The sequence below is a fragment of the Stappia stellulata DSM 5886 genome, from assembly GCF_000423705.1.
Taxonomy (GTDB): domain Bacteria; phylum Pseudomonadota; class Alphaproteobacteria; order Rhizobiales; family Stappiaceae; genus Stappia; species Stappia stellulata.
The window spans coordinates 224,825-282,495 of record NZ_AUIM01000004.1 but is presented as its reverse complement, the minus strand read 5'-3'; the positions used below and the strand labels follow the sequence as shown (position 1 = coordinate 282,495).

Annotated in this window: 52 protein-coding genes and 1 pseudogene (2 of these 53 running past the window's edge); 28 read left to right on the top strand and 25 right to left on the bottom strand. The window is 64.8% G+C overall.

The window, feature by feature from the left end; genetic code table 11:
• The 18 genes from G572_RS0101490 to G572_RS0101410 form a co-directional block, all read left to right on the top strand.
• Positions 1–500: the final stretch of a phage tail protein gene (locus G572_RS0101490; RefSeq protein WP_029056967.1), read on the top strand. Its footprint begins 643 nt before the window's first position; 500 of the gene's 1,143 nt are visible here — the last part of the coding sequence; its start codon lies off the left edge, out of view; its stop codon occupies positions 498–500.
• 7 nt (positions 501–507) lie between these two features.
• Positions 508–3,726, top strand: coding sequence for a DUF4815 domain-containing protein (locus G572_RS0101485; RefSeq protein WP_029056966.1), 3,219 nt, complete (start codon positions 508–510; stop codon positions 3,724–3,726).
• A 9-nt stretch (positions 3,727–3,735) separates the two neighbouring features.
• Entirely contained in the window at positions 3,736–4,824 is a 1,089-nt protein-coding gene (locus tag G572_RS25275; protein ID WP_029056965.1) for a phage tail fiber repeat family protein, read from the top strand.
• Positions 4,825–4,839: 15 nt separating this feature from the next.
• A complete protein-coding gene (locus G572_RS0101475; protein ID WP_084649819.1) occupies positions 4,840–5,406 on the top strand; it encodes a DUF4376 domain-containing protein in 567 nt (188 codons plus the stop codon).
• 143 nt (positions 5,407–5,549) lie between these two features.
• Positions 5,550–6,812 (top strand): phage tail sheath C-terminal domain-containing protein, encoded by a 1,263-nt coding sequence (locus G572_RS0101470; RefSeq protein WP_029056963.1) that lies wholly within the window; start codon positions 5,550–5,552, stop codon positions 6,810–6,812.
• Between the two features lie 17 nt (positions 6,813–6,829).
• Complete coding sequence (locus tag G572_RS0101465; protein WP_029056962.1) at positions 6,830–7,345, top strand: phage major tail tube protein; 516 nt, start codon at positions 6,830–6,832, stop codon at positions 7,343–7,345.
• Positions 7,346–7,368: 23 nt separating this feature from the next.
• Complete coding sequence (locus G572_RS22025; RefSeq protein ID WP_037545556.1) at positions 7,369–7,788, top strand: phage tail assembly protein; 420 nt, start codon at positions 7,369–7,371, stop codon at positions 7,786–7,788.
• Complete coding sequence (locus G572_RS26155; protein ID WP_156884447.1) at positions 7,785–7,910, top strand: GpE family phage tail protein; 126 nt, start codon at positions 7,785–7,787, stop codon at positions 7,908–7,910. Before G572_RS22025 ends, G572_RS26155 begins: the two co-directional genes overlap by 4 nt.
• A 9-nt stretch (positions 7,911–7,919) precedes the next feature.
• A complete protein-coding gene (locus G572_RS22020; RefSeq protein ID WP_037545039.1) occupies positions 7,920–10,403 on the top strand; it encodes a phage tail tape measure protein in 2,484 nt (827 codons plus the stop codon).
• 3 nt (positions 10,404–10,406) lie between these two features.
• Complete coding sequence (locus tag G572_RS0101445; protein WP_029056961.1) at positions 10,407–10,832, top strand: phage tail protein; 426 nt, start codon at positions 10,407–10,409, stop codon at positions 10,830–10,832.
• On the top strand, positions 10,829–11,083 hold the full coding sequence (locus G572_RS0101440; RefSeq protein ID WP_029056960.1) for a tail protein X: 255 nt from the start codon (positions 10,829–10,831) through the stop codon (positions 11,081–11,083). Before G572_RS0101445 ends, G572_RS0101440 begins: the two co-directional genes overlap by 4 nt.
• Positions 11,083–12,087, top strand: coding sequence for a phage late control D family protein (locus tag G572_RS0101435; protein ID WP_037545025.1), 1,005 nt, complete (start codon positions 11,083–11,085; stop codon positions 12,085–12,087). Before G572_RS0101440 ends, G572_RS0101435 begins: the two co-directional genes overlap by 1 nt.
• A 49-nt stretch (positions 12,088–12,136) precedes the next feature.
• Entirely contained in the window at positions 12,137–12,457 is a 321-nt protein-coding gene (locus G572_RS26825; RefSeq protein ID WP_425423409.1) for a Com family DNA-binding transcriptional regulator, read from the top strand.
• A complete protein-coding gene (locus G572_RS26150) occupies positions 12,441–12,623 on the top strand; it encodes a hypothetical protein (protein ID WP_029056958.1) in 183 nt (60 codons plus the stop codon). Before G572_RS26825 ends, G572_RS26150 begins: the two co-directional genes overlap by 17 nt.
• Positions 12,620–13,729, top strand: coding sequence for an ABC transporter ATP-binding protein (locus G572_RS0101425; protein ID WP_029056957.1), 1,110 nt, complete (start codon positions 12,620–12,622; stop codon positions 13,727–13,729). Before G572_RS26150 ends, G572_RS0101425 begins: the two co-directional genes overlap by 4 nt.
• Positions 13,726–14,295 carry a formyltransferase family protein gene (locus G572_RS22015; RefSeq protein ID WP_037545021.1) on the top strand — a complete coding sequence of 190 codons (570 nt, stop codon included), beginning with the start codon at positions 13,726–13,728 and terminating at the stop codon, positions 14,293–14,295. Before G572_RS0101425 ends, G572_RS22015 begins: the two co-directional genes overlap by 4 nt.
• A 77-nt stretch (positions 14,296–14,372) precedes the next feature.
• Positions 14,373–14,693, top strand: a complete 321-nt coding sequence (locus G572_RS0101415) for a hypothetical protein (protein WP_029056956.1) — start codon at positions 14,373–14,375, stop codon at positions 14,691–14,693.
• Positions 14,694–15,047: 354 nt separating this feature from the next.
• Positions 15,048–15,371 carry a hypothetical protein gene (locus G572_RS0101410; RefSeq protein ID WP_029056955.1) on the top strand — a complete coding sequence of 108 codons (324 nt, stop codon included), beginning with the start codon at positions 15,048–15,050 and terminating at the stop codon, positions 15,369–15,371.
• 9 nt (positions 15,372–15,380) lie between these two features.
• Here the strand turns inward: G572_RS0101410 and G572_RS26145 are convergent, their stop codons facing one another.
• The 3 genes from G572_RS26145 to G572_RS0101400 form a co-directional block, all read right to left on the bottom strand.
• Positions 15,381–15,662 carry a hypothetical protein gene (locus tag G572_RS26145; protein WP_156884446.1) on the bottom strand — a complete coding sequence of 94 codons (282 nt, stop codon included), beginning with the start codon at positions 15,660–15,662 and terminating at the stop codon, positions 15,381–15,383.
• 828 nt (positions 15,663–16,490) lie between these two features.
• On the bottom strand, positions 16,491–18,467 hold the full coding sequence (locus G572_RS22010; RefSeq protein ID WP_169391271.1) for a tripartite tricarboxylate transporter permease: 1,977 nt from the start codon (positions 18,465–18,467) through the stop codon (positions 16,491–16,493).
• 174 nt (positions 18,468–18,641) lie between these two features.
• A complete protein-coding gene (locus G572_RS0101400) occupies positions 18,642–19,724 on the bottom strand; it encodes a Bug family tripartite tricarboxylate transporter substrate binding protein (protein ID WP_029056954.1) in 1,083 nt (360 codons plus the stop codon).
• Between the two features lie 279 nt (positions 19,725–20,003).
• Here G572_RS0101400 and G572_RS0101395 point away from each other — a divergent pair, with 279 nt between their 5' ends.
• Entirely contained in the window at positions 20,004–21,500 is a 1,497-nt protein-coding gene (locus G572_RS0101395) for a UbiD family decarboxylase (protein ID WP_051241439.1), read from the top strand.
• A 91-nt stretch (positions 21,501–21,591) separates the two neighbouring features.
• Here the strand turns inward: G572_RS0101395 and G572_RS22005 are convergent, their stop codons facing one another.
• From G572_RS22005 to G572_RS21985, 8 genes are all read right to left on the bottom strand, one after another.
• Entirely contained in the window at positions 21,592–22,452 is an 861-nt protein-coding gene (locus tag G572_RS22005) for a GntR family transcriptional regulator (RefSeq protein WP_051241437.1), read from the bottom strand.
• Between the two features lie 69 nt (positions 22,453–22,521).
• Positions 22,522–23,283, bottom strand: coding sequence for a maleate cis-trans isomerase family protein (locus G572_RS22000; RefSeq protein WP_156884443.1), 762 nt, complete (start codon positions 23,281–23,283; stop codon positions 22,522–22,524).
• Positions 23,280–24,500, bottom strand: a complete 1,221-nt coding sequence (locus G572_RS21995) for an FAD-dependent oxidoreductase (RefSeq protein ID WP_169391270.1) — start codon at positions 24,498–24,500, stop codon at positions 23,280–23,282. The genes G572_RS22000 and G572_RS21995 overlap by 4 nt, the downstream gene beginning before the upstream one ends.
• A gap of 164 nt (positions 24,501–24,664) precedes the next feature.
• Positions 24,665–24,883 (bottom strand): hypothetical protein, encoded by a 219-nt coding sequence (locus G572_RS0101375; RefSeq protein WP_029056952.1) that lies wholly within the window; start codon positions 24,881–24,883, stop codon positions 24,665–24,667.
• On the bottom strand, positions 24,880–25,500 hold the full coding sequence (locus G572_RS21990) for an NAD(P)-dependent oxidoreductase (RefSeq protein WP_051241432.1): 621 nt from the start codon (positions 25,498–25,500) through the stop codon (positions 24,880–24,882). Before G572_RS21990 ends, G572_RS0101375 begins: the two co-directional genes overlap by 4 nt.
• Positions 25,501–25,589: 89 nt before the next feature.
• Positions 25,590–25,727 carry a hypothetical protein gene (locus G572_RS26140; RefSeq protein ID WP_156884441.1) on the bottom strand — a complete coding sequence of 46 codons (138 nt, stop codon included), beginning with the start codon at positions 25,725–25,727 and terminating at the stop codon, positions 25,590–25,592.
• Positions 25,728–26,165: 438 nt separating this feature from the next.
• Positions 26,166–27,665: an aldehyde dehydrogenase gene (locus tag G572_RS0101355; RefSeq protein WP_037545013.1), complete on the bottom strand. Its 1,500-nt coding sequence runs from the start codon at positions 27,663–27,665 to the stop codon at positions 26,166–26,168.
• 493 nt (positions 27,666–28,158) lie between these two features.
• Positions 28,159–29,568: an amidase gene (locus G572_RS21985; protein ID WP_051241430.1), complete on the bottom strand. Its 1,410-nt coding sequence runs from the start codon at positions 29,566–29,568 to the stop codon at positions 28,159–28,161.
• Between the two features lie 712 nt (positions 29,569–30,280).
• Between G572_RS21985 and G572_RS0101335 the strand changes: the two genes are divergently transcribed.
• Positions 30,281–30,853: a UbiX family flavin prenyltransferase gene (locus tag G572_RS0101335; protein WP_029056949.1), complete on the top strand. Its 573-nt coding sequence runs from the start codon at positions 30,281–30,283 to the stop codon at positions 30,851–30,853.
• Between the two features lie 657 nt (positions 30,854–31,510).
• On the opposite strand, the gene G572_RS0101325 is transcribed toward G572_RS0101335, so the two are convergent.
• A complete protein-coding gene (locus tag G572_RS0101325) occupies positions 31,511–33,010 on the bottom strand; it encodes a tripartite tricarboxylate transporter permease (protein WP_029056947.1) in 1,500 nt (499 codons plus the stop codon).
• Between the two features lie 47 nt (positions 33,011–33,057).
• Positions 33,058–33,738 carry a tripartite tricarboxylate transporter TctB family protein gene (locus G572_RS25795; RefSeq protein WP_084649816.1) on the bottom strand — a complete coding sequence of 227 codons (681 nt, stop codon included), beginning with the start codon at positions 33,736–33,738 and terminating at the stop codon, positions 33,058–33,060.
• Between the two features lie 257 nt (positions 33,739–33,995).
• Here G572_RS25795 and G572_RS0101315 point away from each other — a divergent pair, with 257 nt between their 5' ends.
• The 7 genes from G572_RS0101315 to G572_RS26820 all read left to right on the top strand — a co-directional run bounded on the left by G572_RS0101315 (position 33,996) and on the right by G572_RS26820 (position 40,604).
• Positions 33,996–35,426, top strand: coding sequence for an FAD-dependent oxidoreductase (locus G572_RS0101315; RefSeq protein ID WP_051241428.1), 1,431 nt, complete (start codon positions 33,996–33,998; stop codon positions 35,424–35,426).
• Positions 35,426–36,835 (top strand): MmgE/PrpD family protein, encoded by a 1,410-nt coding sequence (locus G572_RS21980; RefSeq protein WP_051241426.1) that lies wholly within the window; start codon positions 35,426–35,428, stop codon positions 36,833–36,835. The genes G572_RS0101315 and G572_RS21980 overlap by 1 nt, the downstream gene beginning before the upstream one ends.
• Before the next feature lie 66 nt (positions 36,836–36,901).
• A complete protein-coding gene (locus G572_RS0101305) occupies positions 36,902–37,879 on the top strand; it encodes a Bug family tripartite tricarboxylate transporter substrate binding protein (RefSeq protein WP_029056944.1) in 978 nt (325 codons plus the stop codon).
• 76 nt (positions 37,880–37,955) lie between these two features.
• Positions 37,956–39,329, top strand: coding sequence for an MmgE/PrpD family protein (locus G572_RS21975; protein WP_051241424.1), 1,374 nt, complete (start codon positions 37,956–37,958; stop codon positions 39,327–39,329).
• A gap of 12 nt (positions 39,330–39,341) precedes the next feature.
• Entirely contained in the window at positions 39,342–39,791 is a 450-nt protein-coding gene (locus tag G572_RS26505; RefSeq protein WP_342664757.1) for a phage tail protein, read from the top strand.
• A 52-nt stretch (positions 39,792–39,843) separates the two neighbouring features.
• Positions 39,844–40,281 (top strand): GTA baseplate fiber-binding domain-containing protein, encoded by a 438-nt coding sequence (locus tag G572_RS26500; RefSeq protein ID WP_029056942.1) that lies wholly within the window; start codon positions 39,844–39,846, stop codon positions 40,279–40,281.
• Positions 40,254–40,604, top strand: a complete 351-nt coding sequence (locus tag G572_RS26820) for a hypothetical protein (RefSeq protein WP_425423408.1) — start codon at positions 40,254–40,256, stop codon at positions 40,602–40,604. Before G572_RS26500 ends, G572_RS26820 begins: the two co-directional genes overlap by 28 nt.
• A gap of 126 nt (positions 40,605–40,730) precedes the next feature.
• Here G572_RS26820 and G572_RS26595 read toward each other — a convergent pair.
• From G572_RS26595 to G572_RS0101235, 11 genes and pseudogenes are all read right to left on the bottom strand, one after another.
• Positions 40,731–41,033, bottom strand: a pseudogene (locus G572_RS26595) (DDE-type integrase/transposase/recombinase); the annotation flags it as partial.
• Positions 41,034–41,105: 72 nt separating this feature from the next.
• Positions 41,106–42,908, bottom strand: coding sequence for a DEAD/DEAH box helicase (locus tag G572_RS0101280; protein ID WP_029056941.1), 1,803 nt, complete (start codon positions 42,906–42,908; stop codon positions 41,106–41,108).
• Positions 42,909–43,064: 156 nt separating this feature from the next.
• Positions 43,065–43,904, bottom strand: a complete 840-nt coding sequence (locus G572_RS0101275) for an EamA family transporter (protein WP_029056940.1) — start codon at positions 43,902–43,904, stop codon at positions 43,065–43,067.
• A gap of 10 nt (positions 43,905–43,914) precedes the next feature.
• Positions 43,915–45,303, bottom strand: a complete 1,389-nt coding sequence (pbfA, locus tag G572_RS21960; RefSeq protein ID WP_051241422.1) for a (R)-1-hydroxy-2-aminoethylphosphonate ammonia-lyase — start codon at positions 45,301–45,303, stop codon at positions 43,915–43,917.
• A 98-nt stretch (positions 45,304–45,401) separates the two neighbouring features.
• Positions 45,402–46,856 (bottom strand): phosphonoacetaldehyde dehydrogenase, encoded by a 1,455-nt coding sequence (phnY, locus tag G572_RS0101265; protein WP_029056939.1) that lies wholly within the window; start codon positions 46,854–46,856, stop codon positions 45,402–45,404.
• A gap of 131 nt (positions 46,857–46,987) precedes the next feature.
• A complete protein-coding gene (phnA, locus tag G572_RS0101260; RefSeq protein ID WP_029056938.1) occupies positions 46,988–48,241 on the bottom strand; it encodes a phosphonoacetate hydrolase in 1,254 nt (417 codons plus the stop codon).
• Positions 48,242–48,280: 39 nt separating this feature from the next.
• A complete protein-coding gene (locus tag G572_RS0101255) occupies positions 48,281–49,474 on the bottom strand; it encodes a 2-aminoethylphosphonate--pyruvate transaminase (protein WP_029056937.1) in 1,194 nt (397 codons plus the stop codon).
• 194 nt (positions 49,475–49,668) lie between these two features.
• Entirely contained in the window at positions 49,669–51,336 is a 1,668-nt protein-coding gene (locus tag G572_RS0101250) for a Na/Pi cotransporter family protein (protein ID WP_029056936.1), read from the bottom strand.
• A 252-nt stretch (positions 51,337–51,588) separates the two neighbouring features.
• Positions 51,589–53,301: a putative 2-aminoethylphosphonate ABC transporter permease subunit gene (locus tag G572_RS0101245; protein ID WP_029056935.1), complete on the bottom strand. Its 1,713-nt coding sequence runs from the start codon at positions 53,299–53,301 to the stop codon at positions 51,589–51,591.
• Positions 53,298–54,482: a putative 2-aminoethylphosphonate ABC transporter ATP-binding protein gene (locus G572_RS21955; protein WP_084649887.1), complete on the bottom strand. Its 1,185-nt coding sequence runs from the start codon at positions 54,480–54,482 to the stop codon at positions 53,298–53,300. The genes G572_RS0101245 and G572_RS21955 overlap by 4 nt, the downstream gene beginning before the upstream one ends.
• Before the next feature lie 88 nt (positions 54,483–54,570).
• Positions 54,571–55,605 (bottom strand): putative 2-aminoethylphosphonate ABC transporter substrate-binding protein, encoded by a 1,035-nt coding sequence (locus G572_RS0101235; RefSeq protein ID WP_051241420.1) that lies wholly within the window; start codon positions 55,603–55,605, stop codon positions 54,571–54,573.
• A gap of 232 nt (positions 55,606–55,837) precedes the next feature.
• On the opposite strand from G572_RS0101235, the gene G572_RS0101230 reads away from it, so the two are divergent.
• On the top strand, positions 55,838–56,719 hold the full coding sequence (locus G572_RS0101230) for a LysR substrate-binding domain-containing protein (RefSeq protein ID WP_029056933.1): 882 nt from the start codon (positions 55,838–55,840) through the stop codon (positions 56,717–56,719).
• On the opposite strand, the gene G572_RS0101225 is transcribed toward G572_RS0101230, so the two are convergent.
• Positions 56,720–57,671, bottom strand: partial view of a GcvT family protein gene (locus G572_RS0101225; RefSeq protein WP_029056932.1) — the 3' portion only. 1,499 nt of this gene lie beyond the right edge of the window; the window shows 952 of its 2,451 coding nt (coding positions 1,500–2,451); the start codon falls outside the window, past its right edge; its stop codon occupies positions 56,720–56,722. It lies immediately after the preceding gene.

Sequence of the window (57,671 nt, the reverse complement as noted above, 5' to 3'; positions counted from 1 at the left end):
GATCGTCGGGCCTGCGATGGGCCGATATCCAGACGCCATGGTCCGAGATCACGCAGACCTGGGCGGAGCTTGGATCGCCGGGAACCCGCAACGCTCAGATGGCACAGACGTTGGCGGCCTTCGGCGCCTATGTTGGCTTCTGGCGCGGCGATGCGTCGCTGATCGGTGCGCGCCGGGCCAAGGCGATTGCGCAGGTCGGCGTCGTGCCGGCCGCGAGCGAGATCTTCCGCCTCGGTGGCGAGAGCCTTGCGCCGACCACTGGCGGCGACCGCGTCTATGTCGAAGCCTTGACCGGCTTCGGCGATGCTGCCGGCGAACAGGTGGCCGAGGTCGGTATCCTGTGCGGCGCGCATCATACGAACCCGGCAAAGCCCGGCGCGTTGTGGATCGACGCGGCGGATCTCGTGACGCCGCAGGCGGCGGTCGCGCGCACACCAGTCTCGATTGCGCTCGGGCGGACGGTCCGCGAGCGCGTCACCTTCCTTCTCGATTTCGAATGAGGATCGAATGGCCTTCGAACACACTTTGATCGCGGACGCCTTCGACCGCACGCCGGCCAAGCCGGACGTCACCGACGTGGTGTTCCGCGAGGGCCACTTCCTGCAGGGCGCCGAGCTGAACGAAGCGCAGTCCGTTTTGCGCGGCCGGATCAAGCGGGTCGGCGAGCTGTCGGCGCGCGACGGCGACCGGATCGACGGCGGTGCAATTCTCGTCAATGAAGCGGCCGGGTCGGTGTTTCTGGAGGCGGGCCGAGTGTTTGCCGCCGGCGACGTGCGCCCGGTCGATGAGGCGACGCTCGTCGGCGTGCCGATGGCCGGCGACGTCGTGATCGGCGTCCGCCTTGTCCAGGACGTGGTGACCGAGATCGAGGACCCCGACCTGCTCGGCCTGGCGCCGGGCACGGCGGCGGAAGGCGAAGCCGGCGCCGCGCGCATCGTCGAGACGCTTCAATGGGGCTTTGCCGGTGACGGAGAACCGGGCGAGCTGTACCCTGTCTATCGCCTCCAGAACGGCGTGGCGCTCGACCAGACGCCGCCGTCGGATCTCTCCGAGACCGTTCAGGCGATCGCGGCCTATGACCGCGACGTCAACGGCTCCTACATCGTCGACGGCTGCCGTGTCGCGGCGCTCGGGATGGTCGGCCTTGACCAGGTCTTTGTGATCGAGGCCGGCGTCGCCAATGTCGACGGCGTCAAGTTCCAGCGCACGGCGAGCTTGCGTCTTGCGGTCGAGGAACGCTTCGACGTCGAGCGCGTGGACGCGGAACAGCACAGTTTCGATGACGCGGGCACGGGCACGGCGACCTTCGCGTTGCGCTTCCCGCCGCTCGCCAACTTGGTGACGGCGCTGGTCACCAAGGAAGTGACCGAGACCGTCACGCACGGCCCGAGCGCGGGCGCGATCGACGCGCTTGCCAATACGAGCGTTACGGCGCTGGTCGAGGTTGCCCAGGGCGGCACGACCTATGTGGAAGGCGCCGACTATCAGCTCAACGCCGACCGCGTCGACTGGACGCCTGGCGGGGCGGAGCCGGCGCCGGGCTCGAGCTACACGGTCAAATACCGCTACCGCGACGCGGTCGCGCCGGTCTCGACGACTGACACAAGCGTGACGCTCGCCGGTGGCGTCACCGGCGGCGAGGTGCTGCTGACCTATGATTACAAGCTGCCGCGCATCGACCGGCTTTGCCTCGATCCGGATGGCCGGGTGGTCTACATCGAAGGCATTGCAAGCCGCTCGCGCGCGGTGCCGCCGGCGGTCCCGGAGCGGCATCTGGCGTTGTGCCAGGTCGTCAACTCCTGGACCGGCGCGCCGACCATCATCAACTCGGATGTGCGCCCGCTCACCGTCGCGGGGCTTTACCGGCTCTATGCCCGCCAGATCGATCTCTACAATCTCGTCGCCTTGGAGCGCTTGCGCCGCCAGATCGACAGCCGCGAGCCGGTCGCCAAGCGGGGCGTCTTCGTCGATCCCTTCACCTCCGATCGCTATCGCGACGGCGGCATCGCACAGGACGCAGCCGTCTTCGAAGGGTCGTGTCAGTTGGCGATCGACCCGACCGTCTTCTCCCTGCCGATCGCGGCACCGGTGATGTTGGACTGGACGGCTGAGACCGTGGTTTCGCAGCCGCTCTCGACGCGCTGCCGGCTGGTCAATCCGTATGCGAATTTCACCCCGATCCCGGCCGAGTTGTCACTGACCCCCGCTGCCGACTTCTGGACGGAGGTCCGCACGGAATGGGCCTCGGCCACGACGCGCACCTTCGGCTCCGGCAATCGGGCGCGCACCACGACGGAGGCGGAAGAGGTCGATCAGCGCGAGGAACTGGCCGAGTTCCTGCGGCCGATCTCGATTGCCTTCACGGTGTCGGGTTTCGGTGCCGGCGAGATCCTGGACGCGCTCACCTTCGACGGTATCGACGTGACGCCGGCGCCGGCACTCGTTGCCGATGCGAATGGCGAGGTGACCGGCACCATCGCGGTCGCAGCGGAAACCTATCCGGCGGGTCGCAAGCTTGTGCGCGCCACCGGCGCCTCGGGCACGTCGGCCTCGGCGGTCTTTGTCGGTCAGGGGCGCATCGACATCACCATCATGCGGCAGGTGACGAATGTCACCCGGTGGAGCGATCCGCCGGTGTGGATCCCGCAACAGCAAGACGCATCGGCGCAGAACCTGGAAGGCGGGTCGGTCGACCCGCTTGCCCAGACCTTCATCCTGCCCGGCGGCGTGGGCCGGCATCTGGCGAGCGTCACCGTCACCTTCTGCGCGGTGGGCGATGCGGCCAATCCATGCCTTCTGGAAATCCGCACGGTTGCTCAAGGCCTGCCGACGGCTGAGATCCTGACGCAGGCGTTCGTCGAGATGTCGGCGGTCGTGATCGGGCAACCGCACACGATCGCGCTCCCCGAGCCCGTGTGGTTGCCGGCGGGCCGTGAGGTCTGCTTCGTCCTCAAGTCGGACGATGACGCACATGCGATCAGCTCGGCTGCCGTCGGCGATTTCGATGCGGCGCGGCAGGAACGCGTCGCGGCTCAGCCCTATTCGGTTGGCGTGATGCTGTCGTCGTCGAACGCCCGCACCTGGACGCCGCATCAGGACGAGGACCTGACCTTCGCGCTCGACGCCGCACGCTTCGCGCCGACGACGAAGACGGTCGCGCTCGGCACCGTGGACCTGGTCGATTGCACGGATCTGGTGATCCGCGCAGCCGTCGATTTGCCCACCGCCGCCTGCCGTGTCGTCTTCGAGGTCGTGCGGCCCGGCGGCGAGATCCTGCGGCTCGTGCTGGATCAGGTGGTCGAACTGACCGAACGCCTGACCGAGACGGTGACCTTGCGCGCCGTTCTTACTGGTACGGAGACGGCGGGCCCGACGCTCTTCCCCGGCGCGCAACTCATCGCGGGCAGCCTGCGAGACACGGCGACCTATGTGAGCCGCGCATTCATCGTCGACGGCGCGACGCGCTTGCCGGTCTGGCTCAAGGCCAATCTGCCGGCCGGGTCGACTGTCACCGTCGAGCTGCAGGACGCGGCCTCCGCCTGGCAGGCGATCCCGCTCGACGAAACCGAGGCGCTGGAACTGGCCGGCTGGGTAGATCGCACCCACGAAATCGATGTCGCCGATCCGCAACCGACGTGGGGGGCGCAGACCCGTGTCCGGTTGACGCTCACCGGCGGGCCGGCGGCGCGGCCCTCGCTCGCCGACCTGCGCGTCGCGACGATCTAGGAGGCGCGAATGCCCACACCAACGACAGCCAATCGCGGCTATCCACTGCCGCACCCGGAAAACGAACTGGATACGGACGTCCAGCGGCTGGTCTCGGCGCTGCAATCGATCGACGGGGACGTGGCGTCCCTGCTGATTTCGGTGTCGCAAGCGGCGCTTGCTTCGCACGGTCACGTCATCGGCGATGTGACCGGGCTCCAGGCGGCGCTGAATGACAAGGCGGCGGCCGGTCACACGCACGCGATCAACGATCTGACGGATGTCGACATCACCGGTGCGCCAGCCGGCCGCCCGCTCACGACGCAGGCGGGCGGCGGCGTCGGCATCGGGCCGGCGCCGATGACGCAGGCACAGGTCGACGCGGCAATCGCGGCGGCGATCGCAGCCCTTGCGGATGCCGCCCCCGCAACACTCGACACGCTCAACGAACTTGCGGCCGCGCTTGGTGACGATCCGAATTTCGCGGCGACGATGACGGCGGCACTGGGCGGAAAGGCATCGACCAGTCACACGCATACCACTGCGGAGGTTAGCGGACTGGATGCAGCGTTGGCCGGGACCAATGCCGACGTGGCAAGCAACACGGGGCGGATTGATGCTCTGGAGAGCGCCCCCGATGGGGCCACCGTGCTTGCGGCGCAAGACACCGCCGGTACGACGGGAGTTGACATCACCGGAATTCCTGCCGAAGCGAAGCTGATCAGAATTACATTTGACGCGATCGAGATAGGCTCCAGCACTGCGTTCTATCTTTTGCTTGGTGACTCCGGTGGTTTTGAGACCTCGGGTTATCGGTGTGTCGCCCAAGGAATCGACGGAAGCAATGAATTGACGTTGGGCAGCACCAGCTCATCTTTCTACTTGTACCTAACGCATTGGCCGTTTGCGAACGCCGACCATGCGGGGTTCCTTACCCTGACCAAACACGAGGGAAATACTTGGACGGTGGACGGGAAAGTAAGCAACGCCGGCCCAAGTCCGACATTCTCAAACGCATATGGTAAGAAGACCCTAAGTGGAGTTTTGGACCGTGTGCGTGTCTATCTGGGCGCAAACCCAAGCGTAGAGGGTCGCATTCAAGTCACCTGCTTTACCTGATTGCGGAGCCGAAACATGGCCTACACTGCTGTTATTTCTTGGGACACGACAACCAACCTAATCTCGAAGTTTATGAACTTTGGGACAGAAATCGAGGCCCAAGCGCATGTAGAGGCGTACGGGCGCCCCGGCGCATTCGTCGCACCCGCCCCTGATGGGCCGGCGTCCTCATGGGTTGTCGACCCCGACAACCTAGGGCTGACCTCGTCTTGGGTGGAGCCGTCTGTCGATCTCCACGCTCACCTTGCCGAAATCCGCCGCGCTCACGAGACGGGCGGCGTGACTGCCACGGTCGGATCGGACGTGATCGACGTCGCAACCGACCAGGAGGGACGGACGAACCTGCTCGGGGCGCGTGTTGCCGCCGAACAGATGCCTGATTTCACCACCGTCTGGTCCGCAAACAACGGTAGGTTCGAACTCGACGCCGCCGGCATCATCGCTTTGTCGAATGCCGTTTTGGCGCATATCAACGGCGCGTTCATCGCACAAGCTGCGATAGTCGCGCAGATCGATGCGGGCACCTTGACGACGCCGGAAGAGGTTGAGGCGGCGTTTGCGGCAGAAGTGGCCGGCGCCTGACCCGCGTTGCCCGAACGCCCGTTTCATGGCAGCGTGAACGGCGTTCGAAAGCCCTTTGAGGCGTGCTGCTGACACTGTCAGGGGCGCGAGGTTCCATCCCCGAAACGTAGGTTTGCACTGACCCCGAACACGAGGATCAGCGTATGCCCACGGCTCCCTTCAATCACGGCACTCGCGTTCTGCGGCTTGGCGAAAGCCCGCGCCCGATCGCCGTCTCCGACGTGTCGACCCTTGGCGCGCTCGTCACCGCGCCCGATGCCGACAACACGGCATTTCCCCTCGACGAACCGGTTCATCTCTACACGCATGAAACGGAGAAAATCGCCCTGCTTGGCGCGACGGGAACCGCGCTCGATGTGATCAACGCGGTGAAGGCGCAAGGGATCGAAGGCTCCATCGTCATGGTGCGTGTCGCTGAAGGCGTCGATCCCGATGCGACGCGGGCGAACATGGTCGGCGCGGCCGCGTCGCAAACCGGAGCCCATGCGCTCACCTACGCGCTCGGGCATGTCGGCGTGGAGCCGGATCTCCTGATCGCACCTGGATACGCGGCCGGGCAGATCGCCAGCGCCAAGAACCCGGTCGCCGACGCGCTGGAACAGGTCGCAAAGAAGCTTCAGGTGATCGCCATCCTCGACACCGGCGGCCCGGACCGCGACGAAAGCCTTGCCTACCGCGCCGACTTCTCCGACCGCTTCGCCTATCTGGTCGATCCGATGGTGAAGGTCGCGTCGGGTGCAAGCGTCGTCGTGAAGCCGGCGGCTCCCTTCGCGGCCGGGCTCTTCATCAAGCGCGACAAGGAAAAGGGCGGACCGTACTGGTCGCCGTCCAACCAGGAAACGGGCGGCATCCTCGGGATCGCCCGGCCTGTCTCCTACTACGACGGCGAGATCGACCACGAGGCGAACCTCTTAAACGAAAACGGAATCGCCACCTTCATTCCCGCGCGGCTGTCGCAGGGCGCCGGCGGCACTTTTGCCGCAAACGGGCGCATCCTGTGGGGCAATCGCACGACGTCCACCGATCCGCTCTGGCAGTTCGTCAATGTGGTGCGCACGCGCGCCCTGATCGAGAAGACCATCGCGCGCTCCTTCCGCTGGGCAAACGACCAGAACCTGAGCCCGCAGCTCGTCATCGCGATCATGCGAAGCCTGGACCAGTTCCTCGACGAGCTGAAGGCGATCGGCGCGATCCTTGGCGGGTCCGTCTATTGGGACCGGGACGTCAACACCAATGCCTTGCTTCGCTCCGGCAAGCTGCGCATCGAGTTCGACGCCGAAGAGGCCCCGCCGCTTGAGGATCTGACCTTCGGCTCGCGCCGCAACGAGGTCTATTTCGACCTGCTCGCGGATGAGATCGAACGCCGCATTTCCGTTTCGTTCGAACGCGTCGGCGAAGCCGCGTAACAGGAAAGGACAAGGCCATGTTGCCCATTCTTCGCGGCTTCACCCTGATCGTGAACGACAGTCTCAACCTCATGATCGAGATCGAAACCCTGCAGCTTCCCGGTCTGGAAGAGATCACCGAGGACTACCAGCCGGGCGGCGGCGACCTTCAGGTCCAGATCGCCGGTCTCGGCGTCAAGGCGCTGGAAGCCCCGTTCAAGCTGAAGTCTCACTCCGCCGATGTAATCGGCCTCTTCGGTGGCCCTCCCGGCGTGCGCCACAACTTCACCGGCAAGAAGTTCATCGTCGACGAGATGGACGGGACGGAGATCGAACACGCGATCGACATCACCGGCCGGCTGATCTCGGTCGCCGAGGAGGAAATGTCCGGCGGAAAGGCGTCCGGCTACGATCACAAGATCGGGTCGATCACGCAATATTCGCATATGGCCGACGGCAAGGTGCTGCACCGGTTCAACTTCGCAAGCGGCGGCTGGATGGTGCGCAACGGCGTGCCCGTCAACGAAGGCCGCCGCCGCGTTCTCTTCTCCTGACCTTTCAAACCCGGAGCCTTCCCGTGAGCGATCCCGTGACCGAACCCAAGCGCCAGATCTCCATTCCCCTGGACTTTCCCGTCGACGAAAAGACGAAAGACGGGGACCGCACGCATTCCTCGCTCACCATGAAGCGGCCCCGAACCAAGCACGTGAAGAAGCTGGTGGCGCTTCTCGGCGCGGACTTCCCGGCAAAGCTTTTCGGCGCGGCCGGAACCGGCAAGGCTGCCGATGCGGCAGCCGACAAGGCGGCGGCCGAGGCGCTCGCGCTCCTGACCGAACCGGAGCGGCTGGACGGATTGACCGAGATCCTCGCCGACATGTGCGGGGTCGCGGCGACGGTGATCGACGATCTCGATCCCATGGATCTCGTCGCCGTCGGGCGGGCGACGCTGGATTTTTTTCCCGCGCTTATGAGTGCGTTCGCGTCGCAGAGTTCATGAGCGACCTGGCGGCGGTGCATCATTGGCCGCCGTCCGAGATCGAAGCGCTCGACTGGTGGGAGTTGCTGGCTTATCGCCGCGATCTTCCGCGCGCCCTGAAACTCACCGGCCGGATCATCTAGGAGGCGCGCATGTCCGGCATGAATGTCTCGCTGCTAATCCAGTTCCTGACCAAGGGCGCGGACAAGGTCCGCAACGAGGTCGGCGGCATCCGCAAGCAGTTCCAGGGCCTGCGCGAGGGATTTTCGGGCGCCATCCGGCAAGGCTTTTCCGAAAGCAACATCGACACCGCGCTCAACAACGCCGAACAGCGATTGACCCGGGCGCGCGGCCGGCTGATGGATGCGGTCGGCATGGCCGTCGCGCTCGGTGCGCCGGTGCGCGCGGCGATGCAGTTCGAGGAGGCTTTCGCCGATCTTGAAAAGGTGCTCGATGCGCCGGCGCGCAAGCTTGCCGAGATCCGCCAGGGTCTGATCGGCATGAGCCGCGAGATCGCGCTGTCCTCGACCGGGCTCACCACGATCATGGCCTCGGCCGCGCAAGCCGGCATTCCGACACAGGAGCTGGAGCGGTTCACTAAAGGGACCGCTCGGGCCAAGGTCGCCTTCGACATGACGGCTGGCGAGATCGGCACCCGCTTCGCCAAGCTGCGCAATGTCTACAAGCTCAACCAGGACCAGCTCGAGCTCTACGCCGACAGCGCAAACCACCTGTCCAACAATTTGGCGGCGACGGCGGCGGAGATCACAAACTTCGCCAATCGCGCGGCGGGCGCGCAGCGGACGCTTCGGCTCACGGCCGTCGAAATGAACGCCGTCGGCGCGGCGATGGTCGCGGCCGGCATCATGCCGGAAACCGGCGCGCGCGGTGTTTCGGCACTTTCCAACCGGCTGGCGCAGGGATCGAACAAGGCGAAATCCGCGCTCAAGACGGCGGGGCTGTCCTACGCGGACTTCATGGCATCGCTGGAAGACGATGCACCGGCGGCCCTTTCCGACCTGTTCGACCGGTTGTCGAAATCGCCGGACGGCATGAAGGCTCTGATCGACCTCGTCGGCCAGGACTTTTCCGACGATTTCTCCAAGCTCCTGAACAATCCGGATCTGTTGCGCCAGGCCTTCGCGCTGGTGGGCAACGAGGCCGACTATGCAGGGTCGGCGCTGGAAGAGTACGAGAAACGCGCGGAGACGACGCAAAACAAGCTGGAGCTTCTGCGTAACCGACTTGCCGCGCTTGCCATCGTGCTCGGTGATCAGCTTCTGGAACCGCTCGGCCATGCGGCCGAGGGTCTGGGCGCGCTGATCGACCGAGTGTCCGCTTTCGCAGAACGCCAGCCGGAATTGACTGAGGCCATCGTCCTGGGCACGGCCGCGTTGCTTGCCTTCGGCATTGCCTCGCGGCTTGTCGGCTATGCGCATGCCCTGATCGCCGGACCCTTGATCAAGCTGATCTCCCTGTTCTGGCGCTTTGGTGCGAGCGGTCGAAACATCTCGCTGGTGGCGCGCTCACTGCGCGGACTGCGCAGCGCGGGACGCGGGTTCGGCTGGCTGGCCGCGCAGGCCGGTCTGTTCCTGGCGTCCTTCGGTCCGAACAAGGTGAAATCGGCTCTTGCCGGGCTGCGCATGCTTTCGACCTTCGGAAAGGGCGCGGCGATTGGCGCGGTCTTCGCCGGCCTGAAGACCGCCGCCACCACCGCGCTTGCGGCAATCTCGGCGGCCGCCTGGCCTGTGACGGCCGCGATCGCCGCTCTGGCTGCCGCTGCCTTCTTCGTCTGGAAGTATTGGGAGCGATTGTCGACCGCCGTCTCCGGCTTCTTCCAGGGGCTGGGCGAGGCCTTCGCGCCGGAAATCGAGGCGGTCAAGGCCGCCTGGAACGGCTTTGTCGACAGTGTCGCCGCACGCGCTCGCGAGATGGCCGAGGCTATCGGGATCAACGTCGATCTGGTCGCGGCCTATTTCGCGCGGATGTTCGACTTTTCAGGCGCTCTTGAAGGCCTCTCAAAGGCCAAACAGGCGGTCGCCGACTTCTTCTCGTCACTCTTCACGCAAGAGAACTTGAGCGCAGGAGACGCGGCCGGGATCGAGGCCGCCGGCAAGCGGATCGGCGAACGGCTTGGCGAGGCGATCAAGGCCACGCTGCGCGACTTTGTCGGGTTCGGATCCGCGATCGTCGACGCAATCATGGAAGGGTTGGAAGGGTCGTGGGAGCGGCTGTCGGCCTGGTTCCAGACGCAGGTGGACGCACTCAAGGAGAAGCTGAAGTTCGATTGGTCGTTTTTCGGTGGGGGGGGTGAAGGACAGGAGAGCCACAACGCAATTCGAGAGACGCTGAAGAGTTCTTCCAGCGGCAATCAAACATCCACGCCTTTCCCAGCTGCGCCGCCCGACCCGATCCCGCCGCTTCAGGACTACCTTGACAGCCTGCCGCCGGCGAAGGTCGAACAGGAGGTCTCCGCCTCCGTCACCGATAGGCGGCCGCCCGAGGTCAATGTCACCGTCAACCAGTCGATAACGGGCGTCGTCGATCCGGTCGCCGCCGGGCGCGCCGCCAATGCCGGCATCGAGGCCGCCGTGCGTCGCGGACGGACCGGCGCGCTGCATGATGGGACGGAGTAGACCATGGCCGTACCGCTTCTCGCCCTCGGACGCCACGTCTTCGAGATCCTGCCGCTCAATTTCCAGTCGATCGAGCGCGAGACCGAAGCGCGCTGGCCGTCAATCGAGCGCTTCGGCCGGGCACCCGGTCGCCAGTTCACTGGGATCGGCGAGAACCCTGTGACGATTACCGGCCTTCTCTACCCGGAAGAGTTCGGCGGCCGCGACGAGTTCGAGGCCATTCGCGCAACACAGATGGCGGCAACACCAGTGATGATGGTCGGCTGGACGGCCGAGACCGCCGGCCGCGTGTTTGGCCGCGTCGTCATCCAGCGCGTGTTCGACACGCAATCGATCATCTCGCGCGCCGGCCAGGGCCGGAAGCTGGAGTTTTCCATTGAGGTCGCGCCGCATGCCGGCGACGGCGCGCCGGGAGGGCTGTTCAGATGACCGTGCTCCCGGCCGAGACCGTACGCGTCACCAAGCCCGACGCGACGCTTGATCTGATCGCCTTCGAAAACGCGGCGCTGCGGCTTGGCGACACCGCGCGCGCATCCCGACTTGCCGGCTACGTCGAGGCAATCCTCGAAGCCAATCCGGAGCTGGTCGCGGCCGGGCCTTTGCTGCCCCTGGGAGCGACAGTGCACCTGCCCGAATGGCGGATCGTCGAAGACAAGCAATCCGTGAGGCTTTGGGACTGATGCGCGACAAGCCCTTCATCGACGTGACGGTCGGCGGCAAGCCGGTGAACGCGGTTTTCTACGAGCGTCTCAGCACGGCGACGATACGCGACGAGGTCGGCCAGGATGCCGATACGGTGGAGCTGGTGTTCGACGACGCCCGCAACGAGGTGGCAGCCCCTGCACCCGGCGCGCTGATCGCAGTCTCTTTTGGCTTCCGGGGCATCGGCTCCTGGAAGATGGGGCTCTATACGGTCGAGGGCCTTGCCTTCGAAGGCGGACCGGACGGCGAGCGACTGACGATCTCCGGGCGATCGGCCGACATGCGCTCCGATCTCAAGGAACCCGTTTCCGAGCATTTCGACAACGCAACCGTCGGGGATCTCGTCCGGGAGCTTGCCGGCCGGCATGGGCTCCAGGCGGTCGTCAGCCCGGCGCTCAGTAACGAGATGCTCCCCTATATCGCGCGGCTTGACCAGTCGACGCTCGACTTCGGAACCCGGATCGCCGACCGCTTCGGCGCGCTTTTCGCGGTCAAGGACGGCAAGATGCTGCTGGTCAAACGCGGCTCCGGATCGGCATCCGGCCTGTCCCTGCCGACGCTTGCCATCGCCAGGTCGGACTGCCGCGACTGGAGCTTCGATATCGATCCGCGTCCGGAATACGGCTCGACCTCGGCCAAATGGTATGACCGCGCAACCGGAAAGACCGAGATCGAAACCGAGCCGACCGGCATGCAAGGCCCCGAGCGCCGTTTGCGTCATGCCCTGCCGACACAGGCCGAGGCCAAGGCGGCGGCGAAGTCGGAAGGCGAGCGGCTGTCGCGCGCGACCGGATCGGGCAGCGTCACGCTTGCCGGCCTGCCGGAAGCCCAGGCGGAGACCGATGCGCAGCTCATAGGCTTTCGCCCCGAAATCAACGGGCGCTGGCGGGTGGCGAGCGTGGAACACAGCTTCGCCGACACCTACACCACGATCATCGAACTGGAAGCGCCGGAAGGCGGGAAGAAAGGAGGCCAGGAGTAGGAGAAGCGCCCTGTGAGGAGCGGGGAGCCCGGAATGCAACTTCCGGACCGTGGGGACCCAACGCCAATCGAACCCCCACACGCTGCAAGTGAACCTCAACAGCGACCCCGCCGCTTCTGCTGACCGGAACGATCGGCAGCGGGGTTGTTTCTATGTGAGGTACAACGTGGAGTCCATCCGATGCGCGAGCTGCCGTCGTCTCTTGATGAAAGCGGCACCGCGCGCGATATCTGACACGATCGAAATCAAGTGCCCGCGCTGCGGCACGATCAATGCCTTGAGGCCTGTCGAGCCCCAACCAGAGCGCGCCGGCGAAAGCCGGAAAGAGCTGCCGGACCAAGGGATAGGGACACATGGCCAAGGACGATAACACCCTCCCGCCGCTGGACCCGAAATCGCCCGGCATTCCTAAGGGCAAACGCTACCGCGAGCAGTACGGCGTCATTGCCGTCTGTCCGGATGAAGGGTCGCAACGCGCGATCTACGAGGGTTTAAAGGCGCTTCAAACCGCGCGTCTCAAGGTGGTGGTGACATGAAAATCAAGATCCGCCACCGCTGCGACGACTTTGACAGCTATCGCGCCGCGCGCGTCAAATCGCTCTTCAACGTCGAGACTGGCGCGAATGTCGAGATCTCGGCCGAGCTACCGATCGAGGATCGCGACTGGTCGATCGGCCTGGTCGTCGGCCCTTCCGGGTCCGGCAAGACCTCAATCGGACGCAAGCTGTTCGGCCCGCGCGCCTTCTATACACCAAAGGGCTGGCCGGCCAACGCGCCGGTAATCGACGCGATCTCACCCGAAGGCCGGTTCGACGACGTTACCGCTGCGCTGTCGGCGGTGGGGCTCGGATCGGTGCCGGCCTGGCTGCGGCCCTACCGAGTTCTGTCCAATGGGGAGCGGTTCCGGGCCGATCTGGCGCGAATTGTTTGCGAGCAGCCGTCCCGGATCGTGATCGACGAGTTCACCTCAGTCGTCGACCGGCAGATCGCGCGCATCGGCGCCCATGCGTTCGCGAAGGCCTGGCGGCGCACCGGTGGTCGGGCGGTGCTTCTGTCCTGTCATCGGGACATCATCGACTGGGTTGCGCCCGACTGGATCTATGACACCCGAACGGGGCACTTCACCGGGAGGTATCTTCGACGACGGCCCGCGATCAAGCTCGACATCTACGAAACCGACTGGCGCTTCTGGCCGCTATTTGAACCACATCACTATCTGACGCTGCCGAAGATGATCGCGGCCACGTGCTACGTCGGCTTCGTCGGTGATGAGCCGGTGGCGCATGTGGCCGTGTCGACGCGACCGGGGCTCGTGGAAGCCCGCGCGTGCCGGTTGGTGATCATGCCGGAATGGCAGGGCGCAGGCGTTGGCCTCCGGTTCCTCAATGCCATCTGCGCACGTTGGCGGCGCGGCGAGAACCGATACGCCAAGCCAGTGCCAACGTTATTCCACACCTCCCATCCGGGTCTCGCCGCCGCGCTTCGACGCAGCCCCTTGTGGGTGCAGGTATCGAGCACGCTCTTCGGGGCAAACAAGGCCGCGTCCATGCGGAGCATCCGACGCACAAAGAACGCAGGCGCTGGATACGGTGGCCACTTCCGGGCCGTGCAGGGCTTTCGCTACGTGGAGGGGTGCGCATGAGGATTGCGATCGTTGGTCAGAAATGGTTTGGAACTGAGGTGTTCAAGGCCGCCGGGGCCTATGGTACCGTGGACTATGTCATCGCGCCCGAGGCCGGCGATCGCTTGGCGCTTGCGGCGCGCGCCGCGCGCGTCGATGTTCACGTACGGCCGTCCGGGCTGCGCAGGCCCTTCGATCTGCCGGCCGTGGACGTTCTGATCTCCGCGCATTCGTTCCTATATGTGCCGGCCTGGCTGCGCGGGCGTGCGTCCTGGTCGATCGGCTATCATCCGTCGCTTCTGCCGCTTCATCGCGGCCGCAACGCCGTGGCAGCGGCGATCGCGGCGGGCGACCGCGTGACCGGTGGAACGGTCTATCTCCTCGAGGGTGGCTATGACACCGGATCGGTCGTGTTCCAGGACTGGTGCTTCATCCAGCACGGAGAGACAGACGCCGGGCTTTGGCGTAGGGCATTGGCGCCGATGGGCCTCGAGCTACTCGAGAAGGCGCTTTCGCATCTCGACGATCACGGTCGACTTGATGCCGCGCCACAGGAAGCGTTGCACCGCAACCGGGTGGCCTCTTGATCGCCCATCTCGGCGTGTGTCAGGCTCAAAGTGGTTTTGAAGCGGGGTGTAGTCCCCCGAGAAATGAGATTTGAGCCATGACATTTCGAGCCGCCTTCCTCCTCGCCGCGCTGTGCGCAACGATCGTGCCCCATCAGGCTGCGGCCATGCCCGACGCTACCACGATGAAACGGCTAGAGACGGTCGGCTTCTACCTCGGCGCTGCTGACCATTGTCGGATCGATATCGAGACAGATCGTCTTCGAACCTACTACGAACAAAGGGGCGCGCTCGACCCTGTTGTATTCGGCGCGGTGGATCGTTTCGTTCGGGCCGGGTCGATTGTGCGCCATCAACCGGGAAGCGCTCACTGCGGACTTGCGGAAAGGATCTTGAGGGCGGAAGAGATCATCGATTGATGACCGTTTGAGCCGCGCTCAAATGCCGTCCCCCGACCCGAAATCGGTTGCCATTTGATCTTGCGCGAAATGCCATTTGTTTTTGCGCGCTACACAAGGGTCCCGATTGGGCCCTTTTTTTGTTTTAAAGGGCGTTGGCAGGGCTATCCGCCCTTCGGAGACCGGGCGCTTGACGCAGCTCGGGTCTCCGAATGGCCCGTGTCTCTCTTCGAGCGCCCCTTGTTGGTCACGGGACGGCGTAAAACATCCGCGTAATTTCATTGAGTTGGCGCGTTCAAGGGGGCGTCGCGTTCGCGGAACAATCCGGCGACCGAAACAGACACGAAGGCGCAGGACGGCCGGGAGGACGGCTCTGTGGCGGTCTATCGCCAGGTCAGCGTGGCAGTGCAGGTCAGCGTGGCAGTGCAGGTCAGCGTGGCAGTGCAGGTCAGCGTGGCAGTGTGCGCGATCCGCAAGAAAGCGCTGAAGACGGATCGGTTATCAAACGACAATAATTTCAAGCAACGGGAACGGATGCGGATGGACCACCAAGCCTACTCGAACGGAATTCAGATAGCGCAACTCGAGGATGGCCTGCTGATACAACAAGGTGGCGAAGCCTACGTTGCGCGACCCTGGTGTCTCACGTCCGCGGTCGATCATTTGATCAGGACAGCAACTGCCAGTGGGTTGGACTAGATGATCCGCTCAGATCACCCGCTTCGAAAAGCGCGATGGCCCAATGCGCGAGGCGTTGTCTACTTGGCTTTCTCGGCGTCTCCTGATCTGCAGTAGACTGTCGCGATCGACACATTTCGCCCGGCGCGCGGTGACTTCGGTTGTGCCGTTTTTAACGGTAAGCATCACGCGCAGTTTGTTACGAGGGGCATCCCGTTTGTCTTCGAGGGGCGCAACAAGACGTCGGGGCATCTGGTCGTTGCCAGAGATTTCGTGATCCCCGCCCTTGTTGACCTGGCGCACTTCGATCACAGCGTCTTGACCCTCAACAGGACGCTACATCAAGGGGATGGCTTCACAACCGAATACGTGATCCAGCACAGAATTATCGCGAATTGGGAGCAGACGCCTTGGGCTGGACGTTACAACCTTGTTCAAGACGAATTCCCGGCCGACGGCGGGTTCATATCTCGGCGGATCGACATTCTGGCACGTGACCGGTCCACAGGAGATTGGCTTGTAATAGAGCTAAAGCGCGCCGAAGCGAGGTCCGAAGCCGTGGAGCAGGTGGCGGATTACTTGCTCGCCTCGGGAAGCGAGATGCCTTTGTTGACGGCAAATTGGACGGAGTCTTCGTCGCCGAGCGAATCCCGACCTCTGTCCGCTCATTGGCAAAGACCGAGGGCATCACGGCGTACGAAATTGTGTGGCCGATGCAGCTGACGCGTGTCGCCTAATCTGCCCAAGAAATTCGCCCCCTGATCAGTCGAACACCTGCCCCGGCATGTTGGTGCCATGGCGGGGCCGCGACATCGGTCAGTTTCAACAGGGTCACGGCGGCCATATCGCGCTTGTAGACCAGTTGCTTGAGCGCCTACGGCGCGAGATAGGCGAACCGCGGCTGTGGGCAGAGCGTTCGGGTAACGGGCGTGCTGCCCAAAGACAAATCCCACCTTGCCGGGGACAGACAGACCTGTTCCGGTGCCGCCTCCTTTAGACTTCGCGCAAGGCGCCGCTGGCGGACTGGATGAATGCTGGCGTTTCCGGCTCGGACGGAAGCGCGCGGATCGACCAGGGCGAGGCGTTGCGTCGCTCGCCCTGATAGGGAGCGAACGTCCTCGTCGTCTCGCCAGACGCGCGTTATCGCAGAAGCAATGCGGGATACCAACTGACGGCCACGACCTGGTCGAAGATCAGTATGAGGACCGCGAGACAGCCGAGTGCATAGGGCACGGCAACCCTCCATCCATAGCCACCCCAGACGAGAATATAAAGCCCTGCAAAGAGCGGCAGCGCGATGCGCTGGCCAAGAAGGATCGTAACGCCGACAATGGCCAGCATCCAAAGGGCGAAATGCAGGACAGAGCCGAGCGGCTGCGGTGACGTGCCCCCACCCCTGCCTGCGGCATGATCGGCCTGAAGATGGCAAATTGAGACAACCAGGGCCGCTACGGCGAGCGCCGCGCCGGAAATGCCGGTCATGAACGGAAAGCGGGCGCTGTTGGCGGGCCAGTCCATGGCAAGGACCGCTGCACCGACAAAGACGCCGGTGAGGATAACGAGCGGCAGGAGCTGATCGAGCGGCCGCGCAGCAAGCATGCCCGGCCGTGGTACGCGAGCGCCAGAGACATCCGCTGGAACGACGCTCCGCCTCCGGACGTGGATCCAGATCGAATAGGCGAGCGATACGACGACCATGACCGCGAGCACCGTGACGATCGGCCGGGCGATCCAGCCATATCCGTTATAGGCGGAAAGCGAGATGGCGAGCGCATTCTCCATGATGGGGCCGAGAATGATGCCGAGAACCAGCGGTGCGCGCGGGATGCCGCCGCGCTTCATCAGATAGCCAAGCGTACCGAACAGGAGCAGCACGCCCCAGTCGCCCATATTGCTGGTGGCAAGCCAGGCGCCCATGAACAAAAACAGGCAGACGCCCGGCACGATGAGATGGCCGGGCACGAAGGTGAGCCGCACAAGATAGCGGCTGAACAGGAAGAGAAGCCCCGCCCCAAGCACGTTGGCGATCACCATCGTCCACATCATGGACAAGGTGATGTCGAGCTTGGTGGTCAGCATTTGCGGGCCTGGCTGCAGGCCCTGGATAAGCAGCGCGCCGAGGAGGATCGCCATCGGTGCGCTGCCGGGAATGCCAAAGGTGACCGTGGGGATGAGGGCGGCGCCCTTCTGGGCGTTGTTGGCCGCTTCCGGCGCGATCACGCCGCGGATGTCGCCCTCGCCGAAACCGGACTTGTCCCTGGAGCTTTGCACAACATGGCCGTAGGCGATCCAATCGACGATGGAGCCACCGAGCCCCGGCAGCAGCCCGACGTAGCAGCCGATCGCGCTTGAGCGCAGGACGAGCCACCAATTGCGGACGGCATCGCGCACGCCGTCGATCATCCGTGACCGGGTCTCGGTCCGGTCGACGCGGGAGATCGAGGTATTGCCGACGGCTAGCGCGAGCACTTCCGGCAAGGCGAACAGGCCAAGGATCACCGGAATGAGTGGCAGGCCCTCGAACAGATAGATGACATCGAAGGTGTAACGCGGAATCGCGTCGGTCGGTGAATAGCCGATGTAGGAGATCAGGAGCCCAAACAGCGCGGAGACGAGGCCGAGTAGGATCGAGCCCCCGGACAGCGACGCCACCATGGTTAGCGCCAGGATGCCAAGCATGAAGAATTCGGGCTGGGCAAAGGCGAGGATGACCGGCTGCAGGACCGGGATCGACAGACCGAGAAACAGCGCGCCGAGCAGACCGCCGACGGCGGAGACAAAGAAGGCGGCGCCGAGCGCCCGCGCCGCCTCACCCTTCTTCGCCAGCGGATAGCCGTCGAGGATGGTGGCCTGGGATGCGGAAGTGCCCGGAATGCCGAGCAGCACCGAGGCCAGCGTGTCGCTCGTCGTAGTAACGGCGTACATGCCGAGCAGGAAGGCGAAGGCGGCAACCGGCTCCATGGTGAAGGTGAAGGGCAGCAGGATCGCCATGCCGACGAGGCCAGACAAGCCCGGCACCGCACCGAAAAAGAGGCCCAGGATCGTGCCCAACAGAAGATATCCAATGGCCGGCCAGGCCAAGACGGCGGCAAGGCTGCTCAGGATCAGGTCATACATTGCGGTCTCCGTGACACTTTCCGGCCCCCGGGCCGCGGTCATCGCGAATGGGCCGGCGCCGCGTGAAGCCCGCCCGCTCCACGCAGCCGGAGGTGATGCAAGTCGGGCGATCTGGCTCGAAACAAGGCCCGGACCAGCCGGGCGACCGCCGTGCGATCGCCCGGCCGGAGCCGGTCAGTTGTCGGAGCCGGCGGCGATGTAGTCGCTGAGGAACTTCACCAGGTCGGCGTCGATGTCATCCAGGGATTCGATCAGCGCCATCGTCTCCTCGCCGTGCGAAATGACCGGCTTCGCCTGGAACGCCTCCTCGTATGCGCTAAGGAATTCCTCATCGGTCTCAAGCGCCTTCCAGGCCTGACGCAGGGCGTCGACCGCTTCATCGGGCGTGCCGAGCGGGACAAAGGAGCCGCGCTGTAGGCTGGTCTTCAGATTGTTGACCGCCTCGAAGACCTCATAGACCTCACCGGAGGGGTTTTCGCCGTGGACGGACCGGTAATAGTCTCGGAATGTCGGGATGTCGGGCAGGCTCGCATTGAGGACGTCATTCCCCGTCGCATCGACGACCGCATAGTAGAATAGCGGCATGGCAATGCCGGTCTCCACCATCGACGGCACCACGGAAGACCGGTAGCTGGCGATCGAGCCACAGGAATACTGCGCCTCGTTCTGAAGGACTGCGGCAGAAGCTCCAGCCAGTCCCTTGTAGCCGGTCACATAATTGTAGTCGACGCCCAGCACGTCGAGCGACAGGCGCATGCGGATGTCGTGCGTGCTGGTGGGACGGATTCCGGACGCGTTGAAGGTCTCGGCCTGCAGGAGATCGGCTGGCTCCTCAACGCCTGGTGGCGTGTCGCGGCGCACGTAACAGATCTGCGGCACGGCGAGCGAGGACAGCCAGATAAAGTCCTTGAAGCGGGTATCGAGCCCCGCATCACCGAGGACTTCGGTGAAGACCGGCGGCGAGAAGATCGCGACGGTCAAACCGTCCGGCCTGACCACATCCGCCATGTAGTTCATGCCAATCATCCCGCCGGCACCGGCGCGGTTTCGGGCGACAATAGTTGGATTGCCTGGAATGTGCTTGCCGAGATGCCGGGCGATCAGCCGAGCCTCGACATCCGTCGGTCCGCCGGCGGAATAGTTGATCAGGACCTCGATGGTCTTGCCCTCGTAGAACGGCGTCTCAGCAAGGGCCGGCACAGATGCCAGTCCCATGGCAAGCACCGCCGTCGCGGCGATCCTCTTCGTTGCACTCATGGCTTTTTCCTCCTCCTCACAATTCATCAGCGACGCTTGATGCGGGTTCGCGCCATCGGGACAGCGGCCCGCTTTTTTCAAACTGATGACAGTTTTGAAGAGTCCTTCAAGAAACCAAGAAATGTCAATTCGTATACATTTTGTTTTTCTTGAGATTTCTGCGAAATGGAGATGGGGGTCGCTGGCGCTTTTGAGACCAACCTAGCTTTTCTGTTGACACTTTGGATATCTTTGAGCTCACATTCGGGAGCGTCAGGCAGCGAAGGAGGAGCGCGCGACATGGCTCAGAAACGGGACGACGGTCACGCTGCGAAAACTCAAACCGACAGACAGCGCTTCGATGTCGCCTATTCGGATCTGCGTGACTGGATCGTCGAGGCGGAGGCACTCGGGGAGTTGGAGGTGCTAACCGGCGTCGACTGGCAGGAGGGCATCGGCGCAGCGACCGAACTCGTTAGTCACTCGGATTCAACGCCGGCTCTCCTGTTCGACGAGATTCCGGGCCACGCCAAGGGCTTCCGGGTGCTCACCAACATCTTCGGCGGACAGCGCAAGGCGATGACACTCGGCTTTCCCGCCCACTACGACAAGCAGGCGCTGAGCAATGGCTTCTCCGAGATCTACCGGCCGAACGAAGCACTGATCCCGCCGAGGATCGTGGAAACCGGGCCAATCCTGGACAACGTGTTGGAGGGGGACGCCATCGACCTCGACATCTTCCCGACGCCGCTCTGGCATCCGGGAGACGGCGGCCGGTATATCGGCACCGGCAGCTTCAATCTGACCCGCGACCCCGATAGCGGCTGGCTCAATCTCGGCTGCTATCGGGTGATGCTAAACGATCGCCAGAGCCTGTCGTATAATGCCGGTCCGGGCAAGCACGGCCGCCTGCACCATGAGAAGTATGCCGCGCGTGGCGAGCATATGCCGGTCGCCATCGTCGTCGGCGGCGATCCGCTCACCTTCCTTTTGTCGGGGATCGAAGCCCCGGCCGAAATCAGCGAATACGACATTGCCGGCGGCATGCGGGGCCGGCCGCTCGAACTCGTCCGTGGCCGCCATACCGGCCTGCCCTTCCCCGCCAATGCCGAGATTGTCATAGAAGGCTATGTCGACCCGGAGGCAGTGGTGCCCGAAGGCCCGTTCGGCGACTGGACCGGCACCTATACGGAGGCGGGCCGCAAGCGGCCGCTTGTCCGGGTGTCGGCGATCTATCACCGCAGCGACCCGATCCTGCTCGGCTTCATTCCTCAGAGCCTGCCGGATGAATATTCGCGTTTCCGGGCGATTACGCGAACGGCGATCGTGCGGCGTAACATCGAAGCGAGCGGCATTCCCGGTATTGCGGGTGTTTGGTGCCATGAAGTGGGCGGGGCCCGTATGCTCACTGTCGTCGCCATCGAGCAGCGCCATCCCGGCCATGCCCGCCAGGCAGGTCACATTGCCTCCCAGTGCCACGCCGGCGCCTACGGCGGCAAGTGGGTGATCGTCGTCGACGACGATATCGACCCGTCCAATCTGGACGAGGTGATCTGGGCTGCGCTGACTCGCTCCGATCCGGTCACCTCAACGGACTTCATTCGCGGCGCCTGGACCTCGCCGGCCGATCCGCGCATTCCGCCGGAACAGCGCGCAGCCGGCGACATCACCAATTCCCGCATGATCATCGATGCCTGCATACCGTTCCACTGGCGCGATCAGTTTCCCGAGAGCTCCCGGCCGACCCAGGAACAGCGGGACGCGGCCAGGGCGCGGTTCGGATATCTTCTGCGGTGAAGGCCGCTTCGCGCCAGGAATGGCACGAAAAGCCCACGCACCGCTCGAGCAGGCAAAGGCGCCGACGCCCCCCCGCATGAAGCCCTCGGTGTCAGTCGAGCGGCACCCAGCGGGGCGGCGTCGAGCCGGCATGGCGCGACAGGGCAACTCGATACTCATAGCGGTCGGGGCGGTAGAGCGAGCGGATAAACTCGACAGGCCGGCCGACCGTGTCGCGCACCACCCGCCACATGGAGATCAGCGCCGCACCAACCGGCACCTCGAGACGGTCGGCCACCTCGCCGGCCGCATTGACGGCCGAAAGGCCCTGCTCCACCCGGTCGACGCGGATTCCGGCCGCTTCCAGCGCTGCCAGCACCGGCCGGTTTCCGAGCCGATCCGGGTCGATGATGGCGGCTTCGGGAAAGCGCACATGGCAGGTGACATGAGAGATCGGGCCGTCCGGGCGGTGGCGCACCCGCACCACCTGCAGGACGTCCGAGCCGCCGGCGACTTCCAGGCGGCGCGCAACTTCGGCATTGGCGGCGACGGTGGCGATGCGGATCGGTTGAACCGTGGTGACGAGCTGGAAGTCGTTGATGTTTTCCATCAAGCCGCCAAAATTGGACCGGTCGCTGCCGCTGAGGACCGCGTCGTTGACAAAGGTGCCTCGGCCGCGCTGGCGCCAGATGAGACCTTGTTCCTCCAGGAGCGCCATGGCCCTGCGCACCGTGACGCGCGACACGCCATAAAAAGCGGACAGTTCAGCCTCTGTCGGGAGGGGACGCGGCGGCGGCCAGACGCCGGCCATGATCTTCTCCCGCAGCGCTGCATAAAGCCGATAATAGAGCGGAATTTCACCGCCCGCCGGCCCTGCCGCGGACGATTGCGGCCCTGCCGGGCTCTGCGATTCCGACCTTGGCTCGCCGGCGTCGGTGACAAAAAGCGGCGTGCGGAGCGTCTGGATCGGCATGATTGTCTCGCGAGCTAGGGGCGCGGGCTTGACTGGAATGCGATGCGTTTTGCGCACCGCATTCCAACATTATCCCAGGTCGGCCAGTTCCGGGCATGACCGGCGGAGCGCCTGCGAGGCGGCGATGCCCGCCTGCCCCGTCAGCCACCACGCGCCACACAGATTGGAGGACAGGACAGGCCGGTCAATCTCCGCGCGGGCCGCCACGATGGCGGGAATGGTGATCATGCCAGTGCCGCTCATAACAGTGGCATCGGCATCGTTGAAGGGCACCCGCTCCAGGAGCGCAACGACATCTTCCGTCGTCAGGTCGTAGGCCCGGAAGTCCTCCTGGTCCTTGATGACATGACGCACGGAGAAGCCGGCCGCCTCCCAATAGGCGACAGCCTTTTCGGTTAGCCAGCCGGGATAGGGAGAGACCAGATTGAGGCTCTGAGCGCCGAGCGCGACAAGCGCCTTGCGAATCGCCAGGCTCACGGTCAGCACCGGCGCGCCGGCCGCCGCAGTCAAGCGAGCGGCGAGGTCCTCGTCGCCGTCGGGACCGAGCCGATAGCTCGGGCCGGTCAGGCCGACCAGCAGCGAGGACGGTTTGAGCGCTCCAAAGCTCCCATAGAGATCGTCATAGTTGCGAACATAGCCTTCGTTGCGGGTCTCAAGCCGCGTCGAGGCGGACACCGGAAGACGCGTCGTATAGAGGGTCACCCCGGCCGGCAGAAGATATTGCAGCTCCGGTTCGACCGTCGGATTGGCCGGCGGTGTTGCCACGGCAACCCGTCGGGAATGCTCGAGTTCGGGTGGTACGACTGCTTTCAGTTTCACCGTTGTCGTCATTGCATGGCCTCCCTTGACGTAGCGCCGGCGCCGAAGGGGCGCGGCGCGATATCCAGCATGGCGCCCTCCACCAGAAAAGCCCGGGTGGCCTCCGGATCGGCGGCGCGCATGCGAACGGTTTCAAGCCATGTCGTGGCGTCGCCGACACTGCGGTCGGTGCGCGGGATCAGGAAGTCGGTGGCGATGCGGTGACGCTCTTCGGCATAGGCATCGAGGGCGTTAAGATCACCGGTCTGGATCGCCTCTGCCATTGCACCGGCGAGATACCAGGCGTCATGCAAACCACAGTTCATGTTCATCCCGCCGCGGGTATTGGTGACATGTACGCTGTCGCCGGCGAGAAAAACCCCGCCGTCGCGATAGCGCGCCGCGACGCGCTTCGAGGCCGAATAGATGTCGGTATTGATGAGCGGTGGCAGCCGCTCGGCCATGGGCAAGACCTCGCGCAACCGGGCCAGCATCCATTCGGGCTTCAGCGCCTCCTCGTCGGGCACGGAGACCGGCAGGCGGATGATGATCCGCCAGCAATCCGGCATGCGCAGCAGGCTGATCGACTTTTCCCCATTGAAGACATAGGTGACCGGCGCCAGACCCGGCAACCAGGCCTCAAGGTCCATGTCGGTCATCAGACGCAGAACCTTGGTGGAATAGGCGCTGCCGTCGAAGGCGATGCCGAGCCGGTCGCGAATGGCCGACCGCGCCCCGTCGGCGGCAATCAGATAGAGGCCGCGGACCGTCTCGGACCCGGCTGGCCCGGCGACGACCGCCGTCACGCCGCCATCCTCGTTCACGGCGTCCACGACCTCGGCGCCGAAGCGGATTTCGGCATGATCATGCTCCGCGAGCCGGTCAAGCAGGAGCGGCGTGACGCGTGACTGTTCGAGATGCAGACGGAAGGGATAGCGCGTCTCGTTGGCCAGAAGCCCGAGATCGTACTCGGCGATGATGCCCGCCGCGTCCGTTCGGTACTGGATGCGATCAATGCGCTGGCCGGCGGCCAGGACCGGCGCGATGACGCCGAGCGCATCAAGGATCTCGAGCGTCGAGGGATGAAAGGTCGACGCCTTGGACGCGGCCGTCAGGCGGCCACGCTTCTCCAACACCAGCACGGGCACCCCGCGATCGGCTAGTGCGACAGCTGCGGCCAGTCCGACCGGGCCGGCGCCTGCCACGATCACCCGGTTTGCCATGTCGGTTTGCCGTGTGCCTGAGTGCATCCCTCTCCCTCCCGCAGATTTGTGCGGCCCCGCTGAAGCGGCAGAACCGCGCATGCAGCCAGTCTGGCGCATGACTTTTGAATGTCTTTACTGTCAACAGTTTTGCCGATCAGATATGGCCCCGCAAGTCAAAAGAAGCAAAAGAATGCGGATTTTTTAGTTTTTCACCCCAAAAAAGTCCTTCTACACGCAGATTTCGAAGCAAACCAAATGTATTGTTGGCACTTATGGTCGAATCTATTGGTCGCGAAAAGTCGCCTAACTGCCTGGTCCGGCATCGGCAGATTGCGGGCGATCTTAATCACCTTGAGCGCCTCCGTGAGCGCTCCGGCGAGCGGCAAAGCGCATCGCGCGGCATCGGCCTCGGCGAGCAGGATGGTCATGTCCTTCTCCGCCCACTGCCAGGCGCCAGCGCCGCGCGCAGGCGCTCGCGGTCGATGCCCATGGCCTCGGCGAGATCGAGCCCCTCGACCATGGCCGTGAGACAGGCCCAGAGGATCATGTTGCTGACCATCTTGGCGGTCCGGCCGGCGCCGAGCGGGCCGACATGAAAGATATCGGAACAGAAGCCTTCTAAGACTGGACGACATGCGGAGATCTCGGCATCCGTTCCGCCTGCAAACATCAGAAGCGTGCCGTCGGGGGTAGCTGCTTCGTCCCTCGCGACCGGGGCGTCGATCAGCGTGGCTCCGGTGCCGACAAGGCGCTCGCACAGTCGCTTGATCGCGGCGGGAGGAATGGTCAAAGCGAAGGCGATTGTAAGGCCGAGCGAAGCCGCCGGCACCAGGCCGTTGTCACCGAACAGGACCGCCTCCAGACCCACTTCGAAGCCAACCATGACTACAATCAGGTCGCAGCTTTGGCCGAGTTCGGTGGGAGTGACACAGATTGACACGCTGGCGCACCGCGCGGCTTTGGCCGTTCCCGGGTTTGCGTCCGCAACATGAACGTCGAAGCCGGCGCGGTGGAGACCGAGCGATCTTCTCTCCAGCCCGACCACCCCGACAGCCCGTATTGTCAATCCTGTCCGGGGTTCAAAATGACAGCCGCCTGCCGGAACAGCTGTCGGCGTAGGCCCGATCCGGCTGCCTATCCGAAGCGGGCACCATGTTCGGTGGAGAGGTCGTCCTCAAGCCATGCCCGGTCGTCTTTCGACATGCCCATCTTGGCCGCGACGGGGGCCTCCGGCACTTCGCCCGCACAAGGCTGGTGGCCGGTCATCGACATGCAGGAGCCCCAGGCCGGCCAGAGGAATCCTTGTCATGGGCCTCGCGGTAGACTTCGGGCACGGTCGGACAGTCGCGACTCGCCGGGTTGCGCCCAAGGTTTCCCCTCTCGTCGTTGAGGTTCTCAGTGAAGAGCGGGATCGCCTTGCCCTCCTCCATCAGCGGCACGACCTTGGTCAGGTCACCAATATTATTCTGACCATCGAGATCGACCTCGTCGCGCTCGAACGATGGCAGGTGTTGGACTTGCCCGGAGAGCCGTTGATCGCCCGCACGCCGGAATCGAGCGCTCTATGCCGTCTTCCTGTCGATGGAGGCAGGAACACCGGCGCTGCCATGGATGAGTTCGCCCTCGCCGACCACGATGTCGGCGGCGCTCTCGGTGCCCAAATCAGCGTCTCGCCGCCCGGCGATGCGTGTGCCGAACCACACGATCTCCCTATACTGTGCCGAGCCGGCGCAATGGCCCCGGCACCATTCGGGTGGAGACGAATTTCTCCTGCGTGTAGAAGCGCTCGCTGGCCTCGCCGCCCTCACGGCCGACGCCGGAGTCCTTGAAGCCGCCGAAGGGCGCGCGTAGATCGCGCATCATGGTGGCGTTGACCATAACACCGCCGGAACGCAGGCGCGGAACGACGGCGTTGACGGTCGGCAGATGGTCCGACCAGACATAGGACATGAGGCCGAAATCGGTGCCGTTGGCGATCGCCGCGGCTTCGTCGACCCCTTCGAAGGGCAGGAAGGTGGCGAACGGACCGAAGATCTCTTCCTGCGCCACGCGGGTCTCATTCGATGGAGCGACGACGGCCGTCGGTCTGACGAAATAGCCACTGCCCAGGCTCTCGTCGCGGAGGCCGCCCGTCACGAGCCGGCCGCCCTCTTCGCGCGCCAACTCGGCATAGGAAAGGACGTGGTTCATATGCGCCTCGGTGGCCAGCGGGCCCATCTCGGTCGCCTCGTCGGTCGGATCGCCGACCCGGATGCGCTCGGCACGCTCGGCGAACCGCGCCACAAAGTCGTCGAAGACCGGCCGCTCCACCAGAATGCGCGAGCCGGCGAGACATTGCTGGCCGGCATTGGTGTAGATGGCGAGCAGCGCGCCATCGAGCGCATCATCGAGATTAGCGGAGGCAAAGACGATATTGGCGGACTTGCCGCCAAGTTCCGTCATGCAGGGTACGAGATTGCGCGCCGCAGCAGCCATAATGGAGCGGCCGGTCTCCGTGCCTCCGGTGAAGGAGACGAGGTCGACGCCCTGATGGGCGACGAGCGCCGCGCCAGTCACCGGCCCACGGCCATTGACGACGTTGACGGCGCCCTCCGGCAATCCCGCCTCGTGAAGGAGTTCCACCAGGCGCACCAACGCCATGGGCGTCTGCTCGGACGGCTTCAGGACACAGGTGTTGCCGAAGGCGAGCGCGGCGGCGACCTTCATGGCGCCAAGCGAGATCGGCGAATTCCACGGCGCAAGTAGCGCGGCGACGCCGACGGGCTCGCGCGCCACAACGGTGCGGAAACCTTTCACCTGGTCATAGACGGTCCCGGACGACTGACCGATATAGTCGGCAAAGAATCGGAAGCAATAGGCCGTGCGCTTGAGATAGCGGGTGAGGAGATCATGTATCGGCTTGCCGGTATCGAGGCATTCGAGGCCGGCGAGCAGCGGGATGTTCTGCTCGATGACCTCGGAGAACCGGCAGAGATATTCCTGCCGCTCCTCCACGCTGAGATGTGGCCAGGGTCCATGGTCGAAGGCGCGGCGCGCCGCCGCGACGGCACGGTCAATATCTGCGGCATCGTCCTCGACGAGCGTCGCGACCCGGTTGCCGGTTGCCGGATAGAAGACCGGAATTTCGATTCCACCGCCGCGGACCGGCGCTCCATCGATCAACGCCGTCACCGTGTGCCGGATATCTCTTTCATCAAGCGGCAGCCTCATCGTCCCTCGCCCGTCGTCATTTACTTCCCCCCGTCGAGTGTCGACACTTTAGAACAAAGTCTCGCCAATCGACCCCGTCATATCACCCCGCAGCCACGCCGTGACGTACGCTCCCGGAGCCAGCAGGCCTTGCGTAATAATAGCGCTTAGAATTCACAATTCTGTTGACACTTTGCTATCATAACGCCGTGACTCGGGTCAATATGCCGCACCGACAATTCACCCTCTCCGGGCCGTACAGGCGCTGTAGTCGTGTGATCGCATCCGGAATTCGATACGTCGGACGCAGCGTCATGCGGAACGAAAAGCTGCAAAGCAAAATTAATTATCTGATTTTGTTGCTTTACTAGACTTTTTCCAATCCCCGCAATTGATCCTGTTCGCGCAGAAGCGCGTCAATCTGGGCGAGACATGGAAAGCCCGACCCGGGTGCAGCTGTTCCGGCGCCCAACGCCGCTTCACACCAAAAGTGTTAACATTACTGGGCGCTTGATCAACCCGCAGGGTCCGGCAATCCCATGGGTCGCGCGCCCTCCCAGGCGAAACCCGGCGGCGTGTTCATCCGGCCGAGGGCCCGCTCCAGACCGTCGGCGATCCGCAGAAGGCGTGGCTCGCCATGGGGACGCGCCGAGAGCTGTACGGCGAGCGGCAAACCGGTGCTCGACAATCCGACGGGCATGGACAGGGTCGGATACCCAAGAACATTGAAGGGCGTGCGCATATGGCGCCGGTAGGTCTCACCGAGCGCGGCCTGATCGTCGATCCGACAGGGAAGCGCGAAAGAGGACAGCCCGATCACGGCATCGACCCCCGTTGTCGCGCGCCGGTAGCGCGCGATGAGTTCGCCCCGCGCCTGTTGCGCGGTGATGAAATCGGACGCGCCGAGCGACGCACCTGCCCGCAGCTTTTCGCGGCTGATGGCGCAATAGTCGTCCGGTCGTTCGGCAAGCCAGGCCTGATGTATCGTATAGGCCTCTGCGCGGTGGATCGTCAGTGCCGTGGTCTGAAACGCGGCAAGGGGCGGAAGATCGTCGATCGCGACGACCTCGGCGCCGACGTCGCGCAGGGCGGCAAGGGCATTCCCGAAACCCGCCTCGATATCAGGATCGATCGCCCCGGCCGCTTCGTGAAAGGAGGCGAGCGTGCCGATGCGCAGCCCCTTGAGCCCGTGCCCGAGTTCCGCACCATAGGAGCCGCCCCCTCGGGCGGGCTCGGCGACGACGTCCATGATGAGCGCGCAGTCCTCCACCGTGCGGGTCAGAGGCCCGACATGATCGAGCGAAAAGGCAAGAGGGAAACAGCCCCGGCGCGGCACCACATCATAGGTCGGCTTCAGGCCGACGAGACCGCAAGCCGTTGCCGGGCTGCGCACCGATCCGAGCGTATCCGTGCCGATGCCCGCCATTGCGAGGCCGGCGGAGACCGCAGCGCCCGACCCGCTGCTCGAGCCGCCCGGATGATGGTTCCGGTTCCATGGATTGCGGGCCGGAGGGAAAGGCAGGTCGAAGGTCGGACCGCCGGTACCGAATTCGTGCAGGGCGGTCTTGCCGAGAAGGATCGCTCCGGCCGCTGCGAGCCGGACCACAACGGCGGCATCCGTGGCCGCCGGCTCTTCGGGTACGATGCGCGAATGGCACGTTGTGACCATGCCCGCGACGTCGAAGATATCCTTAAGGCAATACGGGATGCCATGCATCGGGCCATGGTCCGCGCCAGCACGAAAAGCGGCATCGGCACGCTCGGCCGCGGCAAGCGCCGGCTCCTCCAGGACAACCAGATAAGCATCGATCCGATCATTGAGCCGCGCAATTCGCTCGAGATGATGCAAGGTCAGGTCTACGCTGCTGATCGCGCCGGCGCGCAGCATCCGGCCGGCCTCGGCGATGGTCGGATACGCGATCATGATGCGTCCGGCTCATTGTCCGGCACGAAGCGGTAAGCCGGCTCGGCAGTCGGAGCGAACGCAACTCCGGGTTCAAAGGGCCCGCGGTGATCGCGCCTGCCGCTCGGTCCGGCCGACCGCTCCGTGGCAGCTCCGATAGAGCCGGCCTGCCGGACATTGGCGGTCGACTGCCCTGCCCGTCCCTGCCGGGTCGGCTCCGGCCCGGTCTCCCGATCGCCGGCGCCACCCCCGCCGTCGATTGTGTCGCCATCGTCTGCCGCCATGTCCAATCTCCTTTTCGTCTCCCTCGCCCCCCCCGGACCAGCATGATGCTCGCCCAGAACCAAAGGATTTGGGAGCTTGGGCCTTTCCATTCAGCACACCCTTGCTTAAACTGTCGACACTTTGCGCGTGATGTATCGTAGCGTCAACCAGACTGACACGAGCCTGCAGGACATCGCGAAGGACACAGAGGGAGACAGAGTATGGATTGCGAACGACCAAGCTGGCAGATAAGCGATGCCGCAGCGCATGACGGCCAGCACAAGATCCATGCCGTCATCCAATCCCAAAGGGCGCGGCCGTTCAGGCGACCGGTTTCCGGTCCGCCTGGAGCGATCCGCGCATGTGCAGCCCTTCGTGAACGGGGCCTCTCTGTCCGCGCCAACGTTCCACCAAGCATGCCTCCCGCCGTCGCGAACCCCATCCATCCCGATCTGCGCATGACCCCTTCATGACCGCATCGTCGCCCATGATCGTTGGAATTTCGGGAGCCTCCGGCGTGATCTACGGGATCCGGGCTCTGGAGATCCTGAGCGCGCTCGGTATCGAGACGCATCTCGTGGTCACCAAGTCTGCGGAAATGACCATGCGCTCCGAAGTCGACATCGCCCCGCGCGACGTGAAGGCGCTCGCCAATCACTGCCATCCGATCGGCGATGTCGGCGCATCGATCGCCTCGGGATCGTTCCGCACACGCGGCATGCTGATACTGCCGTGTTCGATCCGCACGATGAGCGAGATCGCCACGGGCGTGACATCGTCGCTCATGACCCGCGCCGCCGACGTCGTCCTCAAGGAGCGTCGCAGGCTTGTGCTCGGCCTCAGGGAGACGCCCCTCCATCTTGGCCATCTGCGCTCCATGACGGCCGTTACGGAGGCCGGCGCCATCGTTGCGCCGCTGGTGCCGGCCTTTTACAATCGCCCGCAGGAGATCACACAGATCATCGACCATTCGGTCGGCCGGCTTCTCGATCTGTTTGATATCGATGCCGGCGTTGCCGGCCGCTGGACCGGACGAAGCTAAGCCTTGGCCGGTCGCTGGCGCACGGTCGTCGTCGCCACTGCAACGCTCTTCTTTGCAGCCGCCGGAGGGCGCGGCGCGAGCCTTCTCGGTTTGCCCTCGCCGTGGCTCCCTGGTTCCCAACCGGCACGGCTCTCCTAACCGTGAGGATCTCCGGAGTGCGGGAGAGCCGCCGGCCGCGGACTCGCGCGACCGTCCATCAGGTATGGACCAACGAAGATATATCGGAAACAATATCTTCGCGAAGGTGTCCGTCCCTCAGGCTGAAGCAGCGCCGGGTCGTGAACCCGCGCGAGATGCGGATCCGGGCTGAGGGCGCCCATCCCGCCATCGTCGATTCCCGCCAAGCCGCCGTTTCCGGGGGGAGGAATTGCTTGCCGGGTCGCTCGCGCCGATAGCGGCACACAGGTTCGACCGAACAAAACCGGGACATCCGCGACAGTCCGGCCTCCGCCAGCCGGCGCGCCACGCTGGAGCGCATCAGCCACTTGAACACCGTGCGCTGAGAAATGTCATACGCCGCCGCGAGGTGGCCAAGTGGATCGCCCGTCTGATGACGAGCTGCCATCCGGGTTCCCCCTGTCAGCCAGCTCTGTCGTAACAACCAGCTTCAGGCGGTTGGTCCCCAGGAACACCCTTATGGGACATCACACATCACACCTAGGGCGCAGCGGCAGTCTCTGGTCCATCGCGCCGCAGATGACGCCATACGGTCAGTACGACGAGGCCCACCGCCGTCAGCAGGAGCACGAGCGCGACCTCGCTGCCCCACAGCGCCGTTAGGTCACCGCGGGAGATCAGCATGACGCGCCGAAAATGCTCCTCGAGAAGCGGTCCGAGCACGAAGCCGAGGATAAGCGGCGCCATCGGGTATCGGTTGCGCGACAGCACCCAGCCCGCCACGCCGATGAGGATCGCAAGCGCGACATCGAAAAGGCTGCTGCGGGCGCTGTAGACGCCAAGAAGGATCAAAATGGCGATCAGTGCCGACAGGTAGTAATGCGGGATGCTGGTGATGCGGGCCCACAATCCGATGAGCGGCAGGTTGAGCGCCAGCAGCAACAGGTTGCCAATCCAGAAGCTCGCGATGAGTCCCCAGAAGAACTCCGGCTCCGAGGTCATGAACTGAGAGCCGGGGATGATGCCGTGAAGCGTCATTGCGGCAAGCAGGATGGCCATCACCGCATCGCCTGGAATGCCGAGACTCAGCGTGGGGATGAAGGCCGACTGGACCGCCGCGTTGTTGGCGGCCTCGGGCGCGGTGATCCCCTCGATGGCGCCCTTGCCGAACCTTTCGGGCGTGCGCGAGACCTTCTGCTCCAGCGAATAGGCGAGGAAGGCCGCGACCGTTGGCCCCGCACCGGGCAGCGCCCCGATCAAGGATCCAATCGCCGTTCCGCGGAAGCACGGGCCATACATCTGCCGGCGTTCCGCCCGGCTCGGCAGCATGGTGCGCAGCTTGTAGCTGTGTGCTGCAGGCGCGGCGACCTGCCGGCGGCTGACGTTCTCAAGCAGTTCGGAAACGCCGAACAGCCCCATAGTGAGAACGAGGATACCGATGCCCTCCGTCATCTCGGGAAAACCGAAGGTGTAGCGCATGGCTCCGGTCGTCATATCCATGCCGAACGTGCCGAGCAGGAGCCCCAGGACGGTCATCGCCGCGCCCTTTGCGACGCTGCCCGCGCCCATCGAGAGCGCCGCGACCAGCCCGAGTACCATGACGGCGAAGTACTCTGCCGATCCGAACTGCAAGGCGAGCTTCGCAAGCACCGGAGAAATGCCCATCAGAAGAATGATGGCGATGCTGCCGCCGATGAAGGATGCAATCGTGGTGACAAAAAGCGCCGTGCCCGCCCTGCCCTGCTGCGCCATTGGATAGCCGTCGAGGCAGGTGACGGCGGCCGTCGAGGTGCCCGGTATGTTCAGCAGGATCGCGGCCGTCGAACTGCCGTACTGGGAGCCGTAGAAGATGCCGGAAAGCATGATCAGCGCAGTTAGCCCGTCAAGCCCGAAGGTCATCGGCAGGACGATCGATATGCAGGCCGCGGCTCCGATACCCGGGAGCGTACCGACCAAGGTGCCCAGAAGGACCCCGACGAAGCAGAAGAGAATCTGCTCCGGGCCGAATGCCATCATAAATCCCTGAAGGACGTTATCCATCTTGCCGCTCGGTTCGGTTGGGGGGGACGGTCGCGAAGGCTGCCGCGTCAAAGCGGCAGGCCGAGCGCCATGACGAAGAGCAGGTAGCAGAAGGCGGTCAGCGCGCAGGCGAAGAGGGCGGCGCGTACCGGCGACCGCAGGCCGCCGATCAGGCATACAACGGCCGAGCACAACACCGATGCGACGACGAAGCCAACGCTTTCGAAGAGGAAGATCCAGCCGGCCAGAACTGCCACGAGGGCGGCCGCACGTTGCAGCCCCAGCCGCGCATCGGGATCGACCGGCGCCTCGTTCGCCGTCGGGCGCTCACCGCGCGTCCGGACGGCACGGACGAGACGGCCGGCCGGCGCAAACGCCAACACTGCGCCGGCCAGAAACAGCCCGATCGAAAGAATGAAAGGATAGCCGCCTGCTCCAGGCATGCGCAAACTGCCGACGCCGTAGGTTCCCGCCTGCCACATCGCCCAGCCGGCGCCGCCCATCAGTGCCAACGGCACTGCGAGCTCGGCCAGCGCGTTTCGATCCGGTCGCTGCGGCAACGAGGCACACTCCCGTTCAAGACGAGGCGGCGGCGAAGCGAGTGCCGCGTGATCGTCGGACGACTCGTGGCCGGATCCGGACGGGTGCGGCCCGTCCCCCGACCCAGGCACCACAATTTTTTGCGACAGCGCAGGAAAAATGTCAACACTTTGAACCAAAGAGATTGCTTGACTCCAAAAAATCACCATCAAGGGATGTATTTTTTCAGAAAATCATGGCGTTCAAGATGTCTTTGTATCGGACGCCCGCCTTCTGTTGACAGTTTACCGCCGCGCTTCAATAATCTCAGCATCTCCACCGCCCCGCCGAAAACCGGCGCGACACCCTTCCGTAAAGATCGCCGCGACGCCCGTGCGGCAACAGCGAAGACGAGGACCGATGACGAGATTCCCCTTCCCCGACACCCGGATTTCCAATCGTTTCGCCTGCGTTGCGAGGGCGTGCAATGTCTGATCCGTCGCCCCCCTCCACGTCAGGGACTGTCGAGGCCGACATCGCAGTGGATGTGCTGGTGATCGGCGCAGGCGGCTGCGGCCTCGTCGCGGCCATCGCCGCCCATGAGGCCGGCGCCGACGTTGCGGTTGTCGAGAAGGGCCACGCCATCGCCGGCAACACGAGCCTTTCGAGCGGCTCCATTCCCGGCGCCGGAACGCGCTTCCAGGTGGAGCGCGGAATATCCGACGATCCAGCGCGGTTCGCCGCCGATCTTTTCCGCGTCAGCGGCGATCATGATGCACCGCACCTGACGCAGCGTCTTGCCGAGACCTCCGCTGAACTGGTGGAATGGCTGGTGGATACGGCCGGCGTCGACCTGGAATTGATCGACACCTATCGGCACGTCGGCCACAGCGTGCATCGTCTGCATGCGCCGCGCGACAAGCGTGGAACGACGCTGATGGAAGACCTCCAACGAGAAGTCGAGCGCCGCGAAATCCCCATCGCATTCGGCAACCCCGCCACCTCGTTGATCACCGCCGAGGGTGCGGTGGTCGGCGCGCAGACGGAAAACAACCGGCGGGAGCGCGTGCGGATCTCTAGCAAGGCAACAATCTTGGCGGTCAATGGCTTCGGACGGAACCGGGAGCTGTTGCGCCGCTATTGCCCGATCGCCGTCGAGGCCGAGTATGCGGGCGCCGCGACGTCGGAGGGCGAGGCCCTGCGCTGGGGGCTGGGACTGGGCGCAGCCACCGGCAATCTCGGCGCCTATCAGGGCCACGCCTCCTTTGCCGATCCGCACGGCGTTCTTGTTACCTGGACGCTGGTCGAGAAGGGCGGGATAATCGTCGACGCTTCCGGAGCCCGTATCGCCGACGAATCGGTCGGCTACTCGGCTTTCGCCGAACAGGAGCTCCGGCGCGCCGGTCCCTTCTACGTCATTTACGATGCTGCCATTTGCGACGCCGTGGCGCGGAATCAGGAGGAATTCGGCAAGCTGGTCGAGATCGGCGGCGCCGTGGCGGCCGATGACGCCGAGGCGCTCGCCGCGCGCATCGGTTTCGATCCGTCGGTTCTGGCGGACACGCTCGGCGCGGCCCGCGCGGCAGCCACGGGCGACGCGCCCGACCGCTTCGGGCGAACCGCCTGGGGCAACGGGCCGCTCGGCCAGCCACTGCGCGCAACCCGTATCACGCCCGCACTGTTCCACACACAGGGCGGTCTAGCGGTCGATGCGACGGGGCGCGTGCTCGATGTCGACGGTCGCCCGATTCCCGGCCTCTTCGCCGGTGGCGGGGCCGCCGCAGGCATCAGCGGCCGCCAGGGCAGTGGCGGCTACGCCTCCGGCAACGGCCTCCTGTGCGCCCTCGGTCTTGGCTTCATCACCGGCCGGGCCGCGGCTGCGCCGGTCGGCGGCGAGACGCGGCGGGAGGCATCCTGATGGCGAAGGATAGCGAGACGCCGGGGCTGACACGGCGCCTGGCACAGTTTGCCGGCACGGCGCGGCTGGCCGATCTGGACCCGGCAGACCAGCGCGTCGCGACCATGCAGGCGCTGGACAGCATCGCCTGCATCCTGGCCGGCAGCACCACGCAGAGGGTGGCTGCGAGCCTCGAGTTGGCCGCGACCCTCGAAGGCTCGGTTCCGGCCGAGAACGCCGTCCCGGTCGTCGGTCTCGGCACGCGCGCCGGTGCACTCAGCGCCACCTATGCGATGGCTGCCGCCTGCCATGCACTGGAATACGACGACGGCAACCGCGAGGGGTCCGTGCATCCCGGGGCGGCGGTCGTTCCTGCGGCGCTGGCCGTCGCCTACCATCGGGATGCGTCCTATGGCGAAACGCTTGACGCGATCATGGCCGGTTATGAGGTTTGCATCACCGCCGCCGAGATCATGAACCCGCAGGCAATGGCGCGCGGCTTCCAACTCACGCCGGTCGGCGGCGTTCTTGGAGCGGCGGCGGCGGCCGGACGCCTTCTTGGGCTCGATGCGGACGGCATCGAGCGGGCCATCGGCGTCGCCGGTAGCGCGTCTTCGGGGACCTTCGCGTATCTCGCGGGCGGCGGCGACGTCAAGAAGCTGCATCCGGCCCATGCGGCACGCAGCGGCGTGCATGCCGCCTATGCCGAGGCAACTGGCCTCGTCACCGGCCCGCGCGCGGTCCTGGAAGGCCCGCGCGGCCTGATTTACGCCTTCGCCGGGCTAGGTGTGGAGGCCGTGCAACACGCCGCCTACGGCGGCCAGCGACCGGCGATCTGTCGCAGCTATATCAAGCCCTATCCATGCTGCCGGCACGTGCAGTCGGCGGTCGAGGCGCTGGCCGCGATCGTCACCGAACACGGGCTTACCGGCGAGGCTGTCGCGCGCATCGAGGTCGAGACCTACGCAGCAGCCATGGCGCATGCGCCCCTGCCCTGGGACACGTTCGAAGTCGCGCAGCTCTCCTTCCCTTATCTGATGGCGGTGACCGCCACCCACGGGACAGTCGGCCTTGCGCATTTCGACGAGCGGCATCGGACCGATGCGGCGCTTGCCGACCTAGCCGCGCGCACCGTCATCCGCGAGGCGTCCGATCTGTCGGCGGCCTATCCTGCGGAAAGCCCGGCGCGGGTGCACGTGACGTTGAGGGATGGCCGCAGCTTCGAAAGGACCACGCACCATCCGCCCGGCGCGCCCGAGGCGCGCATGAGCGACGCGGCCTTCGTGGCGAAATTCGCCGAATGCGCGCGTCTGGCGCCGCGACTGCCCGACCCCGATACGCTCCTTTCCACGCTTCTTTCGCCCGAGCTGTCGACGTCGGGTACTCCAATGCGCCGCGTTATCGACAAGCACCTGGTTCCCGCACCCTAGCACGCCGGTCCGCGAGCCGGCAGGGGACAATCCATCACCCGCTAAGGCAAGCAAATAGGAGAGCAGATGAAACTCAGGACCATTTTAGCAACCCTCGTGGTCGGCGTCGGCCTGAATGCCGCTCCTGCGATGGCCCAGGACGGCTACCCCGACGGCGACGTCACCATCGTCGTGCCGTTCGCTGCGGGCGGCGCGACCGACTACTTCGCCCGGCTAACCGCCGATTACCTGTCACGCACGCTCGGCGCGAACTTCGTGGTCGAGAACCGAGCCGGCGGCGGCGGCAACATCGGGTCCGACATGGTGGCCAAGTCGACGCCAGACGGTCGCACCCTGCTGCTCGGAGCGGCTGGAAACATCGGCATTAACCCGAGCATCTTCGCCGACATGCCCTACGATCCGACGACGGATCTCGTCGCGGTAGCGCCGGTCGCCGGCAGCATGAACGTGCTCGTCGTTCATCCCTCGATCCCGGCGGAGACTGTGGGCGAGCTGATCGAGCACGCCAAAAGCGAGGAAGGAGGCCTAAACTTCGCCTCCTCGGGAATTGGCGGCACTCTGCATCTGTCGGGCGAACTCTTCAAAATGCAAGCCGACGTGTCGATGATGCACATCCCCTATCAGGGAAGCGGCCCGGCGATGGTCGATTTGCTGGCGGGCCGTGTGCCGATCATGTTTGACAACATCCCCTCCTCGCTGCCGCACATTCAAGACGGCAAGCTGCGTCCTCTCGGCGTCACCGGTCCCGACCGATCGCCGGCGCTGCCCGACGTGCCGACCATCGCGGAAACCGAACTTCCCGACTTCAGCGTGGTCACTTGGTTTGGCCTGTTCGCGCCGGCCGGCACGCCGGAGCCCATCGTCGAGAAGCTGAATACCGCGCTAACGGCAATGACTGGCGATCCGAAGATCGTTGAGCAGATCCGCGCGCGCGGCTCGGAGCCGATGAGCATGACGCCAGCCGATTTCCAACATCTCGTCCGCGACGACGTGGCCAAGTGGGCCAAGGTCGTCGAGAACGCGGACGAGCCGATCAGTCGCTGACGCCATTGCCGCGCCCGGGTTCCGCAGTCCGGGCGCGGTGTCGTCACCACGCCAATTGCCATTGAGAGGCCGTTGAATGGACGCATTTTCCTCGAGCTTGATCGAACTGGCCGAGGCCTGCCGCGACACGCGTGCGACCGACCTGCCGCAGCCAGTGCGCGACCGCGCCGCACGCGTCATCGCCGACGACATCGGAGCGATCCTGTCGGCGGCGAGCGAACCCGAGATCGCCGCGGTTCTGGCCGCCGCCGTAGAGCGCGGCGGCCCCGCCGAGGCGACCGTCTACCTGCCCGGCCTGCACCGCGTGGTCTTCGAGGACGCGCTCTATGTCAACGCCATGGCCGGTTGCTGGTGCGAACTCGACGAGGGGTATCGGCCCGTCACCTGCCACGCCGGCCTATACGTCATGCCTGCGCTGCTGGCAGAGGCGGACCGCAGTGACCTTAGCCTAGACGAGGTACTTCGCTGTCTCGTGCTCGGCTACGAGATCTGCGCGCGTTTCGCCGAGTGCTTCCGCTTCCCCACGCCGCGCGTGCACGCGCACGCCCTGTTCGCGCCGGTCGGCGCGGCTGCCGCCACGCTCCTGGCGCGCGATGCATCGGCCGAGGCGCTGGCGCGCGGCATCGCCACGGCCGCCACGCTGGCATCGGTCGGGCCGCGCACGCATCTGGCGCGCGGATACCTGTCCCGGAATATGTGGGCTGCAACGGGGGCCGTATCAGGGTGGCAGACAGCTGGCATGGCCGCAATCGGAATCGGCGCCGGTCCGGAAGCGCCCCACGACGTCTACGGCGAGATCCTGGGCGGTGCCGGGCGCACGGCGGCGCTGACCGAAGACCTGGGCACCCAGTGGGCGATCACGAAGGGCTATCACAAACTCTACGCCTGCTGCCAGCACGGCCACTCGGCGGTGGAGGCTGCCCTGGAATGCGCCGCCGACCCCGCATTCAACCCTGACGCCGTTCGCGCGATCGAGGTACAGACCCATCCCCTGGCGCTCGGCCTCAGCAACCGCGAGCCGCAGACGATCCTGGGCGCCAAGTTTTCGATGGAACACATGGTCGCCGCCGCCCTGCACTATCGGGAGGGTGGCCAGGCCGCCTTCTCGAGCGCCACACTGAACGACCCGGCGCTCGCCCGGCTACGCAACCTCGTCACCCTCGGCCCTATCACGCCGCCGCAGGACCCGCGCTTCGACCGGCCGTCGCGCCTAATCCTGCGGATGGCCGATGGCTCGGCACTGGAGCGGACCTGCCTTGTGTCGACGGGAAGTCCCGACAAGCCGTTGGCGGAGGCGGCCTTCCTTGCGAAACTCCGCGAGGCCGGCGGGGCCGTTTTGCCGGGTCTTGCCGCCTTCGCCGAAACGGCGAGCCGCAGCGCGGGCGACCGCGCATGGCGCTCGGTCGTGGAGGACATGCGCCGCACGCCGAACGAACGCACGGCGGAGTAGAGCTGAGGGGCGATTGGCCACGCGCCGTCGGATCAGGCGCACATCACTGGCCTCTGGTGCGTCGTCGAGGCTATCGCCATCGGCGCTCTGGGAAGTCCGCGCGCCGCGATCACCATGCTTGCGCGCCACTTCGGCTTCGACGCGCTCGAGACCGAGGGGGCGATCAACTTCGTCATGCGCAGCCGGGCCGCCGTCGCCACCATCGCACCCGACGATCTGGTCGCCGCCGGTGAGGCCGACGTGCTGGAGCTGACGCGCGGCCAAGAGCCCGAACTGCCACGGGCCCTGAAATGGCAGATCGCCCGGGCCGACGAGGCTTACGATGCGGTCCTCGTCGAGGCGCGGCGCATCACCGTGGGCACCACCCGCGTTGCCTCGGAAAGCTTCCCGATGGCGGTGCCGCCCGAGGAGGCCGAGCGGCGCTGCCGCCGTGCGCTGATGGAGGCGTGGGTGGGCCGATAAACCGCAGCGTTCCGTCTGCCACCCTCGTGCCTCGCGCTCGATCCGGCCGACGTTGTCCGGCTCGCCCACGACGGGCGACTGGTCCGATCTGCGGCTCGTTTCCATCACCGACGCCGAGGCGCGCGACATAGAGATGGTCCGCCAGGGCCGGGCGGCCAACAATCTACCGCCCAGCGATCCGCGCGCCGCGTCGCTGACGCGCGCCGTCGTGTTCGGCGCGCAGGATGCGGTGCTGGTGGACCTGCCGCAGCTGACCGAGGACCAACCCACGCACCGTCCGCTGGTCTCGGAAGTCTGCGCGGGCCCCACATCGCGCATCGATCTCGGCAATGCGCTTGTGGTCGATCTGCTGACCGGTACGCTGGAAAACGTCACCGATCTGACGCTGTTCGGCGGCGCAAACGCATTCGCCATCGAGAGCGCAGCCGTGCATGGGAGATCGTGTAAGCGGACTCGGCGGAATTGCTGGCGCCCGGCCGGCTCCGGCTGACCCACTTGCTGCGGGGGCCGCGAGGCACAGAAGGTGCGATGGGCAACCCCGGGCCGGCGGGGGCGCGGTTCGTGGTGCTGGACTCCGCGCTGGCGTCCTGGCCGATAGCAGCGGCCGATCTGGGCATCCCGTGGAACTGGCGCATCGGTCCAGCGAGCCGTCCGGTCAGCGACGAGACTTGTGTGGGGCAGACCTTCACGCCCCCGGACGTCGGTCTCCGACCGTGCTCCATAGCCCATGTTGAGCAGCCATGGCGCACGCCGCGCACGCCCGGCGATTTAACGATCCGCCGGACCCGCCGGCCGGGTACACTCGCGGTCTAGAGCTGGGACTGGCTGGAGGTAAGGCTGGCCGAGGAACTGGAAGCCTACGAGTTCGAGATCATCGACGGTGCCACCGTGAGACCAGCGCGGTCTGTACCGCCGCCGACCAGACCGCCGACTGGGGCGCTCCGTCCTGAACTTGCCGTTGAAGGACACGATGAACGCATTGTCCGCGGGCTTGCCCGCACGTGAGAAGTCGGGATCGACGCCACGCTGATAGGCCCATAAGTCAAGATCATGGGAGATGAACTCGGAGCTCTGGTCAACCCGGATCGTCTTCGGGGCGCCGACCAACCGACATGTCCGTTCCAGCGTCACCACGACATCGTCTCCACGGTAGCTGAACCGCGGATCGACCACCGGGGAGAACCGTAAAAAGGTATCGACGACGGTCAGTATGCGGATCTTGCGACCCGTCGCCATTTTCTCGCTCGTGCCATGGTTGGAAAAGCACACGTGCACTGCGATCATAACGGGCGGCGCAGAGCCCCATCGCCCCGATCAGCCGGGGCGTTTCGGTTTGCTGCTTTTGTGCTTTGACGGTTTGCCTCGAGCCTTGTCCGGTGCTGCCGGTTTGCGGGGCGGCTTGCCATCCGGCTTGAACTTCGGTTTTGCGGGCCTTGGCGTTGGGCGGGCCTCGCCGGCCGGCGCGATCCTGATGCCCTTTTCAAGGCTGCCGGGCTGCCTGATCTGTTTCGCGTAACCGGCGGCCTTGTCACCGGAAATCTCGAAACGGGTTTCGGTATCATCGATCCTGATCGCGCCGACATCGCGCTTTGTGACGCCGCCGGCGTTGCAGATCATCGGCAGCAGGAATTTCGGATCCGCACGCTGTCTGCGCCCAAGCGAGATGGTGAACCAGACACCGCCTTCCATATCCGGGCCGCGCGGCTCGCGCCGCGACCCATGATTGTCTGCGGAGCGGGGAACACGCGCGGGGCCCCTGCTCTGCAAGGCTTCGGCGGGAAGCGGCACGAGTTCCTCCGGAACAGGGTGCGCCGCCAGTTGCTGGCGAAGGAACGCCGCTGCAATGCGCTGCGGCCCGGCCCGCTCCAGCAGTTCGGCCACAAACTCCGTCTCCGCATCGTCGGGCAGTTCTGCCGAAACGGCGGCATCCAGAATCTGCCGGCGATAGCACTCCTCGATCTCCGTAATGCCGGGCGCCGACCGCACGGTTGCTGTCAGCTTTGCCAATGCCAGCACGCGCTGAGCCGCGCCACGCCGGTTTTCCGGAACGATGAGCACGCAGATGCCCTTTCGGCCGGCACGGCCGGTCCGCCCGGACCGATGCAGAAGGGTCTCCGGGTTGCTTGGCACGTCGGCGTGGACAACGAGATCAAGACTGGGAAGGTCGATGCCGCGCGCCGCGACGTCGGTCGCCACACAGACACGCGCGCGTCCGTCGCGCATGGACTGCAGCGCGTTCGACCGCTCCGATTGCGCCATTTCCCCCGATAGCGATACCACCGAGAAGCCGCGATTGACGAGGCGCGCGGTAAGATGGCGAACCGCTTCACGTGTGTGACAGAACACCAGGGCGCTTTTGCTGTTGGATTCCAGCAGCGTATTGATGATGGCGTGTTCCCGTTCGTGGCGCCGCACCAGCATCAGCTGATACTCGATGTCGGCATGCTGTTCGGTGGGCGCGGTTGTCGCGACGCGAACCGCATTTGTCTGCACCCTTTTGGCCAGTTCGGCGATGCCGTGCCGCACGGTTGCGGAGAACAGCAGTGTCCGGCGCTCCTTCGGGGCCGCGCCGAGGATGAATTCCAGGTCGTCGCGAAACCCGAGGTCCAGCATCTCGTCGGCTTCATCGAGCACCACCGCGCGAATGGCGCTCAGGTCCAGCGCGCCCCGCGTGATGTGGTCGCGCAGGCGGCCGGGCGTGCCCACCACAAGATGAGCGCCCTGCTTGAGCGCACGGCGTTCGTTGCGGATATCCATTCCGCCCACGCAGGTCGCGATCCTGACTTGCGTCGCCGCGTAGACCCAATCGAGCTCGCGTTTTACCTGAATGGCAAGTTCGCGCGTCGGGGCGATGATCAGTCCCAGCGGCGCGGCAGCCGTGTCAAAGCAGGTCGCGCCGCCAAGCAGCGTCGGCGCGATTGCAATGCCGAAGGCAATCGTTTTTCCCGATCCCGTCTGCGCCGAGACGAGAAGGTCGGCGTCGCCATACTCCTCGTTCGTCATCGCCAATTGAACCGGCGTCAGTTGGTCATAGCCTTTCGCCGCGAGGGCGGAAGCCAGCGCCGGATGAATTGCGGCGGTCGAGGATGCGAGGGGGGTGTCGGTCTTCAACGTCATGGATACCATCTTAATGGGGAAGGCAGCTCAATATCAGAGCGCGGGCGCTTTGGGCAGCGTTTGTTTGCAAGGTTCTGCCTATTGGCGGGCTGACACGGCGCCAAGACACCTCGCTCTCGACGTTGCACATGTCGCCATGCGGCTGCCGCCAGCGGCTCAATTCGCGGCCAGAAGCACCACGCCGGCGGTTACGGCGGCGGCGGCGAACACCCTGCTTTTCCACGGACGTTCCCCGAAGATCAGGACGCCAATCCCTGCCGCCACCACGACGCTGACCTCGCGAACGGCCGAAACGGCGCCGAGTGGTGCCAGAAGATTGGCGTAGATCACCAGCGCATAGGCACTGACCGCGCTGACGCCGGCAAGAAGCGTGTAGGTCGCAATCGGCCGCGCCAGCGGCCGCAATTGTCCCCAGCGCCGGCGTGCGACGACAGCGACCACCAGCGCCTCCGACACGAAGAGCCAGCCGGTATAGCCGAAGGGACTGTCGGAGAGACGCACGCCGATGCCGTCGACGAGACTGTAGCTCGCGATCACCACGCCCGTGGATACCGCTGCGCCAAGCGCGGCCGGTTGTGCCGCCAGCGTCCGGCGGCCGGCAAAGGACAGCAGCGCGATGCCGCCGGAAATCAGCGCAATGCCGGCGGCCGCCGGGAGCGACAGGAATTCGCCGGCGAAGACAAACGCGCCGATGCTCACAAGGAGCGGAGAAAGGCCGCGCGCGATCGGATAGACCTGAGACAGGTCGCCGATCCGGTAGGCCAGGAACAACAGGATGTAATAGAAATAGTGCAGCGCTGCCGACGCCGCGATGTAGGGCCAGCTCTCAGGTGCGGGTGCCGGCGCGACGGCGATCATTCCCGCGCCGACGACGGTGTGGGCGATGGCGACGCAGGCGAGGATCAGGGCGCGGTCGCTGCCGGCCTTGACCATGGCGTTCCAGGCGGCATGAAGAACCGCGGCGGTGAGGACGAGCGCAAGCGCGAGAGAGGACACGCCTTGCGCCTCAGCAAACGGCGCGGATGGCGTCGCGCACGATGTCGAGCGCCCGGTCCAGGTCCGCGCGCTCAATCGTCAGCGGCGGCGACAGCGTCAACACGCAACCCTGCGAGATCTTGAAACTGAGGCCAGCGTCGAGACAGCGGTAGTAGATCGCTTCCGCCAGATCGTTGCCGGGGGTGCGTTCGGCCCGGTCGGTGACGATCTCCACGCCGAGCATCAGCCCCCTGCCCCGAATGTCGCCGACGATGGAACAACCCGCCAGATCCTCGTGAAGCCGGGTCATCGCATGGGCGCCGAGCTTCGCGGCGCGTTCAACCAGGTCTTCGTCCTCGATGATCTCAAGCGTCGTCAGCGCCGCGCGCGCCGTCACCGGGTTCTTTTCATGGGTATAGTGGCCAATGGCATAGTCACCCGCGACATTCAGCTCGGAATTCGCGATCACGGCAGCAATCGGCAGGATGCCGCCGCCGAGCGCCTTTCCCAGCACCAGGATATCGGGGACGACCTCGTCGTGCTCGCAGGCGAAATAGCGCCCGGTCTTGCCAAGGCCCGTCGGGATCTCGTCGAAGATGAGCAACGCCCCGCGCCGTGTGCAGGCTTCGCGCACCGCCTTCCAGAAGCCGGGAGGCGGAACGTAGGGGACGGCGCGCATCGGCTCGGCGATTACCGCCGCGACGTCGCCTTCGCGCTCCAGCACATAGTCGACCATCTTGGCGCAGGCGAGGCCGCAGGTCTCCGGTCCGGCATGATTGTAGGGACAGCGGTAGCAGGCGAAGGGCGCGACATGTTCGCTTCCCGGCAGCAACGGTCCGGCGATCCCGGAGCGAAACGTGTGCTCTCCCCCAACGCTCGCCGCGCCGAAACCCGCGCCATGAAAGGCATCCCAGAAGGAGACCGTCTTGAACCGTCCGGTGGCGGCGCGGGCAATCTTGAGGGCGACCTCGTTGGCGTCCGATCCGCCGGTTGTGAACAGGCAGCGCGACAGCGCGCCCGGCGCGATGCTTGCGAGCTTTTCGGCAAGCTCCACAGCCGGCTCGCAGGTGAAACGGCGCGGCGCGAAGGGCAGCGCATCCATTTGCGCCCGGATTGCCGCCTTCAGCCGGGGATGTCCGTAGCCGATGTGATGGACGCTGTTTCCGTGAAAATCCATGAAGCGACGGCCGGCGACATCCTCGATCCAGATCCCTTCCGCCCTGGCAATGGCCGACAGGCAGGGCGAGGACAGGCTTTGATGGAGGAACGCGTTTGCGTCGCGCTCAAGCAGCGCATCCGTGGCCGCATGGCGGCTCGCGGCCCGCCAGGCCGCGCGGGCGGCAGAGGTGTTTGCCTCGCCTTCCGTATGCGCCCTTTTCGCAACCGCACCACCATCCGCGTTGCCGTGGTTCGCCGCCATCGCCCTCGTCCCTTCGCAATTGATTCAACAAACAGAAACGATCCCCGCGGCGCCTTGACGCCGCGGGGACCGGAAAACGCCCCAGACGCTGTCGCCCCTCACCAGGGAAGGGAGAACGTTTTGATGTTGGTATAGCTTTTCATCGCCTCGATCACGCCCTCCTTGTAGCCAAGACCGCTGTCCTTGATCCCGCCGAAGGGCGACATCTCGATCCGGTAGCCGGGAACTTCCCAGATGTTCACCGTGCCGACGTTGAGCCCCTTCACATAGGCCGTTGCCCGGTCCATCCGGTTGGTGCAAACGCCCGACGACAGACCGAAGGCGGTGGAGTTGGAAATCGCCATCACCTCCGCGTCGTCGCCGGAGACACGCACAACCGGGATCACGGGCCCGAAGGTTTCCTCCAGCACCAGTTCGCTTTCATGGCGCACGTGGTCGACGACGATGGGCGGCAGCAACGCGCCTTCGCGGCCCGGATGATAGCGCACCTTGGCCCCCTCCTCCGCAGCCTTTGCGACGCGCGCGTCGAACATTTCGGCAGCCCCGGCATGAACGACAGTGCCGAGATCGGTGTCCGGGTCCATCGGATCTCCGAAGACGATCTTGCGCGCCCGCTCCTCGATCATTTCCACCAGCCGATCGGCGATCTTCTCCTGTGCGAGAATGCGTTTGACCGCCGTACAGCGCTGGCCGGAGTTCTTGGTTGCCCCGGCGACCGCAAGATCGGCGGCCTTCGCAAGATCCTCTTCACCGAGATCGTCGAGAACGATCAGCGGATCGTTGCCGCCAAGCTCCAGCACCGTGCGCTTGTAGCCGGCGGTCTCCGCGATCATCTTGCCGACCGGCACGCCGCCGGTGAAGGTCACCAGCTCGATCTCCGAATTGGTGATCATCTCCGCGCCGATGTCCTTGGGCAGGCCCGTCACCACGGACAGCATCTCGGGCGGAAGCCCCGCGTCATAGAGCACGTCGGCCAGCATGAGCGCGGTCATCGGCGTCAGCTCGGTCGGCTTGACGACGATGCAATTGTTGGTCGCGACCGCCGGCGCCACCTTGTGCGCCACCATGTTGAGCGGATGGTTGAAGGGCGTGATCGCCGAGATCGCGTTGAGCGGCTCGCGGGTGGTGAAGATCTTGCGCGCCTTGCCGTGCGGGGTCAGGTCGCAGGAAAACACCTCCCCATCGTCGATGATGCACATCTGCGCCGACAGGGTGAACACGTCATAGGCCCGCCCGACCTCGTAGAAGGCGTCCTTCTGGGAAATACCGAGTTCAAGCGTGATCGTTTTCGCGATCTCCGCCTTGCGTTCGACCAGAAGCTCGGCCGCCCGAAACAGGATTTTCTGGCGTTCGTAGCGGGTGAGCGTCGGCTTGTAGGCCGCGGCGATGGCGAAGGCCTCCCGAGCATGGGCAGCCTGACCCGCCGGCACGGTGCCGATCACGGCATCGGTATAGGGGTAGCGTATTTCGATCACGCCGTCGGCATCGACCTTGCGGCCGGCGATGCGCATCGGTTCGTGGCGCAGCGCCAGGCCGCGTTCGCTCTTGTTCATGTCCGTCACTCCCTGAAGCATCCTGCGGCCCGGTCGTTTCATCCGTGGTCGCACAAACCGCGCACGCACAAGAGGCTCGGCTGCCCCGCATCTTCGATTGACGCGGAGGCAGCCCCTTGGCGCGCGGCGGCTCAGCTGGCCGCGGCCATCGCCGCGATTTGAAGGGCGTCGAAATTGCGCAGCTCGGGCGCTTCGCTCAGATTCGACACCACCCGGTTGACGATGAAAGGCACCGCCTGCTCGGTCAGGCCGCCATGGCTGCGCAAGGGTTCCTTGAGCGCCGACAGGTCGTGACGCGACGCGCTGGTGCCGAGCGTCTTGTTTTCCGACGAGATCAGCACGAGATCGCCGATCCGGTCGCCCGGCAGCTCGAACCGCTTGCAGGCCTCCTCCCGGTCGACCACGAGGTCGATGCCCTCGATCGCCGACAGCCGCGCGATCATGTCGGCCACATCCGCGCCTTCCGGCAGATAGGTGGTGGCGAAGGAACCGAGCGCGCCATGGTGGACGACGTAGGGATCGGTGATCGGCAGGATTACCCGGGCCGCGTCCTTGCCCAGCCAGGTGTCGAACAGATCCTGCAGATAAATCACGTCAGGTTCGCCGTCGGCCGTGTGCTTCGGCTTCATGCCGTGGTCGGCCGTCACCACGATGGCGGCGCCCATTGCGTCCAGTTCGGTCAGATAGCGATCGAACATCTCGTAGAAGGCATTCGCCTGCGGCTCGCCCGGCGCATATTTGTGCTGAACGTAATCGGTTGTCGTCAAATACATGACGTCCGGCTTGAACTCCGCGAGAAGCTTCACGCCAGCGGCGAAGACGAATTCGGACAGCTCCGCCGAATAGACCTCGGGCACCTCACGGCCGAGCCATGCGCTGGCATTGTCGATGCCATGTTCGGCCTTGGTCGTGGTGTCGGACTTCTCCGAGGAGAAGCAGATCGCACGGCCCTCGTCGAAGGCCAGGCCATGTCCCAACAACGCGCGCAGCTTGTCCTTCGCCGTGACCACGGCGACCCGGCAGCCGGCATCGTAGAAGCCCTTGAAGACCGTCGGCGCACGCAGGAAGCGCGGATCGTTCATCATCACCTCTTCGCCCGTATCCGGATCGAACAGGAAATTGCCGCAGATGCCGTGCACCGCGGGCGGACGACCGGTGGCAATCGACAGGTTGTTGGGGTTGGTGAAGCTGGGAATGACGGAATGTGCGGTGCGCACGGTTCCGGTCTCGCGGATGCGCTTCAGCGTCGGCATCAACCCGGCATCGATGGCGGCATCCAGATAGGCCGGCTCGCAACCGTCGAGGCAGATGGCGATGGCCGGAACGGTCGGACGCGGATAGGCGCGGTCGTTGACGTGGATGGGGAACTTTGACATCTGGTTCATGGAAACGCTTGTGCTTTCTTCTGATTGGGAGATCTGGGATCAGGCAACGAGCTTGGTGCGCTCTTCCAGCGCGATGCGCGGCGGCACGGCGCTCTTCACGCCCATTTCCTCAAGGCTTTCGGCGACGGCCGCCACCACCCGGCGCATGACGGCAGGGTCCATCCGCCCGATGCAGCCCACGCGGAAACTGTCCACCACCGTCAGCTTGCCCGGGTAGATGACGAAGCCCTTGGCCTTCATCCTTGCGTAGAAGTCCTGGAAGCCGAAGGCGGGGTCGTCGGGATTGAAGAAGGTGACGATAATCGGCGACAGCCAGCGGTCCTTGAGCAGGGTCTCGAACCCGAGCTCGCGCATTCCGGCAACGAGCGTGTCGCGATTGGCCGTGTAGCGGGCGAGCCGGGCGGCGACGCCGCCTTCCTCACGATGCTGGCGCAGCGCCTCCACGAAGGCGGCGACCACATGGGTCGGCGGCGTGTAGCGCCACTGGCCCGTCTTTTCCATGTGCGTCCACTGCGCATATACGTCGAGACTGAGCGACGGACCGACGCCCTTCGCCGCCTCGAGCGCCGACTTGCGCGCGATGATGAACCCGAAGCCCGGAACGCCCTCGATGCATTTGTTGGCCGACGACACCATCGCCTCGAAGGTGATCTCGCCCACCTCCAGCGGCACGGCCCCGAAGGCGCTCATGCTGTCGACCAGAAGCTTGCGGCCATGGGCGGCAACCGTGTCGGCGATTTCCTTCAACGGATTGAGGATGCCCGAACTGGTCTCGCAATGAACGATGACGACATGGGTGATCGCCGGATCCTGCTCCAGCGCCTGCGCAACTTCCTCGCCGCGAGGCGGCAGATAGTCGCCCTTGTCGATCTCCGAAAAGTCCCGTCCCAGATACTGAAGCGTCTGGACGATCCGCTTGCCATATGCGCCGTTGCTCAACACCAGCGCCTTGCCGTCGCGCGGCAGGAAACTGCCGAGCATCGCCTCAACCGAAAAGGTGCCGCTGCCCTGCATCGGCACGCAGTCGTAGTCTTCGCCGCCGGGGCCGATCAGCGAGAGCAGCGCTTCGCGCATCTGTGCCGTCATGGCGCGGAAATCGTCATCCCACGACCCCCAGTCGCGCAACATCGCCTTCTTGACCTCATGTGAGGTTGTCAAAGGCCCCGGGGTCAGGAGATAGGGTTCTCCGCAAAGCGGAGCGGGCAACGCGGCCGGCGTGCAATCGGTCGACATCGAACTAAGCCTCCAGGCAAGAAAGTCGGCCAGAGCGGAAAACTGCAGCCCGCCACACCAACGGCGGGCCTGCTTCCAATCTCGGTCCGGTAAGCCGGTGTGGATCCGGCTACCTCGCACTGAAGATGATGCGCGGTGGATATTCATTTGTAAAATCGCTATTTCAGATGGTTTTGAACGATTTTACTTATACATCATTCGGCGGCCGTCGTGGCGAGACGGCTTTCGAGCAATTCGCCGCTCTCGCGCAGGACGGGATGGGCAATCGTCGCAATCAGCGAGTTGATCTGCTTGTAATGCCGGATCGTTTCCAGATGGATCTCGCTGGTCTCGATGGCGTCGATACTGCCCTCGCGCAACCGCGCGAGGTGCCGGGCGCTGCTGTCGCGTTCCAGCTGGCGAAAGCGGTCCTTCTCCTCGACGATCTGGCGGGCGGTTTCCCGGTCGCCGGAAACGAGCAGGTTCAGCGTCAAATGCAGATTGGCGAGCACCCGCTGATGCAGGTCGGTCAATTCGCGCCAGCCATCGGGGGTGAAGCGCAGCCGTCGGTCGCGTTTCTTCTCGGCCAGCGACAGCAGGTCCTTGACGATGATATCGCCGACGTGCTCGAGGCTGATGGCATGTCCGGTAAGCTCGAAGCAGCGCTGGGAATCGGCCGGGTCGAGGCGCTTGCGCGCCACCTCCGCAAGGTAGAGCTTTATTTCCGCCTGCACCGTGTCGAGCTCGTCGTCGAGCGCACGGGTCTGTGCGATCCGGGTCGGAGAGCCGCTTTCATAAAGCTCCATCACCGGCGACAGCATTCGCTGCAGTGTCTCGCCCATGCCGATCAGTTCGCGCGTCGCACCGGCAATCGCCAGATTCGGCACATCGATCGCTTCGCGCTTCAGCGCGCTGATGCGGTTTTCGGCCGCGTCCTCGTCGCGTCCTCGCGGATCGGCAAGGATGCGCTCCACAGCTCGCGACATCTGCACGCAGAGCGGCAGGCCGAGGAGAACCAGCGCCGCATTGAACAGGACATGTGCATTTACGATCTGTTCCGCCGCCGTGGCGCCCAGAAGGGACAGCGGCGGATCGAACAGGACCAGAAGCCCGAGCGCGCCGAACGACCCCGTGGCTCGGAACAGCATGTTGCCCACCACGATGCGACGCGCTTCCAGCGTCCCGCCGCGCGTCAGGCCGAGCGCGATCAACCCGCCGCCGAAATTCGCGCCGAGCGTCAGCACGATGCCGAGTTCCGCAGGCAGGACCTGTTGCGCGGCCAATGTGACGAACAGAAGAATCGCACCCACGCTGGAATGCACGGCCCAGGTGAACAAAGCGCCGAGCAGGAATGCCGTCAGAAGGTCGCCCGACAGATAGTCGACGATCAGCGAGAAGAAGCTCCCCTCCCGCAAGGGCGCGGTCGCTTCTCCCATGAGCCTGAGCGACAGGAGCACCAGGGCGATGCCGATCAGGATCCGCCCGCTTTGACGCTGCTCCCGGCTTCGGCCTTTCAGGAACAATCCACCGCCGATGACCAACGCAATCGGCATCAGCCAGGAGATGTCGAAAGACAGGATGCGCACCACAAGCGCGGATCCGAGATCCGCACCGAGCATGAGTGCAAGTCCCACGGCGAGCGGCAACAGCCCGCTCGCTGCAAACCCCGCCCCCAGGATCGCCACCGCGGTCGAGCTTTGCAGCACGACCGCCGCCCCGACACCGATGGCCGCCGATTTGACCGCGCCCGTGCGTGCCCGGCCGATGGCGCGGCGAAGCCCGGCGCCGTGCGACCGCTCCACGCCGGTACGCACCATCCGCACGGCGAACAGGAGGAGCGTCACCGCTCCCGCCAGATGCAACAGCATCAGCGAAACAGTCATGACCCAGTCCTTCTTGTTGTTCCCGGTCGCCGCGACCAGAAGACGGAGACCGGCGGGCCGGGCGCACGCTTTGGTGCGCCCCCGGCGTTTGCCGGTCCGGGCCCTTGTTGAAGCGCGGCCCCTCGAAAGGCACCGCGCTCATTGGTTTGCACGCCGGATGCCCCGTCCTAAACGGGGAAGCCGGCGAATCCCCGGCATCGTGCCAATCGGTCCGGGCCGTATTGAGGCAAAACGCCGGTTGCCGCGGCGCGATCAGCCCGGATCGCGCTGCCGCCAGGCGCTCGACCGCGCCAGGAGCGACCGGGTGACCACCACCTGCAGGAGTTTCACGCTGACCGACGTCAGGACGATCATGATCGCCATGGCCGACGCCGGGGCCTGATCGCCCACGTCATCCATGTTCAGCACCGCGATCGATGCCAGTTTCGTGTCGGGTGCATAGAGGAACACCGCCGCGGACACCGTCGTCATCGCGTTGAGGAAGAGGTAGATCGCGACATTGAGGATCAGCGGCAGACAGATCGGCACATGCACCCGCAGCATGGTCTTGTAGGCGGGCACTTTCAGCGACGCCGAGACCGCCTCGAACTCCTTGTCGAGCTGTTTCAACGCGGTCACGAAGGACAGATGCGCCACGGTGTAAAAATGCACCACCGTCGACAGGACGAGGATCGCCATCGTGCCGTAGATCCCGCTGAGCGGATTGGTTGGCGTTGAAAAGAAGAAGACATAGGCCAGGCCGAGCACGAGACCGGGAACGGCCATCGGGATCATCGCCAGCATGTGCAAGAGACCGCGGGCGAAGGGCAGCGTATCGGCCTTCTCCACGAAATAGGCGCCGAGGAAAATGACGCAGGTGCCGATCAGCGCCGTCCAGGCCGCCATTTCCAGCGAATTGGTGAAAGAGCTCCAGCCGTTCGGATCGACAGCGTTGAAATCGTAATGCGCCAGCGTCAGGGTGAGATTGTAGGGCCAGTAGGTCACCAGCGACGCGAAGACCGCGGTCGCGAGAATGCCGACCAGGAACAGGGAAACCAGCGAGCAGAAGACGAAGAACGCCCGGTCCCGCCCCTTGCTCGGCTGCGGCGCATAGGGCACGGCACGCGCCGACATTTGCGCCACCTGGCGCTTGCGCACCACCCGGTCGACCGAAAACGAGAGAATGGCCGGAAACAGCAGGATCAGGCCGACGACCGCGCCCATGGAGAAACTCTGCTGGCCGACCACCTGCTTGTAGATATCCGTCGCCAGCACATTGAAGTTGCCGCCAATCACCTTGGGCACGCCGAAATCCGTGATTGTCAGCGTAAAGACAACGAAGCCGGCACTGATCAGTCCGTAGCGCGCACCGGGAACGGTGATCGTCCAGAAAATCCGCCAGCGCGATGTTCCCATGGCTTCAGCCGCTTCATACAGCCGCGCGTCGGCGCTCGACAGGGCCGTCACCATGATCATCAGCACGTGCGGAAACACATAGAAGGTGATGCCCAGAACAATACCGATCGGGCCATAGACCGAGTTGCCGAACAAAAGCTCGCGGATCATTCCCTGATTGCCGAGAAGATAGATCAGCGCGATGGCCGACAACAGCGACGGCGCCAGAATGGGGATCATCGCGATGGCGCGGAACAGGCCGCGCATCGGCATGCAGGTGCGGGTCAGCGCATAGGCATAGCCGAAGGCGAGGCCGCAAGCGATCACCGTGACGGTCAGCGCGATCTGGATCGAGTTGAACAGCGACTGGACCAACCCGGCGGAGGAGAAATAACGGACGAAATTATCCAGTCCGACGAAGGTCCCGGTGTCGTTCTGCAGGCTCTTGAGGAAGATCGTGACCAGCGGCGCGGCGACGAAAATCAGCAGCAGCGCGACACCCAGCAGCAAACCGAGTGTCGACACCAGACGTCCCCGGTCGACCGACGGAAACGCCGGGCCTGCGCTTGCCTCGAAATCCTGTGCGCTCATGCCCGCTCCTCCGTCGAGGATTTGACGAGCCCGGCGGTGCGTTCGTTGCCGGGATAGATGCAGATCCGGTCGCGCGGCAGGGCCAGCGACAAGGTGCTGCCCGCGTCAACGCCGAAATCGCGCAGCATGTTGGCCGAAAGATCGGCCTCGAAGACCGCTCCGTCGAACCCGTTCACCCGCACCCGCGCGCGGCTGAAGGCGCCGAGGAAATCGACGCTTTCGATATAGCCCTGAAGCTGGTTCTCGGTCGCATCCTCCAGTCCGCGAAACATCACGTCCTCGGGCCTGAAGCTGACCAGAACATCGCCGCTCAGCCCGTCGACCTGTTTCGGGTCGAGTTGCAGCGTGCGCGACCCGATCCGCACGGTTCCATCGGCCTGCGCCGTGCCGTGCAACAGGTTCATGTGCCCGACGAAATCCGCGACGAACGCGCTTTGCGGGTCGGTATAAACCTGCATCGGTGTGCCGACCTGCTCGATATTGCCCTTGCTCATCACCACCACGACATCGGCCAGCGCCAGGGCTTCTTCCTGGTCGTGGGTGACCATGATGGTGGTTACGCCCAGCCGTCGCTGGAGCTGTTTCATTTCGTGGCGCAGATCGACGCGCACCTTGGCGTCGAGGGCGCTGAGCGGTTCGTCCAAGAGCAGCAGGCCGGGCTGCATTGCGAGCGCGCGCGCCAGCGCCACGCGCTGCTGCTCGCCACCGGATAGCGCCGCAGGATATTTCGGTCCGGAAGACGGCAGATGCACAAGGTCCAGTAGCTCCTGCACCCGTGTGGCGATTTGCGCCCGCGGCAGACCCTGGTTGACGAGGCCGTAGCCGACGTTGGCGTTGACCGTCAGGTTCGGGAACAGCGAGTAGGACTGAAACACGATGCCGAAGTCGCGCTGCGATGGTGGCAAGTTCGAGATATCGCGCCCGTCCTGAATGATCCGGCCGGAACTCTGTCGCTCAAGTCCAGCGATTGACCGCAACAAGGTGGTCTTGCCGCATCCCGACGGACCGAGAAAGCAGACGAAGGTTCCGCGTTCGATTGTCAGGGAGATGTCCGTGAGTGCCTGAAAGTCACCGAACCATTTGGAAACGTTGTGAATTTCGAGGAACACATCGTCGCTGGGCACATCTTGCGGAGCAATAGATGCAGCCGGACGGACACGGTTGGGGCGTTTCGCTACCATGTTCATGAGCGGCGAGTCCTTCCGAAAGAATGGGGTGCGTCGTGGAAAAGTCCGGCCGGCAGGGCCGGCCGGACAGCGGCGAACCGCCTTACTTCGGCGCGGACTTCGAGCCGTACCGTTTTTCCCATTCGTCCAGGATGCGCGCCCGATTCTCCGCCGCCCAGGCGAAGTCGTTGTCGATCATCTTTTCCTCGATGTTGGCGGGGAAATGCTCGACAGCGGTGGCGATGCCCGGCATGGCGACGACGGCATAGGCCTCGTTGTACATCCGGTTGGCCTGCTCGGTGACCGACCAGTCCGCGAGCGCCTTGGCGCCGGCCTTGTTCTTGGCCGACTTCATGATGGCGAAGCTCTCAAGATCCCAGCCAAGACCCTCTGACGGGGCAACCACCTCGACCGGAGCGCCTTCGCCCTTGAGCTGCGCGCCCTTGTAGGCGAAAGAAATGCCGATCGGATATTCGCCGCGCCCGGCCATCTTGCAAGGGGCGGAGCCGGAATGGGAATAGATGCCGATATTTTCGTGCAGCCGGTCCATGAAGTCCCAGGCCTTTTCCTCGCCCCAGATCTGCATCCAGCTCGACACATCGAGGAAACCCGTACCCGAGGAGGCCGGGTTCGGCATGATGATATGCCCCTTGTAGACCGGCTTGGTCAGGTCTTCCCAGGTCGCCGGCATCGGCAGGCCCTTGGCCTCTGCCTCATAGGTGTTCACGCAGACCGACGCGACCCATGCGCGCTGACCGACCCAGCGCGGCGGATCCTGCTTGTCCATCAATGCCGGCGATAGCTTGTCCATGCCCGCCGGGGCATAGGGCTCGAGCATGTCGCGCTCGGCCATCATCAACAGACTGGTGGCGGCAAGTCCCCAGACGATGTCGGCCGGGGAGTTCTCTCCTTCCGCCAGAAGCTTCGCGGTAATGACGCCCGTGGAATCGCGGACCCACTGGATCTCGTAGTCCGAATTGTCAGCCTGGAAGGCTTCCGCAAAACCCGCAAGTTCCTCCGGTTCGACGGCCGTGTAGACGGTGATTGTCTCGCGCGCCGAAACGCTGAGCGTTGTCGCGAGCGCTGCGGCGGCGGCCAGACCGGCCACGCGTCCGAAAGTCTTTGATACCGTTCCCATTTGTGGCTCCCCATACGGTGAAGGTGAGTAAGGCGCGCAAGTCCGGCTGCTTGTTGTTGTTTGCCGCTTTGCGACACGCGGAACCTTACACCACCAGCAAACGATCGATCATTACCATAAGTCAAATCGCTAATTCTAATAGAATGGATCGAATGAATCGATGTATCGTTCCCTTGGCGATTCACCCGCCCGACCAGCCTGCCTTGCCAGAACCCACCAGAAGGAGACCCCGATGCGCTACGTGCAACTGCGAGCCTTTCACAACGTGGCGATCTCGGGGGGCTTTTCGAAGGCCGCCGACGCGCTGGGCCTGACCCAGCCGGCGGTCTCCGATCAGGTCCGCAAGCTGGAGGAAGAGTATCAGATAATCCTGTTTCATCGTAACAAACGTCAGGTGTCCCTGACCGACTCGGGTGCGCGGTTGCTGGAGATAACCCGCCGGATGTTCGATACGGAAACCCAGGCGATGGAGTATCTGTCCGAGGCCCGCGACCTGCGCACCGGCACGCTGCGGATCATTGCCGACAGCGCGCTGCACCTGCTTCATCTGCTGCCGCCGTTTCGCCAGCGCTATCCCGGTATCGAGATTTCCATTCGCAGCGGCAACACCGAGACGGTTCTGACGGCGCTTGAGGATTATGCGGCCGATGTCGGTGTGCTTGGCGAGGTGATCACCCGTCCCCGCTTCAAGGCGCTGCATCTGGGCAGCGAAGCGATTGTCGCCTTTGTCGCCAGGGAGCACCCGTGGAGCGAGCGATCCGGCGCGACGCTTGCAGAGATCTGCACAAAGCCGTTGGTCTTGCGGGAAAGCGGCTCGAAAACCCGACAGAAGTTCGAGGAGGAGGTCGCGCTGCGCGGGCTCAATGCCAATGTGGCGATCGAGGCGGAAGGCCGCGAGGCGGTGCGCGAGATCGTCGCCACCGGCCTTGGGGTCGGTGTGGTCTCGCGCGCCGAGTTCGGCCACGATCCGCGCCTGCGCGAAATCGTCATCACCGATGCCGACATGCGCATGGAGGAGGCTCTCCTGTGCCTTGCGGAACGATCCCAGGCGAAGCTGATCTCCGCCTTCTTCGAAATCGCAGGCGATGGCCTCCCCCTGACACCGGGAGGCTGATCACCTCTTGATGCGCGCGCCGGCAGGATCGTAGGCCGGCTTGAGCGACGCATGGGCCGGAAAGCGCGCGCCGGCGATGTCCACTTCCCAGGAACCGTCGGCAAGGAAACGCGCGTCGATGGCCGTATCGCATTGGATCATCGCCAATCCGACCGGACCGCCGGGCGCATACCCGTAGGCGGCGGAACGCAGATAGCCGACCGGCTTGCCGTCGCGCAGCACCAGCTCCCCGCCCCAGGCGACCGCTTCGCGATCCTGCACGACGATCTGGACAAGGCGGCGATGCCGCGGCAACCCGCGCAGCGCCGACAACGCCTCCTTGCCGATAAAGCCGTCCGGTTTGTCGAAGTCGACCGCGAAGGCGAGCCCTGCCTCGAAGGGCGTGACGTCCGGATCGATGTCCCGCCCCCAGGCCCGGTAGCCCTTTTCCAGCCGCAAGGCGTCGAGGGCGTAATAGCCCGCATCGCGCAGGCCGAGATCCGCGCCGGCCTCAAAGAGGGCGTCATAGACACCTGTTGCGAAATCCGCAGGCACGTAAAGCTCGAAGCCGAGTTCCCCGACATAGGTCATGCGGTTCGCCAGAACCCTGGCATGGGCAAGGTCGATCTCCCGGTTTTGCGCAAACGCGAAGCCCTCGTGCGACAGATCGGCATCGGTCAGCCGCGACAGGAGTTCGCGGGACTTCGGACCCATCACGCTGAGCACCGCATGGGCGGAGGTCACATCCGTCAGCGTGACGGCAGCCCCCATGGGTATCTGGCGGCCGATCCAGTCCACGTCGCGCACCGCTTGGGCCGTGCCGGTCACGAGGAGAAAGCTCTCCGGCCCGCGCCGCAATACGGTCAGGTCGCTTTCATAGCCGCCCCGGGCGTTGAAAAGACCGGTATAGACCGAGCGCCCGACCTCGACATCGACATTCGCTCCGCAGATCCGGTTGAGCACGGCGGCCGCA

Bases quoted from the DNA above. Each gene is read 5' to 3' on its own strand.
- G572_RS0101485 (WP_029056966.1), top strand. From the start codon at position 508: ATGGCCTTCGAACACACTTTGATCGCGGACGCCTTCGACCGCACGCCG.
- G572_RS25275 (WP_029056965.1), top strand. From the start codon at position 3,736: ATGCCCACACCAACGACAGCCAATCGCGGCTATCCACTGCCGCACCCG.
- G572_RS0101475 (WP_084649819.1), top strand. From the start codon at position 4,840: ATGGCCTACACTGCTGTTATTTCTTGGGACACGACAACCAACCTAATC.
- G572_RS0101470 (WP_029056963.1), top strand. From the start codon at position 5,550: ATGCCCACGGCTCCCTTCAATCACGGCACTCGCGTTCTGCGGCTTGGC.
- G572_RS0101465 (WP_029056962.1), top strand. From the start codon at position 6,830: ATGTTGCCCATTCTTCGCGGCTTCACCCTGATCGTGAACGACAGTCTC.
- G572_RS26155 (WP_156884447.1), top strand. From the start codon at position 7,785: ATGAGCGACCTGGCGGCGGTGCATCATTGGCCGCCGTCCGAGATCGAA.
- G572_RS22020 (WP_037545039.1), top strand. From the start codon at position 7,920: ATGTCCGGCATGAATGTCTCGCTGCTAATCCAGTTCCTGACCAAGGGC.
- G572_RS0101445 (WP_029056961.1), top strand. From the start codon at position 10,407: ATGGCCGTACCGCTTCTCGCCCTCGGACGCCACGTCTTCGAGATCCTG.
- G572_RS0101440 (WP_029056960.1), top strand. From the start codon at position 10,829: ATGACCGTGCTCCCGGCCGAGACCGTACGCGTCACCAAGCCCGACGCG.
- G572_RS0101435 (WP_037545025.1), top strand. From the start codon at position 11,083: ATGCGCGACAAGCCCTTCATCGACGTGACGGTCGGCGGCAAGCCGGTG.
- G572_RS26150 (WP_029056958.1), top strand. From the start codon at position 12,441: ATGGCCAAGGACGATAACACCCTCCCGCCGCTGGACCCGAAATCGCCC.
- G572_RS0101425 (WP_029056957.1), top strand. From the start codon at position 12,620: ATGAAAATCAAGATCCGCCACCGCTGCGACGACTTTGACAGCTATCGC.
- G572_RS22015 (WP_037545021.1), top strand. From the start codon at position 13,726: ATGAGGATTGCGATCGTTGGTCAGAAATGGTTTGGAACTGAGGTGTTC.
- G572_RS0101415 (WP_029056956.1), top strand. From the start codon at position 14,373: ATGACATTTCGAGCCGCCTTCCTCCTCGCCGCGCTGTGCGCAACGATC.
- G572_RS22010 (WP_169391271.1), bottom strand. From the start codon at position 18,467: ATGTATGACCTGATCCTGAGCAGCCTTGCCGCCGTCTTGGCCTGGCCG.
- G572_RS0101400 (WP_029056954.1), bottom strand. From the start codon at position 19,724: ATGAGTGCAACGAAGAGGATCGCCGCGACGGCGGTGCTTGCCATGGGA.
- G572_RS0101395 (WP_051241439.1), top strand. From the start codon at position 20,004: ATGGCTCAGAAACGGGACGACGGTCACGCTGCGAAAACTCAAACCGAC.
- G572_RS22005 (WP_051241437.1), bottom strand. From the start codon at position 22,452: ATGCCGATCCAGACGCTCCGCACGCCGCTTTTTGTCACCGACGCCGGC.
- G572_RS22000 (WP_156884443.1), bottom strand. From the start codon at position 23,283: ATGACGACAACGGTGAAACTGAAAGCAGTCGTACCACCCGAACTCGAG.
- G572_RS21995 (WP_169391270.1), bottom strand. From the start codon at position 24,500: ATGCACTCAGGCACACGGCAAACCGACATGGCAAACCGGGTGATCGTG.
- G572_RS0101375 (WP_029056952.1), bottom strand. From the start codon at position 24,883: ATGACCATCCTGCTCGCCGAGGCCGATGCCGCGCGATGCGCTTTGCCG.
- G572_RS26140 (WP_156884441.1), bottom strand. From the start codon at position 25,727: ATGTCGATGACCGGCCACCAGCCTTGTGCGGGCGAAGTGCCGGAGGCC.
- G572_RS0101355 (WP_037545013.1), bottom strand. From the start codon at position 27,665: ATGAGGCTGCCGCTTGATGAAAGAGATATCCGGCACACGGTGACGGCG.
- G572_RS21985 (WP_051241430.1), bottom strand. From the start codon at position 29,568: ATGATCGCGTATCCGACCATCGCCGAGGCCGGCCGGATGCTGCGCGCC.
- G572_RS0101335 (WP_029056949.1), top strand. From the start codon at position 30,281: ATGACCGCATCGTCGCCCATGATCGTTGGAATTTCGGGAGCCTCCGGC.
- G572_RS0101325 (WP_029056947.1), bottom strand. From the start codon at position 33,010: ATGGATAACGTCCTTCAGGGATTTATGATGGCATTCGGCCCGGAGCAG.
- G572_RS25795 (WP_084649816.1), bottom strand. From the start codon at position 33,738: ATGGTGATTTTTTGGAGTCAAGCAATCTCTTTGGTTCAAAGTGTTGAC.
- G572_RS0101315 (WP_051241428.1), top strand. From the start codon at position 33,996: ATGTCTGATCCGTCGCCCCCCTCCACGTCAGGGACTGTCGAGGCCGAC.
- G572_RS21980 (WP_051241426.1), top strand. From the start codon at position 35,426: ATGGCGAAGGATAGCGAGACGCCGGGGCTGACACGGCGCCTGGCACAG.
- G572_RS0101305 (WP_029056944.1), top strand. From the start codon at position 36,902: ATGAAACTCAGGACCATTTTAGCAACCCTCGTGGTCGGCGTCGGCCTG.
- G572_RS21975 (WP_051241424.1), top strand. From the start codon at position 37,956: ATGGACGCATTTTCCTCGAGCTTGATCGAACTGGCCGAGGCCTGCCGC.
- G572_RS0101280 (WP_029056941.1), bottom strand. From the start codon at position 42,908: ATGACGTTGAAGACCGACACCCCCCTCGCATCCTCGACCGCCGCAATT.
- pbfA (WP_051241422.1), bottom strand. From the start codon at position 45,303: ATGGCGGCGAACCACGGCAACGCGGATGGTGGTGCGGTTGCGAAAAGG.
- phnY (WP_029056939.1), bottom strand. From the start codon at position 46,856: ATGAACAAGAGCGAACGCGGCCTGGCGCTGCGCCACGAACCGATGCGC.
- phnA (WP_029056938.1), bottom strand. From the start codon at position 48,241: ATGAACCAGATGTCAAAGTTCCCCATCCACGTCAACGACCGCGCCTAT.
- G572_RS0101255 (WP_029056937.1), bottom strand. From the start codon at position 49,474: ATGTCGACCGATTGCACGCCGGCCGCGTTGCCCGCTCCGCTTTGCGGA.
- G572_RS0101250 (WP_029056936.1), bottom strand. From the start codon at position 51,336: ATGACTGTTTCGCTGATGCTGTTGCATCTGGCGGGAGCGGTGACGCTC.
- G572_RS0101245 (WP_029056935.1), bottom strand. From the start codon at position 53,301: ATGAGCGCACAGGATTTCGAGGCAAGCGCAGGCCCGGCGTTTCCGTCG.
- G572_RS21955 (WP_084649887.1), bottom strand. From the start codon at position 54,482: ATGGTAGCGAAACGCCCCAACCGTGTCCGTCCGGCTGCATCTATTGCT.
- G572_RS0101235 (WP_051241420.1), bottom strand. From the start codon at position 55,605: ATGGGAACGGTATCAAAGACTTTCGGACGCGTGGCCGGTCTGGCCGCC.
- G572_RS0101230 (WP_029056933.1), top strand. From the start codon at position 55,838: ATGCGCTACGTGCAACTGCGAGCCTTTCACAACGTGGCGATCTCGGGG.